The following is a 56799-nucleotide window of genomic DNA, read 5'->3' as shown; positions in this document are numbered from 1 at the left end:
GGCGGGGGCCAGCGTGAGCCGGCGGCCTGACTCGGTGCCGTCGAGCCACAGCGCGATGTCGCCGGGCCCGTCGGGCAGCTCGGGCGCATCGAGGCCACGGGCGGTGGCGAACGCGGCGAGCGTGCTCTCCGGCTCCTTGCCGACCGCGATGGTGCCGTTGACCAGGCTCAGCGCGGCCGGGCTGAGCGCGTCGGGATGCACGGTGATCATCAGCACCGAGCCGAGGTCACCGGGATGCTGCAGCGGCACCTGACGGACCTCGGCGGGCATCAGGTGGTGGGCCTCGTCGAGCACGAGCCAGTGCGGATGCCCGAGCTTGGCGCGCAGGCCGGTGAGCCGGGGCAGCAGCTCCGCGAAGTACGCCGGCCGGTCGCGCAGCTGCAGCCCGATGAGGTTGATGACGACGCTGTGCCCGGGCTGCTCCAGCACGTGGGCGACCTCGTCCACGGAGGGCACCCGGTCGGGGTCGCCGAGCACGGTCACGCCGGGATACTCGGCGTAGTCACCCTCGGGGTCCACGATGACGCACTGGTAGCCGTCGCCGACGAGCCGTTCGAGCAGCGCGGTGGTGACCGTGGACTTGCCGCTGCCGGACGGCCCGGCGACCAGCAGGCCCAGCCCGTACGTCGGCAGCCGCACCTCGGCCCCTTCGTCGTGGCCGAGCAGGACGTGATGCCGGACGAGCTCCAGCCCGTCGAGCTCGCCCGCCATCAGTTTCCCGGCCAGCTCGGTCACCCCGCGCCCGGCCGGGCCGTCGAGCGGCAGGTCGCAGGCGTCCCTGAGGGCGGGCAGCGCGTCGGCCACGGCGGCCCCGCACTCGGCGGCTTGCAGGAACGCGTGGTCGTTCTCACCGTCGCCGACTGCGACCACGCTGTGCCGCGACAGGCCGAGCCGGTCGAGCGCCGCGCAGAGGCCGCTGGCCTTGTTGACGCCGGGCGGCAGCACCATGACCGCGCCCTTGTTGTAGATGACCTGCAGCTCCAGGCCCAGCTCGCGGATGGTCTCCAGGACCTGCACGTCGTGCGGCTCGCGGGTGGCGACCAGCACCTGGCCGACGCCGAGCGGGCTGACGCCCACGTCCCTGAGCCGCTGCGCCAGCTCGGGCGGCGGGGGCGTGGCCAGGGCGTCGCAGGTGCGCTGGTGCGGGTCGTACAGCAGCCCGCCGTTCTCGGCCACGATCAGGTCGAACAGGGCGGGGTGCGGGAAGACCGACAGCAGGTCGTCCAGCTCGCGGCCGGTGACCAGCAGCAGTTTGATCCCGGCCTTGGACAGGCGTTCGAGGGCCGCGATGGTGGCCTCCGCCACCTGGCCGCCCGAGGCGAGGGTCTCGTCGTAGTCGGTGGCCAGCACGTTGTAGCGCATGGCCGGGCACCTACCCGCTCAGGAGTAAAGATCTCCGGGCCGAACGCTGAATCACTCGATCCACACGCAGGGGTACAAGGCTGGCGAACGATCACCTCTCACATCTCGGGGGACCGCCATGTACAGAAGCGTCATCGCCGCCGTCACCATGACCGCCGCCGCGCTGCTCCTCGCACCCACGCCCGCCATCGCGGACGACTTCTGGGGGCCGAGCCACGTGTGCGGGAAGGAGGTGACCGACGTGCTCAGGCTGAAGCCGCTCACGATCTGGACCACCGACGGCGGCTGCGCGAAGGTGGACTTCCGCCGTCACCATCACCACCACAAGCACAAGCACTTCGGCCTGTTCTGAGCCGCGGACCTCGCTAGTGCTGCGACAGGAGGTGGGCGAGCTCCTGCTCCACCTCCTGGCTGGCGACGAACAGCAGCTCGTCGCCAGCCTCCAGCGGGTCGTCGGCGGTCGGCACCAGGACGCGGCCCTCGCGCAGGATCGCCACCAGCGCGGAGTCGACCGGCCACGGCACCGAGCCCGCCCGCTGCCCCACCACCGGCGCGTCCTCGGCGAGGGTGAGCTCGACCAGGTTGGCCTGCCCCTGGCGGAACGTCATCAGCCTGACCAGGTCGCCGACGCTCACCGCCTCCTCCACCAGCGCGCTGAGCAGGCGCGGCGTCGAGACGGCCACGTCGACGCCCCACGACTCGTTGAACAGCCACTCGTTGTTGGGATGGTTGATGCGGGCGACCACCCGCGGCACCCCGTACTCGGTCTTGGCCAGCAGCGACACCACGAGGTTGACCTTGTCGTCACCGGTCGAGGCCACCACGACGTGGCAGTTGTTGAGCCCGGCCTCGTCGAGCGAGGCGATCTCGCAGGCGTCGGCGAGCAGCCATTCGGCCCGCGGGACGCTGTCGATCTTGATGGCGTGGGGGTCGCTGTCGATGAGCAGCACCTCGTGGCCGTTCTCCAGCAGCTCGGCCGCGATGGAGCGGCCCACGGCACCGGCGCCGGCGATGGCGACGCGCATCACTCGTCCTCTTCCGGTGCCGCGGCGAGCACCTTGTTGATCCGGTCCATGTCGGTCTCGGCGGCGATCACGTGGAGCACGTCGCCCTCCTGGACCACGGTGTCGTGGGTGATGGTGACGGCCTCGCCCATGCGGTTGACGAAGGCGGCGCGGGTGTGGGCGCGTTCTTCGAGGTCGGTGACGCGGGTGCCGATCCAGGCGGGGTTGACGGTGACCTCGGCGAGGACGACGGTGCCGGTCGGGTCGCGCCACAGCGGCTCGGCGCCCTCGGGCAGGATGCGGCGCATGATCTGGTCGGCGGTCCAGCGCACGGTGGCCACCGTGGGGATGCCCAGCCGCTGGTAGACCTCGGCCCTGCGGGGGTCGTAGATGCGGGCCACGACGTTGTCGACGCCGAACGTCTCGCGGGCGACGCGCGCGGAGATGATGTTGGAGTTGTCGCCGCTGGAGACCGCGACGTAGGCGGCGGCCGACTCGATGCCGGCGTCGATGAGCACGCCCCGGTCGAAGCCGACACCGGTCACCCGGCGCCCGCGGAACCCGGCGCGCAGCCGGCGGAAGGCCTGCGGATCCCGGTCGATGATGGCGACGGAATGCCCGCTGTCCTCGAGGATGTGCGCGAGGGTCGATCCGACCCGGCCACACCCCATGATCACTATATGCATTTCCCCCCGCATCTGACGCGGTCGGCCGGTTGCTCGACACCAGTATGGCCCTCGGGGGGAGCGCCTCGGGCCGGGCCTCGGCGTGCGACTAGCATCTCGTTACGTGGCGAAGGTAACGGATCTTGTCAAACGCTTGCTCGTGGGGCGCGCCCTTCGAAGCGGGCAGCTCCACGAGCAACTCCTCCCGAAACGGATCGCGCTACCCGTTTTCGCGAGCGACGCGCTCTCATCGGTCGCGTACGCACCCCAGGAGATTCTCGTCATCCTCTCCCTGGCGGGGGTCTCGTTCTATTCCTACAGCCCCTGGGTGGCCGCCGCCGTCGTGGTCGTGATGCTCACGGTCGTGGCGTCGTACCGGCAGAACGTGCACGCCTACCCCAGCGGCGGCGGCGACTACGAGGTCGCCACCACCAACCTCGGCAAGAACGCCGGGCTCACCGTGGCCAGCGCCCTCATGGTCGACTACGTGCTGACCGTCGCGGTGTCCGTCGCCAACGGCGTCGACTACGTCGGCGCGACCATCCCGTTCGTGGGCCAGCACAAGCCGGCCGTCGCCATCGCCATCGTCGTCCTGCTCACCGTGGTCAACCTGCGCGGCATCCGCGAGTCGGGCGCCGCCTTCGCCATCCCCACGTACGCCTTCATGATCGCCGTCCTGGGCCTGATCCTGTGGGGCGGGTTCCGTACGCTGCTGCTGCACGAGCACCTCCAGGCCCCGAGCGCGCACTTCACGATCCAGCCGGAGCAGACGAACCTCACCGCCTTCGCCGCCGCGTTCCTCGTGCTGCGCGCCTTCTCCACCGGGTGCGCGGCGCTGACCGGGGTCGAGGCGATCAGCAACGGCGTGCCCGCCTTCCGCAAGCCCAAGAGCAAGAACGCGGCCACCACGCTGCTGCTGATGGGAACGGTCGCGATCACCATGTTCGGCGGCATCATCGCGCTCGGCCTGGCCTCGGGGGTCAAGGTGGCCGAGCCGTCGGTCGTGGCCGAAGACCTGCTCAAGCCTGACGGCACCCCGGTCGGCCCCGGCTACTACCAGCAGCCGATCATCTCCCAGGTGGCCGACGCGGTGTTCGGCGGCGGGTCGCTGCCGTTCGTGGTGATCTCGGCGGTGACGGCGCTGATCCTGTTCCTCGCGGCCAACACGGCGTTCAACGGCTTTCCCGTGCTCGGCTCGATCCTCGCCCAGGACCGCTACCTGCCGCGCCAGCTGCACACCCGCGGCGACCGGCTGGCCTTCTCCAACGGCATCATCATCCTGGCGCTGGGCGCCTGCCTGCTGCTTTGGGGGTTCCAGGCCGACGTCAGCCGGCTGCTGAACCTCTACATCGTCGGCGTCTTCGTCTCGTTCACGCTGAGCCAGACCGGCATGGTCATCCACTGGACCCGCCACCTGAAGACCGAGACCGACCTGCGGGTCCGTCACCAGATGCACCGCAGCCGTGTGATCAACTTCGTCGGCGCGGTGATGACCGGGCTGGTGCTGATCGTGGTGCTGCTGACGAAGTTCCTGGTCGGGGCCTGGATCGTGGTGATCGCGATGCCGGTGCTCTTCCTCATGATGAAGGGCATCAGGCGCCACTACGACAAGGTCGCGGCCGAGCTGGAGCTCACCGAGGACTACGAGCCGTCCATGCTGCCCGCGCGCAACCACTCGATCGTGCTCGTCTCCAAGATCCACAAGCCGACGATGCGCGCCATCGCGTACGCCCGCGCCACCCGCCCCTCCACGCTGGAGGCCGTCACGGTCGGCGTCGAGGGCGAGGAGGCCCGCAAGCTGCAGGAGGAGTGGGAGCGGCGGGGCATCCCGGTGCCGCTGAAGATGCTCGACTCGCCGTACCGCGAGATCACTCAGCCCGTCCTCGACTACGTCAAGACGCTGCGCCGCCGCTCGCCCCGCGACGTGGTGACGGTCTTCATCCCCGAGTACGTCGTCGGCCACTGGTGGGAGCACCTGCTGCACAACCAGAGCGCGCTGCGGCTGAAGGCCCGCCTGCTGTTCAAGCCGGGCGTCATGGTGACCAGCGTGCCCTGGCAGCTGCACTCCTCCGACCGGCTCATCGGCAGGCCGGAGCCGTTCGCGCCGGGCGCGGTGCGCCGCCCCTGGCACGAGACTGCCGGTCGCCAGGACAGGAACCCCCGCTAGTTGAGCAGCGCCCGCAGCCGCAGGGTGTCGCCGGCGTCCCAGCCGGGCGGCGGCGCGACGGCGGCCCAGCCGTCCGCGATGTTCGCGCCGTAGCGGTGGCCGTGACCGGCCGGCACGTCGAGCGCGGCCGTCATGTCCACCAGCACCTGCCAGAACGTCACCAGCGGGAACCAGTTCATCTCCGGGTTGACGCCCGGCCCCCGCTCGCCCTCCAGCCAGGCGGGCCGGTCGTAGATCAGCTCAGGCGACCACCACACGACGGGATCGGTGGTGTTCTGCAGGTAGACCACGCGCGGGTGGGGCCACGGGGCCGGAGGCTCGGACAGGTCGCCGGGCTCCTGGGCGAACCTGGCCGTCTCGCCGTCGTCGTAGACCGGCCGCCACACGGGGCTGCCGCGCTCGCGGCCGGTGGTCAGGCGCCGCCAGATGGGGTTGGCGTTGGGCGGGCCCACGAACATCGCGCCGTCCGCCTTCGCGGCCAGCTCGTCGAGGTCGCGGACGCTCTCCTCCATCTGGTACGACCCCAGGCTCTCGCCCGACAGCACCAGCTTCGGCCGCTTCGCGGCGGGCAGCCGCGCCCACCGCTCGCGTACGGCGTCGAACAGGGCCCGCCCCGCGGCCGCCGCCTTGTCCCTGTCGACCATGAACGACACCCAGCTCGGCAGGTACGAGTACTGCATCGCGACCAGCGCGGACTGCCCGTTGTACATGTACTCCAGAGCGTCGGCGATGTGCGGATCGACCCACCCGGTGCCGGTGGTGCCCAGCACGGCCAGCACCCGGCGGCCGAACGCGCCGGTCCGCTCCAGCTCGCGCACCGCGAGGGCGGCCTGCTGCCGCGGTGACGAGGCGCCGTCGAGGCCGACGTACACCCTGATGGGCTGGGCGGCGGGCCGGCCGGAGAAGGCGGTCAGCCGGGCCGGCGTGGTGGCCGTGGCGGTGAAGCGGCGCCCCTCGCGGCCCAGCGACTCCCAGGAGACGAGCGAGCCTGGGCCGCCCGACACGTACGCCGAGGCGGCCCTGCGCACGCCGGGATGGGTGCCCTCGTTCGCGACGGAGGAGATGTCGCTGATCCGCGCCACGAACCCGTTGAACAGCACGTCGTTGGCGAACACCGTGACCACGAGCGCGATGACGGACGCGCCCACCACGTGGCCCACGTAGGCGGGGACGTAGCGGTCGAGCCAGGCGTTGAGCCTGCGCCCGGCCAGGCGGATCAGCCGGGCCAGCAGCAGGCACAGGCAGAACAGCGCGACCGCGACGGCCAGGATCACCGGCGGGAACCAGGTGATGCGGGTGTCCATGCCCATGAGCGCCCGCAGGTCGCGCTGCCAGTCGTAGCTGTACCAGAGGGCCACGGCCGCCAGCGCGGCGCAGCCGCCCAGCATGACCCGCCAGCTGATCCGCCGCGCCCGCTCAGGAAAACGGAAGCGGATGACCGAGCGGCCGAGCGCGCCCAGCGAGGCGCCCACGGCGTAGCCGAGTATGCCGGTGACCGCGCCCATCACGCCCTGGTAGAGCCAGGGGCGGGGCAGCAGCGACGGGGTCAGCGAGGCGCACGCGAACAGCGTGGCCAGCAGAGTGCCGCCGAAGCCGAGCCTCCGCCGTACCACTCTGTCCATGACCACCTACAGTAGGCGACCGAGCGGGACGGGAGCCCTCCGGGCCTGGGCATAGGCTGTTCCCTGTGGAACAGGCAACTCTCGAGCTGACGGTAGGTCCGGTCGCGCACGGCGGCTGGTGTGTGGCGCGCCACGAAGGGCGCGTCGTGTTCGTACGCCACGCGCTGCCGGGCGAGCGGGTGATCGCCGCCGTCACCGAGGAGACGGCCAGGTTCCTGCGGGCCGACGCCGTCGAGGTCCTCGACGCCTCGCCCGACCGGGTCGTGCCGCCCTGCCCCTATGCCGGTCCTGGCCGGTGCGGCGGCTGCGACTGGCAGCACGCCACCCTGGAGGCGCAGCGGCGGCTCAAGGCCCAGGTGGTGGCCGAGCAGCTGCGCCGGCTGGCGGGCATCGAGCGCGAGGTCGTCGTCGAGGAGGTGCCGGGCGCCAAAGACGGCCTGGGGTGGCGCACGCGCGTGCAGTTCGCCGCCACCGCGGCGGGCGAGCTGGGCTTCCGCAAGCACCGTTCCCACGACATCCAGGTCGTCGACGCCTGCCTGATCGCCCACCCCGAGGTGGAGGCCGTGGGCGCGCAGGACCACGAGTGGCCGGGCGCCGCCGGGGTCGAGGTCATCGCCTCCTCGGGCGGCGAGCGGGCCGTCGTGGTCGCGCCCAGGCCGCGGCGTAGCGTGCCCGTGCCCGCGCTCGACGCGCCCGCTTCGATCCTGCTCGACCAGGGCAAGGGCCGCACGGTGCCGCGCCGCGGCTCTGGGGTGCTGCACGAGCAGGTGGGCGACCGCGAGTTCCGGGTGGCGGGCAGCGGCTTCTGGCAGGTGCATCCGGGGGCGGCCGAGACGCTGCTCGACGCGGTGCTCGCCTACGCCGCCCCCGAGCCGGGGGAGTGGGCGCTCGACCTCTACTGCGGGGTCGGGCTGTTCGCGGCCGGGCTGGCCGAGGCGGTGGGCCCCGAGGGCGCGGTGTTCGGGCTGGAGTCAGAGGCGGCCGCCGTCCGCGACGCTCGCGCCAACCTGCGCGACCTGCCGCAGGCGCGGGTCGAGCGCGGCCGGGTGGAGGAGGCGCTCGACCGCTTCCAGATCGAGCGGGCCGACGTCGTGGTGGTGGACCCGCCGCGCGCCGGGCTCGGCCGCGAGGTGGTCGACCGGGTCAGCGCGCTCGAGCCCCTGCGCATCGTCTACGTCTCCTGCGACCCCGCCACTCTCGCCCGCGACCTCGCCTGGTTCCGCGACCACGGCTACCCCCTCGCCGACCTGCGCGCTTTCGACGCCTTCCCGATGACCCACCACGTGGAGTGCGTGGCGCTGCTGGTGCGCGAGGGCAAATCTCCGTCATGAGACACCTGAACCCGCGCTGAGGGGGCAGGTGCCCCCGGCATGAGGTTCGGGAACTGGGACGTGCGACCGCTGGGCGGCTGGATGGGCTGCCTGGCGATGATCGTCGTGTCCGTGCTGCTGTCGATCCTGCTGACGATCGTCATCAACCTGCTGCTGTGATGTGGCGGGAATCTCATCCGCCCGGATGACCGGCCTCCGCGCGCTCTGACGCGGAGGCCGGTTCTCGCGTGCTCGTAGGGGTTTCGGTACGACCGCGCTGGCCTGCACAGACGCCTCAGGGATCACTTTGGTTTACAGCTGAGGGTCCCAAATGTCTCCGATCGGATGACAAATCGGTATCGGTCCCGACAGAATGCGTTGCCATCCAGCGTCTACCGCAACTGGAGGAAACCCCCTATGCGTAGACCCCTTGGGGTACTCGCCGCCGCCGTCAGCCTGGCAGCGATCGCCACGCCACTCAGCGCGGCACAGGCTTCCGCGGCTACGGAGGCGGCTACGGAGGCGGCTACGGTGGCGGCCACTGAGGCGGCCACTGAGGCGGCTCGGTGCCGCGTGAGCGTGGCCAAGCCGCGCGTCAGTGACGCACTGAAGATCCAGTCCTCGGCCGTCCGCCGGGGCTGCTTCACGGGCGCGCTCATGCGCATCCGCATCAAGCGGGCCGTCCCCGGCGCCGACCCGGTCGTCAAGAGCGGGGCCACCAGGAAGGGCCGCCTCACGCTCGCCCTGGCCTGCAAGCCGGGCACGTACTACGCCGTCGCCACCGACTACCGCGGGCACACCGCGAAGTCCAGGCCGGTCAAGCTCACCTGCACCCCCGGTAGCGGTACGCCGACGCCCGTCCCCTCGCCGCCGGCGAACGGCACGCCGACTCCCAAGCCCGGCGACCCGACCGCCGCGCCCGTCACGCCGCCGCCCGCCAACGGCGGAGTCGGCAGCACCGAGGAGAACGAGGTCGTCAGGCTGGTCAACGCCGAGCGGGCCAAGGGCGGCTGCCGGCCGCTCCAGCACAACGCGCAGCTGCGCACCGCCGCGTACGGCCACTCCGCCGACATGGCCGCGAAGAACTACTTCGACCACGACTCGAAGGACGGCCGCTCGTTCATGGACCGCATCAAGGCGGCCGGCTTCACCGGCGGCAACGCCTGGGCCGAGAACATCGCCATGGGCCAGCGCACGCCCGCCGAGGTGATGAGGTCCTGGATGAACAGCGCCGGGCACCGCACCAACATCATGAACTGCAAGTACACGCTCATCGGAGTCGGCGCGGCCAAGAACTCCAAGGGCCAGATCTACTGGACCCAGGACTTCGCCGCCCGCTGATCCCGCCTGCCGCATCGGGCTCCCGCCAGGAGGGCGCTCGTGGCGGGGAAGGGGAGGCCGCGCCTCTGCCCGTCCCCGCCACGACGCACAGGGCCGTCAGCCCATCTCTTCGAGCTTGCGGCCCTTGGTCTCCTTGACCCACTTGCCGACGAACAGGAACGACAGCACGGCGAACAGCGCGTACGCGGCGTAGGTCAGCGGCAGGTTCCACTCGGCCAGCGCGGGGAACGACACGGTGATCGCCCAGTTGGCGATCCACTGGGCCGCGGCGGCGACGCCCAGGGCGGCTGCCCTGATGCGGTTGGGGAACATCTCGCCGAGCAGCACCCACACCACGACACCCCACGACAAGGCGAAGAACAGCACGAACACGTTCGCCGCGATGAGCGCGATCGTGCCCTGCGGATCGGGCAGGGAGACCGACTCGCCATGGCCCCGCGCGAAGCTGAACGCCCAGGCCGCGGTGGCCAGCGAGATCGCCATGCCGGCCGAGCCGATCAGCAGCAGGGGCTTGCGCCCGATGCGGTCCACGAGCGAGATCGCGATGAAGGTGCCGATGATGTTGATGATCGAGCTGGAGAAGCTGATCAGCAGGGAGTCGCTCTGGTTGACGCCGACCGACTGCCACAGCACCGACGAGTAGTAGAAGATCACGTTGATGCCGACCAGCTGCTGGAAGGCGGAGAGCGCGATGCCGATCCAGACGATCGGCAGCAGGCCCATCGCCTTGCCGCGCAGGTCCCTTAGCCCCGGCACCCGCTCGGTGCGCAGCACGTGCTGGATCTCCGCGATGCGCTCGTCGAGGTCGGTGTCGTCGCTCTCGATCTCGGCCAGCACCTGACGGGCCCGGCTCGTCCGTCCCGACATGACGAGATAGCGCGGCGACTCGGGGATGTTCGAGGCGAACAGCAGGAACAACAGGGCCGGCACCAGGCAGGCGCCCAGCATCCACTGCCACGCCTGCAGCAGCCAGATGTGGTTGTTCACGTCGCCGCCCGCCACGCGCGCGAACACGTAGTTGACGAGCTGCGAGACCGCGATGCCGAGCACGATGGCCAGCTGCTGGAACGAGCCCAGCCGCCCCCGGTAGGCGGGCGGGGCCACCTCGGCGATGTACGCGGGCCCGAGCACCGACGCCATGCCGATCGCGAACCCCGCCACCACCCGCCAGAACGCCAGATCCCAGACCGCGAACGGCAGCATCTGCCCGACCGAGCTGACCGCGAACAGCAGCGCCGCCACCTGCATCGACCGCGTACGCCCCCACCGGTCGGCGAGCCCGCCGCCCGCCCACGCGCCCAACGCCGAGCCCAGCAGCGCGATGGCCACCACGAAACCGATCTCGACCGCGCCCACCTGGAAATGACGCTGGATGCCGACCACGGCGCCGTTGATGACGGAGCTGTCGTACCCGAAGAGGAACCCACCGATGGCCGCGGCCGCGGTGATGAAGACCACGTGACCCAGATGCTCATGATGGGTGTATTGAGTAGCCATGCAGGTCCTTCCCCCAGAATGGTGGGGAGCTACCCGCTGATCACTCACGTATTCGGAACACCCGGCCCAGACGGGCGCGCGTGCGTAGAGGGCGCGGAAAAGGGCAGCGTTCTGGGAGCGGCGCCGGGCGCGGGACAAGCAGATCGCTCACATCCAGCCCGCGCCCGGCGCCCGCACAACAGCCCGGCCACGCCACCCAGCTCGGAAGACGAACGGCCGGTGACCGGCTACGGCAGGTGCGGCAGCACCTCGGCGGCGATGAGCTCCAGGTGCTCCAGGTCCTGCAGGTCGAGGATCTGCAGGTAGAGCCGCTCGGCCCCCAACTCGGCGAACGTGCCGATCTTCTCCAGCACCTCGGCCGGCGTGCCCGCGAGGCCGCTCTCGCGCAGCGCGCCGGGGTCCTCGCCGATGGCCGCGCAGCGCCGCTCGACCTCGGCCCGGTCGGCGCCGACGACGGTGGTCTGCGCCGCCGACAGGATCACGCCGCGCCCGGCCGCCTCGCACGCCTGACGCACGCGGTCGAACGCCGCCCCGGTGTCGGCCGGGCGGTGGAACGGCACGTTGTACTCGTCGGCGTACGCGGCCACCAGCCGCGGCGTGCGCTTGGGCCCGGTGCCGCCGATGATCACCGGCGGGCGCGGCCGCTGGGCCGGCTTGGGCAGCGCCGGCGAGTCGGCCAGCCGGTAGTAGCTGCCCTCAAAGGAATAGGTCTTCTCCGCCGTCCAGAGACCGGTGACGATCTCCAGCTGCTCCTCGAAGCGGGCGAAGCGCTCCTTGACGGGCGGGAAGGGAATGCCGTACGCCGAGTGCTCGGTGTCGTACCAGCCGGTGCCGAAGCCGAGCTCGACCCGGCCGCCGCTCATCTGGTCGACCTGCGCCACGCTGATGGCCAGCGGCCCAGGCAACCGGAACGTGGCCGGCGACACCAGCGTGCCCAGCCGGATCGTGGACGTCTCTCTGGCAAGGCCGGCAAGGGTGATCCAGGCGTCGGTGGAGCCGGGACCTGGGTCGCCGGCGCCGATGCGCTGGTAATGGTCGGACCGGAAGAACGCATCGAAGCCCAGCCGCTCGGAGGCCTGGGCAACGGAGAGCAGGTCGTCATAGGTGGCGCCCTGCTGGGGCTCGGTGAAGATCCGCAGCTGCATGACCACATTATCCGCACACAACGGACGTGAACCGGAAAAGGGCCGCGCCACGCCGTGGGTGCTTGCTAGCGTTCAGCCGCAGCGACGATTCGTAGCCGATCGACCACACGGGGTTGCCCATGTCTCGGCACAGGAGGGAGCCGGGCACGCTCCCGCGCCCGCTCGCCGTTCTCGGGGCGCTCGCCCTGGCCGCCGGCACCGCCGCGGCGATCCGCATGCTCCCCGCGGGCGCCGCCCCGCGGCCCGAGCGCCCGCCGGCCGCGCGGCCGGTCGCCACGCAGGTCGAGCAGCCGCCCCAGGAGCCGCCCAGCGGGTTCGTGGCGTTCACCGACGCCACCCGCGAGCCGCCGCTCGACCTCGCGGCCCACGCCCGCCGCACCGGCCTGCGCCACTACGCACTCGGCCACCTGGTGGCAACCGGCGACGGCTGCACCCCTGCCTGGGCCGGCAAGGCCGGCCGGACCGGCGCGCCGCCGACGGGTGGTGGCGCCGCCCGAGCGGGCGATCAGTTCGGCACGGGTGACGGCGGGGTGGCCGGTCGGGATGGCGGGTCGCGGGGGAGCGGCGGCTGGGTGGTGGAGCGGGTCGGGAGGTTGCGGGTGCTCGGGGGGAGCGCGGTGGCGGTCTTCGGCGGGCCGCGCGGGCGGGAGCTGGCCGCCGCCTGCACGAGGCCGGGCGCGCTGACCGCCGCGTACCGCCGCGTCGTGGGGACGCTCGACGCCGCGTCAGCCGACTTCGAGATCCGCGACAGCGCCGACCGCGCCGCCGTGCTGCGCAGGGCCCGCGCCATCGAAGCCGTGCAGCGCGAGCGCCCGCTGCGGGTCAGCTTCACGCTGCCGCTCGGCCCCGGCGGCCTGTCGGCCGACGACGTGGCCATGCTGCGGACCACCCGCAGGGCGGGCGCGGAGGTGAGCACCGTCAACCTGCTGGCCCCCGTCGAGCCCCGCACCCCAGCGGGCACCCCAGCGGGCACCCCAGCGGGCACCCCAGCGGGAACCTCAGCGGGAACCTCGGAGGGCGCCCGGCTCGGCCTGATGGCGGCGGGCGTGCGCAAGGCGGCCGAGCAGCTCGCCGAGGCCCACGACCTGAGGATCGAGGACGAGGTGTGGCCGCACCTCGCGCTCACCCCGGTCCAGGCGAGCACGGGAGACCTCAGCGCCGGCGACGCCCGCAGGCTGACCGCCTACGCCACCCGCCACCGCCTGGCCTGGCTGTCGCTGCGCGGCGCCGCCCCAGAGCCGGACGTGTCACGCATTCTTTGGCATACCCCGGCCAATAGATAAGATTTCGCTGACCTGGGAGGTTCCCGGGAGGATTTCGGTCAGCAGGGGAGGGGCGTCATGGGTGCGCGTCCCGAGACCGCCAAGAAGATCCTGCTGCACTGGATGGACGCCACCATCGGCCTGGTGGGCCTGATCTTCGCGATCTACACCATGGCCGCGGGGATCGAGGGCTCGATCCCGCTCGCCCAAGCGGTGGCGGCCGTGGTGCTGATGGTGCCGTACATCGTGCTCCTCCCCATCGTGCTGCGCGAGGCGTACGAGTATCAGCGCAAACCCACGGGCAAGCTGCTGGCGTCGGCGTTCCTGGCCGTCGTGCTGTTCCTGCTGATGCCCCATGAGGGCGCGATCGGCAACGTGTGGCTCGACGCGGTGACGCTCTGGCTGGCGCTGGCCGCGCTCTACTTCCGCCTGTGGACGACGCTCTGGCTGGCGGTGACCGTGGTCGTCGTGGCCGCCGCGTACGTCGTGCAGGTCACCGACAGGTACTGGCCCGCCGTCCTGCTCGCCATGGCGAGCTCGGCGGCTGCGGAGATCGCGGCCATGCTGGTGTGGCGCTGGCTGTGGTGGGTGATCAGGGACGCCAACCGGGGCAGGGAGGCCAGGGCCAGGCTCGCGGTGGCCGAGGAGCGCCTGCGTTTCGCCCGCGACCTGCACGACCTGCTCGGCCACAGCCTGTCCGTCATCACGCTGAAGAGCGAGCTGGCCGCCAAGCTCGCCACCAAGGACGCCGCCAGGGCCGCGAACGAGATGGCCGAGGTACGCACGCTGGCCGGCGAGTCGCTGTTCGAGGTGCAGCAGGCGGTGCACGGCTACCAGGCGCTCGACCTGGACGAGGAGCTGGCCGGGGTGCGCGCCGCGCTGGAGGCGGCCGGCACCCGCTGTCTGATCGAGGCGAGGACCGACGACCTGTCGCCGGCCGCTCGGACGCTGCTGGCCTGGGCCGTCCGCGAGGGCGGCACGAACATCCTCAAGCACAGCACCGCCACGCGCTGCGCGATCAGGATTGACGCGGGCGTGCTGGAGATGGTCAACGACGGTGTGGCGCAGGCGCCCGCCGAGGCCGGCAGCGGCCTGCGCGGCCTGTCGGAGCGGCTGGTCGCGGCGGGCGGGTCGTTCTCCGCGCAGCCCACGCCCGGCGGCGAGTTCCTGCTGCGGGCGGCGGTGCCGGCGTGAACGTCGTCGAGCGCGTGCGGAACGCGAGCCGGCTGACCAAGGTCCGCTGGCTGATCGTCTACTGCACCGACATCATCCTGCTCTTCCCCTTTTTCGGCTACTACGCCTTCTACTTGATGGCGCAGGCAGGGGTGTGGTGGCCGCCGCTCGTGCTCGGCGCCGTGGCGCTGACGGTCTTCGTCGTGCTCAGCACGCGGCCGTTCAGGGCCGCCGTCACGGGCGGGCCACGGCCCACCGCCATTCTGGTGATCACCGGGCTGATCGCGCTGGGGCTGCTGCTCGGCTTCGCGCAGGTCTGGGGGCTGCCCACGTGGGTGGCGCTGATGACGCCGTTCATCCGCAAGCGCATGGTGTTCGTCCTGGCCGGGGCGTCGCTGCTGGTGACCGGCGCGTGGGTGTGGATGGTCGGCGACATGATCGTGCCGCTGCTGATGCTGGTCCAGCTGGTGTTCACGGTGATATCGGTCGGCGCGGTGTGGGCGAACCTGTGGCTCTGGCGGCTGACCGCGGATGCGTACGGAGGGCAGGAGGCGATGGCCAGGCTGGCGGTCTCCGAGGAGCGGCTGCGTTTCGCCCGCGACCTCAACGACCTGCTCGGCCAGAGCCTCACCGACGTGGCCACCATGACCGAGCACGCCGAGCGGACGCTGCGCGAGGACGAGGAGGCCGCGGCGGCCGAGATGTTCGCGGTGCGCGACCTGGCCAGGCGGTCGCTGCGCGAGGTGCGTACGGTCGTGCAGAACTACCGGGCCGTCGACCTGGACGAGGTGCTGGCCAGCGTGCGCGCGGTGCTGGAGGCGGCCGGTGTGCGCTGCACCGTGCGAGCGGAGACCGAGGCGCTGACGCCCGAGGCGAGGACGTTGCTGGCCACCGTCGTGCGGGAGGGCGCGACGAACGTGCTCAAGCACAGCAAGGCCGAACGTTGCACGATCACGATCGAGGATGGGGTGCTGGAGATGTCCAACGACGGCGTGACGGGGCCGGTGGGCGAGCACGCGCCCAACGGCCTGGCCGGGCTCGCGCAGCGGCTGGGCGCGGCGGGCGGCACCCTGGAGGCGGAGCCGGGCCAGGACGGCCGCTACCTGCTGCGGGCGGCGGTGCCGGCATGACCACGCGCGTGCTGCTCGCCGACGACGAGCACCTGATCCGCGGCGCCATCGCGGCCCTGCTCGACCTGGAGGAGGGCATCGAGGTGGTGGCGCAGGTCGGCAGGGGTGACGAGGTGGTGGCGGCGGTCGCCGAGCACCGTCCTGACGTGGCGGTGCTCGACATCGAGATGCCCGGTATGGACGGACTGAGCGCCGCCGAGCGGATCAGCTCCCAGTGCAAGATCGTCATTCTGACCAGCCTGGGCCGCCCCGGCTACCTGCGCAGGGCGATGGCCGCCGGGGTGAGCGGCTTCCTCGGCAAGGACGCCTCGGCCGAGGAGCTCGCGATGGCCATCCGCAAGGTGCAGTCGGGCGGCCGCTACCTCGACGCCGAGCTGGCCGCCGCCGCGATGGCCGCGGGCGACAGCCCGCTGACCGAGCGGGAGCGCGACGCGCTGCGGCTGGCGGGCGACGGCGCCACGATCGCGCGCATCGCCGCCGAGCTGCACTTGACCGAGGGCACCGTGCGCAACTACCTGTCCAGCGCGATGACGAAGCTCAACGCCCAGAACCGGCTGGAGGCCATCCGTACGGCCCAGCGCATGGGCTGGCTCTGAAGCTTCAACAGGTGACGGAGGCGGAGTCGCTGCCCGCCTTGTACGAGCAGGAGTCGGGCTGCCGGCCCTTCGGGTCGCGCAGGTACGCGGCGTCCTGGTCGTCGTTCCACACGTACCGCCTGCGGTTCCAGCAGACGGCCGCACCCCGGCAGGCGCCCCGGCCGGTGCGCAGCGTGACGCGCTTCTCGGCGCGCGGCAACCGTGGGGACAACTCTCACCGATGACTCCTCTGCGTCCGTATGGGGGGAAAGCGCCGGAAAGAGGGCGGCGGAGCGGCGCCGGCGGTCGGCACGGTTGAACCGGTCAACCTGAGGGGCCGCATCGAGCCTGGCGAGACGGCATCGCCGACGGTGAAAGCGTTCCCACGCGCACATCTCGAAACCGTCACGACTATTGACGGCACGGACGCGCGGAATTTACGTTCGCGGTACTTATCCGGTTCAGCAGCCCCTTCGCGGGCCGCTTCTACTGAAGAGTGCATCGCTCCCCGGGCTCCTTGACGGGGGTGATATTCGCACCCGTTTGGGAGCGCTCCCAGACAGCGTTTCCTGACGGGCGACTCGGGGTCTCTGACAGGACGTGCGTACCTCCGCGCCGCCGCGCGGAGTAAGGAGAGAGACGATGCGTAACCGGGCTCGGATGATGATCCCGCTTCTAGCCGCGGGTCTGCTCGCCGCGGCCTGCACCGGAGGCGGAGGCACGCCCGCCCCCTCGGCCTCCGCGCCGCAGAGCCAGGGCGCGGCGGCCAGCGCCAACCCCGACCAGCTCCCGCGCAACGAGACCCTGTACACCACGGGCACGCAGTGGGGGCCTCCGGGCAACTACAACCCGATCAGGGAGTGGGACTCCGCGGTCGGCACCAAGGGCCTGGTCTACGAGACCCTCTTCCACTACGACACCAACGCCGCCAAGCTCACCCCTTGGCTGGCCGAGAGCGGCTCCTGGACCGACGACACCACCTACGAGCTCAAGCTCAGGCAAGGGATCAAGTGGTCCGACGGGCAGCCGTTCACCGCCAAGGACGTCGTCTTCTCCTTCGAGCTCGGCAAGATGAAGACCATCCCCTATCACCAGCTGTGGGACTGGCTGAAGTCGGCCGAGGCGGTGGACGACCAGACCGTCAAGTTCACCTTCTCCAAGGCCAACTACCAGCAGTGGGACTACATGCTGTACAGCCGGTCCATGGTCCCCGAGCACCTGTGGAAGGACCGCTCTGAGGAGGAGGTGCTCGACGGGGTCAACGAGAACCCGGTCGGCACGGGCGCGTACACGTTCATGAGCAGGGACCAGGACCGCGTGGTGCTGCAGCGGCGCGACGACTGGTGGGGCAAGTCGGTGCTCAGCATGGAGCCCAAGCCGCGCTACATCGTGGACATCGCCACCCCCAGCAACGAGGTCGCGATGGGCATGCTGCTGCAGCAGGGACTCGACCTCAGCAACAACTTCCTGCCCGGCGTGGCGAACCTGGTCAAGGGCAACTTCGGGCTGACCACGTACTACAACGAGCCGCCGTACATGCTGTCGGCCAACACCGCGTGGCTGGTGCCCAACACGACCAAGAAGCCGATGGACGACCCCGCCTTCCGCAAGGCGCTGGCCACCTCCGTCGACGTCAAGAAGATCGTCGAGGGCGTCTACGGCAACCTCGTCAAGGCCGCCAGCCCCACCGGCCTGCTGCCGCAGTGGGACGCGTTCGTCGACCAGGACGTGGTGGCGAAGTCGGGCTTCACCTTCGACGCGGGCAAGGCCAAGCAGATGCTCGCCGACGCCGGCTACAAGGACGGCGACGGCGACGGGTACGTCGAGAACAAGGACGGCTCCAAGATCAGCCTGACCATCATCGTGCCGTCCGGATGGACCGACTGGATGGAGGCGGCCAGGTCGATCGCCGCCAGCGCCAAGAACGCGGGCATCCAGATCACGCCGGAGTTCCCCGACTTCAACGCGCTGGTCGAGCAGCGCGCCAAGGGCGACTTCGACCTGCTGATCAACAACGAGCGGCAGCTGTCCAACAGCCCCTACACCTACTACGAGTACCTGTTCCAGCTGCCGGTGCAGAAGCAGCAGAACACCGTCAACTTCGCCCGCTACGAGAACAAGAAGGCCTGGGACCTCGTCCAGCAGCTCGACCAGGTCAAGACCGACGACGTCGCCGGCATGCAGAAGATCACCTCCCAGCTCCAGGAGATCCATCTCACCGACATGCCGGTCATCCCGCTCTGGTACAACGGCCTGTGGGCGCAGTCCAGCACCAGCGTGTGGAAGAACTGGCCGTCGTCGCAGGGCAGCGCGCCCAAGACCGGCGCCGTGATGTGGCGCAACTGGCTCGAGCTCGGCGGCTTCGAGACGCTCACCCAGCTCCAGCCCGCGGGCTCGTGACCACCTGACCGGACGAACGCCCCCGCTCCTCCGCCTCCGCACCTCCCAGGGAGGCGGAGGGGCCGCTCTGGAGACACAAACCTGTGCGTCGTTACTTCAGCAGGAAACTGCTCATCTACGGACTGACCTTCTTCGTCGCCGTCACGGTCAACTGGATGATCCCGCGCTTCATGCCGGGCGACCCGGTCGCCAGCATGGTCGCGCGGGCCAACGTCACCAAGCCCGAGGCCGTCGAGGCCATGCGCGCGTACTACACCGGCCTGTTCGGGCTCGACCAGCCGCTCTGGCAGCAGTACCTCAACTTCTGGGGCGCGTTGCTGCGGGGGGACTTCGGGGTCAGCATCTGGCTCTTCCCGACCCCGGTCGCCGACGTGATCACCCAGGCGGTGCCGTACACGCTGGCGCTGATCGTCCCCTCCGTGCTGCTCAGCTGGGTGGTGGGCAACCAGTTCGGCGCGTACGCCGCCCGCCGCAAGCTCCTCGACAACACCGTGCTCCCCGTCGGGTACGTGCTGACCGCGATGCCGTACATGTGGCTGGCCGTGCTGCTGGCCTGGGCGTTCGGCGTGCTGCTCGGCTGGTTCCCGGTGGCCGGCGGCTACAGCTTCTCGCTGCGGCCCACCTGGTCCTGGACGTTCGTGCTCGACCTGCTGCACCACTGGGCGCTGCCGTTCCTGTCGTTGTTCCTGGTGGCGCTCGGCGGCTGGGCCATCGGCATGCGGAACATGATCATCTATGAGCTGGAGTCGGACTACTCCAACTACCTGTCGGCGCTCGGCGCCCCCAGCAGGCTCATCCGCCGCTACGCCTTCCGCAACGCGGTGCTGCCCCAGATCACCGGCCTGGCCCTGCAGCTGGGCGTGCTGGTGGCGGGCGCGCTGGTCACCGAGATCGTCTTCGCCTATCCGGGTCTCGGCAGCCTCATTCTCAAGGCGATCCAGAACAAGGACTTCTTCCTGCTGCAGGGCACGTTCCTGTTCATCGTGCTCGGCGTGCTGATCGCCAACTTCATCATCGACATCGTCTACGTCGTGGTCGACCCGCGGACCAGGGCGGGAATGGCGGGTGCCCAGGCATGAGCGTGATCCAGGACGTCGCGCCGCACGAGCCGGCCGGCGTACGGCGCGAGGCGCTGCACTTCGCGGTGCGCAACGCCAAGCTCATGGTCGGCTTCGGCATCGTGGTCGTGCTGCTCCTGCTCGGCCTGTTCGGGCCGCTGCTGGTGAGCGGCAACCCCAACGACTACGGCCCGCAGCCGATGAGCCCGCCGGGCGGCGCGCACTGGCTCGGCACCACCACCTTCGGCCAGGACGTGTTCCTGCAGTTCGTGCACGGGCTGCGGGCCACCTTCGTGGTGGGGGTGATCGGCGGCGGCATCGCCGCGGTCATCGGCATGGCCATCGGGTTCGTGGCGGGCTACCGCGGCGGCATCGTGGACGAGGTGCTCAACATGCTGACCAACGTCGTGCTGGTCATCCCCACCCTCGCCGTGCTGCTCATCATCAACGCCTACCTCGGCATCCGCAGCGTGGCCGTGCAGGGCCTGTTCATCGGGCTGACGCAGTGGCCGTGGGCGGCGCGGGCGATCAGGGCGCAGACGTTCTCGCTGCGTACCAGGGAGTTCGTGGACCTGGCCAGGATGAGCGGCGCGGGCACCTGGCGGATCATCGCCAGGGAGATCGCGCCGAACATGAGCTCCTACCTGTTCATGACGTTCATCCTGCTGTTCGGCGGCTCGGTGCTGATCGGCTCCTCGCTCGACTTCATCGGGCTCGGCCCCACCGAGGGCGTCTCACTCGGCCTGATGCTGCAGAACGCCCACCAGTGGAGCGCGCTGCAACTCGGCATGTGGTGGTGGTTCGTGCCGCCGGGAGCGGCCATCACCGCCATCGTCGGCGCCCTGTACGTGGCCAACGTCGGCCTCGACGAGGTCTTCAACCCGAAACTGAGGGAGACATGAGCCTGCAGGTCAGCGAGCTGAAGGTGTACTACAGGACGCTCAGGGGCGACGTGCGGGCCCTCGACGGCATGTCCTTCGAGCTGCGCGACGGCGAGATACTCGGTCTGGTCGGCGAGTCGGGCTGCGGCAAGAGCACGCTGGGCAAGTCGCTCATCCGCATGGACGGCCGCATGCGCCGCGTCGGCGGCACGGTCGTGCTCGACGGCCAGGAGCTGCCCCTCGACGACGACCGCGCCATGAACGCGTTCCGCTTCCACGAGGTCTCCCTCATCCCGCAGTACGCCATGAGCGCCCTCAACCCCACCCGCAAGATCCGCAAGATGGTCACCGAGCTGCTCGCCTCGCGCGGCGCCACCCTCGACCTGCCCGAGCTGGAACGCCGCATGGACCAGGTCGGGCTGCCCCGCGACGTGCTCGACCGCTACCCGATCGAGCTGTCGGGCGGCATGAAGCAGCGCATGGTGATGGTCGTCTCGACGCTGCTCGACCCGTCCCTGCTGATCGCCGACGAGGTCACCTCCGCGCTCGACGTCTCCACGCAGAAGGCCGTGGCCCGCGCCCTGCTCGGCTTCAGGGAGAGCGGCTACGTCAAGAGCATGATCTTCGTCACGCACGACCTCGCGCTCACCCACCACCTCGCCGACACGATCATGGTCATGTACGCCGGCCGCCTCGCCGAGAAGGCCCCCGCCGACGTGATCGTCAAGGCGCCGCGGCACCCGTACACGCGGCTGCTGCTCGAGTCCCTGCCCGAGGTCGGCGTGCGCTACGCCGACCGCAGGCTGGAGGGCATCGCCGGAGCTCCGCCGTCGCTGCTGAACCCGCCCACCGGCTGCCGCTTCCGCGACCGCTGCCCGATCGCGGGCGAGGAGTGCGCCGAGGACCCGCCGGTGGCGGAGCCGGCCCCCGACCACCACGTAGCCTGCTGGAAGGCCTGATGCTGACACTGCGCGAGGTCACCAAGGAATTCAGGATCGGCGCCTTCGGCGGCAAGAGCGTCGCGGCCGTCAAGGGCGTGAGCTTCGACGTCGTGCCGGGCGAGGTCGTCTCCCTGATCGGGGAGAGCGGCAGCGGCAAGAGCACGATCGGCCGGATGATCCTCGGCCTCAACTCCGCCACCAGCGGCTCCATCACCTTCGACGGGCTGCCGGTGCGGGCGGGCAAGGAGTACTACCGGCACGTCCAGGGCATCTTCCAGGACCCGTTCAGCTCGTTCAACCCGGTGTTCAAGGCGGACCGGGTGTTCGCGATGATCAAGGAGGCGTACTATCCGGGCGTGCCGGTCGCCGAGTGGCGCGAGCGGGTCGAGACGTCGCTGCGCGACGTGCGGCTCAACCCCGGCCAGGTGCTCGGGAAATACCCCCACCAGCTGAGCGGCGGGCAGCTGCAGCGGCTGCTCATCGCCCGCGCGCTGCTGCTCGACATCAAGCTGCTGGTCGCCGACGAGATCACCAGCATGCTCGACGCCTCCACCCGCATCGACGTGCTCAACCTGCTGGCCGAGCTCAAGACCAGGGGGCTCGGCGTGCTCTACATCACGCACGACCTGTCGCTCGGCACCTACCTGGCCGAGCGGACCGTGGTGCTGCGCCAGGGCAGGGTGGCCGAGATGGGGCCGACCGACGACGTGTTCGGCGGGCCGCTGCACCCGTACACGCGGGAGCTGCTGTCGGCCGTGCCGCGGCTGCACGAGGCGTGGGACGACGCGGTGCCGGTCGAGACGTGCGCCTACCACGAGGGCGGCGGCACGGGCGGCCTGCTGGAGGTCACGCCCGGCCACTCCGTGTCCTGCGCGGGACTCGCATCCTGCCCGGCGGACGGTTAGACGCGGAACTCCTCCGTCCGGTGGGCGTAGGCGGGCAGCGCGGCCCGCATCTCGTCGGTGACGGCGGGCGGGGGCAGCGGCACGATCTCCCGCTCGTGGAAGTCGCGCACGTCCTCGCCCGCCGCGAACAGCTCCCGCACGGCCCGCAGGCAGGGCCCGACGACGCCGGGGTCGGTGATCCGCCGGCCGCCCCTGCCCCCGCCGTACTCGTCGTACAGCACCTCGTACATCAGGGACGGAGAGAAGATCACCAGCTCCGGCAGCGGGTCGAGGGCCGCCACGCGGCCGGCCCGCACCACCCGGCAGGGCGAGCCCGCCGCGGCGCGCACCGCCAGCACATGCAGCTCCCACTGCAGGTACGGCGTCACGGGCAGCTCGACCACCCGCACCCGCCTGACCGGCTGGCGGCGGCTGAAGTAGTCGGCCAGCGGCTCGGCGATGCGGGCGAGCAGGGCCAGGGAACGTTCCCAATCGCCGTCCATCATGGCCCGCCAGCTCGCCACGTCGGGCTCGTAGAAGGTCTGCGCCCGCTCCAGCTTCCACATGGGCTCCGTGCACCCCTCGTGGTCGCGGTCGAACCCGGCCTGGTACGCCGGCACGTCCATGACGAGGCCGTCCGCGCCGGGAACGGCGGTGAACGGGTTCGTGCGGCGGTCGGGAGTGCCCTGCTCGGTCATGCGGCTTTCCCCTTCGCTGTGCGGCCCGCCCAGATCATCAGGTGCGTCCCAGGGCCGGTCAAGGCCCAAAACGCGCCGGGCGGGCCCGCTCAGCGGCGGTGGTGGAAGCGCCGGTGCACCAGGCTGAAGACCAGCGCGCCGGCCCAGATCACGAACAGCACCTTGAAGATGCCGAAGCCGCCGAAGATCAGGCTGAGCACCAGGAACACGGTGAGGATCGGCACCAGCGGGTGGGGCCCGCGGTGGTGGCGCCACATGTGACCGTGCCGGCCCGGGCCGCGCATGTGGTGGCGCATCTCCCGCTGGGCGTGCCGCATGGCCTGCATCTGCTGCCTGTGGGCGTGCATGGCCGCGCGCCAGTCGCCCAGGTCGTACGGGCTCGCGGGCGGCTCCTGGTAGGCGGGGCGCGGGCCGGGCAGGTCGGCCGTCACCTGGGCCAGGTCGCGGGCGGTCTTGGCGGCCAGCGTGCGGTCGAGGCGCTCGTCGAGCTCCTCGTGGGTGAGGCGGCCCTGCGCGAAGTGCTCACGCAGGGCGGCCATGGTCTGCTCGCGTTCGGCGTCGCCGATGCGGAGATCGGGGTGGTCCATGGCGGTGTCCTCGCTCTCTCCGTACCGGCTGCCCGGTGCGGCAACGGCCATCGTCTCACTCCTCGCCCGGGTCGCCGTCGGCCAGGATCTGGTAGAGCTTGCGCCGGGTCTCCACCAGAGTCTTACGCGCTTCGCGGATTTGTGCGTCGTTTCCGGTCTGAAGAACCTGCATCATGGCGAATGCCGACTGTCGGGCGATATGCCAGAGATCGGCGGTGTTGTCATCGATGTCGGGACGCATGTCGTCCCATGGCGCGCGGACCTCGTCGGCGTGCGCCTCGATGTAGTCGCGGCCCTCCTGGGTGAGCTTGAAGGTCTTGCGGCCCTCGTTCTCCTCCGAGATCACCAGGCCCTCGTCGGTGAGCTGCTGCAGCGCCGGGTAGACGGCGCCGGGGCTGGGCTTCCAGCCGCCCTCGCTGCGCTCGGCGATCTCCTGGATGATCTGGTAGCCGTTGCGCGGCTCCTCGGCGAGCAGGGCGAGGATCGCGGCGCGCACGTCGCCGCGCTTGGCCTTGCGGCTGCGGCCGCCCCAGCCGCCGCGCCCGCCCCACGGGCCGGGGCCCCAGGGGCCGCGCCCGAAGTCGAACGGGAACGGTCCGCCAGGTCCGCGGCCCCTGCCTCGGTGCTCGTGAGGGCCCCCGTGATGGCCTCCGTGATGACCTCCGTGATGGCCCCCGTGGTGCGGGCCGCCCCTGCGGCCGCCGAACTGCTCGAAGGCGTCGGCCATGGCCTGGAACGCCTCGCGGGCCGCGCGCTTGTAGTCGTGCGCGCCGGGCCAGGGCCCGCCTGCGGTGATGTGGTGCGTCATGTTGTCCCCCTATATCGTGATGCACTCTCGATGCGTCAACGATATATCGGAAACATGTCGAGCGACAAGTCACAGACAGGAGTGAGCCAGATCACGAAAAAGTTGCGGAATGCCGGGAACAGGATCCGGGGAGGCGTCGTTGAACACAGCAGACGAGGTCGTTCCGCGTCGGCAGGGCTGGGGGGTGCTGTCGCCGCGGAGACGACCTCGTCTGCGTTTGCGGGCCTTTCCGAGTGGGTCCTCAGCCTCCTGGAGAAGGTGCCGATGCCTCCGGGAAGGGATACGGACACGGCTCAGTGCTGGTTCGGGGCGCTGGTTCGGGGCGCTTTGCCGATGCTTTGCCCGCCGCGATCTGGGCACGCTTCTTCCCGCACGGCATGGACAAGCGCGTAAAGGGGCTCTTTGCCGTACAGTCCCGATCATGATGGGGCACACGCATGCGATGACGGGGGCCATCGCCTGGCTGGGGCTGGCGCCGCCGCTCGCCGCACTCCCGCTGCTGAACGAGTCCTCCCGGTTCGTCGAGACCGGCATCATGGCCACCGCGCTCAGCCCGGCCGAACTCATCGCCGGCGCGATCATCTGCGCGGGCGCGGCCATGCTGCCCGACCTCGACCATCCCAGCGCGACCATCGCGCAGACGTTCGGGCCGATCACGTGGGCGCTCGCCAAGTTCGTCTCCTGGATCAGCGGCGGGCATCGGGGGGCCACCCACTCGCTGCTGTTCGCGGTGGCGCTCGGGTTCGGGGCGCACTGGCTGGCCAGCACGTATCCGATCGGGCGCGACGTCATGGTCGTGCTGCTCATCGGGCTCTCGCTACGGGCCATCGGCGTCGGCATCCCGGGCAACAAGCTCGGCTCCGCGATGATCAACATCGGCATGACCGCCGGCCTGTACGCGGTCTTCCTCTCCCTCGACGTGGGCTACGCCTGGCTCGGTCTCGCGGTCGGCGTCGGCTGCTTCATCCACGTGGTGGGCGACTGCATGACCGAGCGGGGCTGCCCGGTGCTCTGGCCGCTGGGGGCGAAGTTCGTGCTGCCGTGGAAGATCGGCATCAAGACGGGCAGGAAGTTCGAGCAGAAGATCCTGGCGCCGATCCTGTCGGTGGCCATCGTCGGCCTGCTGTTCTGGCGGCTGGCGCCGGTTTAACTTGATGTCGAGATACTCTGTGGATATCTTGATATCGAGACATCCGCCGCGGCCTGCGAGTTAGGCACACCTAAGGTGCCGTCCGGTTCCGCAGTGCGGCAGGATTCTGTTTGAACACCTGTCTATGGAGGAGGCGAATCATCGTGTCCGCGAACAGCTTCGGCAGCCGTGACACGCTCCGCGTCGGTGACGCGTCGTATGAGATCTTCCGGCTGGATGCCGTCGAGGGCGCCGCACGTCTCCCGTACAGCCTGAAGATCCTGCTGGAGAACCTCCTCCGCACCGAGGACGGCGCCAACATCACCGCCGACCACATCCGTGCGCTGGGCGAGTGGGACCCGAGCGCGGCACCGAGCGTGGAGATCCAGTTCACGCCCGCGCGCGTCATCATGCAGGACTTCACCGGCGTGCCCTGCGTGGTCGACCTGGCCACCATGCGCGAGGCCGTACGCGACCTCGGCGGCGACCCCGCGCGCATCAACCCGCTCGCGCCCGCCGAGATGGTCATCGACCACTCGGTGATCGTCGACTACTTCGGTCACCCCGACGCCTTCCAGCGCAACGTCGAGCGCGAGTACGAGCGCAACCGCGAGCGCTACCAGTTCCTGCGCTGGGGCCAGACCGCCTTCGACGAGTTCAAGGTCGTGCCGCCCGGCACCGGCATCGTCCACCAGGTCAACATCGAGCACCTCGCGCGCGTCGTCATGACCCGCGACGGCAAGGCCTACCCCGACACCTGCGTCGGCACCGACTCCCACACCACGATGGAGAACGGCATCGGCGTGCTCGGCTGGGGCGTCGGCGGCATCGAGGCCGAGGCCGCCATGCTCGGCCAGCCGATCTCCATGCTCATCCCGCGCGTCGTGGGCTTCAAGCTCAGCGGCAAGCTGCCGGCCGGCGCCACCGCCACCGACCTCGTGCTGACGATCACCGAGATCCTGCGCAGGCACGGCGTCGTCGGCAAGTTCGTCGAGTTCTACGGCGAGGGCGTCTCCTCGGTGCCGCTGGCCGACCGCGCCACCATCGGCAACATGAGCCCCGAGTTCGGCTCCACCTGCGCCATCTTCCCGATCGACGGCCAGACCGTCGACTACCTGCGCCTGACCGGCCGCTCCGAGGAGCAGATCGCGCTCGTCGAGGCGTACGCCAAGACCCAGGGCCTCTGGCTCGACCCGTCGGCGCCCGAGCCGGTCTTCTCCGAGTACATCGAGCTCGACCTGGCCACCGTCGTGCCGTCCATCGCCGGCCCCAAGCGCCCGCAGGACCGCATCGTGCTGTCGGCGGCCAAGGAGACCTGGCGCCACGACGTCCAGAACTACGTCAGCGACGGCGTGGACGAGGCCGTCGAGGAGAGCTTCCCGGCCTCCGACTCGCCCGCCTCCAACAGCGCCGCCAACGGCGGCCCCCGGCCGCATCACCCGGTGCCCGTCACCCTGGCCGACGGCACCACGTTCGAGATCGACCACGGCATCGTCTCCATCGCCGCGATCACCTCGTGCACCAACACCTCCAACCCGTACGTCATGCTCGGCGCGGCCCTGCTCGCCCGCAACGCCGTCGACAAGGGCCTCAACCGCAAGCCCTGGGTCAAGACGTCGCTCGCGCCCGGCTCCCAGGTCGTCACCGGCTACTTCGAGCGCTCGGGCCTGCAGCCCTACCTCGACAAGATCGGCTTCAACCTCGTCGGCTACGGCTGCACCACCTGCATCGGCAACTCCGGGCCGCTGCTTCCCGAGATCAGCGAGGCCATCCAGGCCAACGACCTGGCCGTCACCGCCGTGCTGTCGGGCAACCGCAACTTCGAGGGCCGCATCAACCCCGACGTCAAGATGAACTACCTGGCCTCGCCGCCGCTCGTCGTGGCGTACGCGCTGGCCGGCACGATGGACATCGACCTCGACACCGAGCCGCTCGGCATCGGCAGCGACGGCGAGCCCGTCTACCTGCGCGACATCTGGCCGGCGCCGGAGGAGATCACCGCCGTGGTCAACTCCTCCATCGGCCGCGACATGTTCGAGCGCGACTACGCCGACGTCTTCAAGGGCGACGACCACTGGCGCTCGCTGCCCATCCCGACCGGTGACACGTTCGAGTGGGACGCCGACTCCACCTACGTCCGCAAGGCCCCCTACTTCGACGGCATGCCGGAGAAGCCGGAGCCCGTCACCGACATCCACGGCGCCCGGGTGCTGGTCAAGGTCGGCGACTCCGTCACCACCGACCACATCTCGCCGGCCGGCTCCATCAAGGTCGGCACGCCCGCCGCACAGTATCTCCAGGCCAACGGCGTCGAGGTCAAGGACTTCAACTCCTACGGCTCGCGGCGCGGCAACCACGAGGTGATGATCCGCGGCACGTTCGCCAACATCCGCCTGCGCAACCAGATCGCGCCGGGCACCGAGGGCGGCTACACCCGCGACTTCACCCAGCCCGACGGGCCCGTGTCGTTCATCTACGACGCCTCCGTCAACTACGCCGCCGCCGGCACCCCGCTGGTCGTCCTGGCCGGCAAGGAATACGGCTCCGGCTCCTCGCGCGACTGGGCGGCCAAGGGCACCGCGCTGCTCGGCGTGCGCGCCGTCATCGCCGAGTCCTACGAGCGCATCCACCGCTCCAACCTCATCGGCATGGGCGTGCTGCCGCTGCAGTTCCCCGAGGGCGCCTCGGCCGCCTCGCTGGGGCTGACCGGCGAGGAGACGTTCGACATCACCGGCGTCGAGGAGCTCAACAAGGGCGGCATCCCGCAGACGGTGCACGTCAAGGCCGGCGACGTCGAGTTCGACGCGGTCGTCCGCATCGACACGCCGGGCGAGGCCGACTACTACCGGCACGGCGGCATCATGCAGTACGTCCTGCGCTCCCTGCTCGCCAAGTAACGCCCGGAGAGGCCCCGCCTCCGCCTGGTGTGACAGCTTCCCGTGTTCCCGTCCCGGTCATGAGCCGGGACGGGGGGCGGGGGCCCTTGGCCGTCGTGCCGGGGGTTGGGCGCGATCCTCACGCGCCCGTATCGGGGGAACCACCCGAACACCGCAAGAGCCGCCCCGCGGGACAACCCCCGCCGGGCGGCTCTTGCCTTTCCTGGGAGACGGCCCTCGCCGGGCGGTTGCCGCCTTTCCTACGGGACAGCCCTCAAGGGCTTTCCTGGGGACAGCCCCGAGGACTGTCGCCTTTCCCGCGTGCGTTCAGGACACCTTGCTCGCCTCGGCCGACCAGGTGTCGCAGGCGGACGGGGTGAGGGTGCGCCGGCCGCGCTCCAGCCAGCTCACGCGGGTGGCGCCCTTTCCGTGGCTGGAGTGCCCGTCCTCGTCGCCGCTCGCCCGTACGGCGTCCTTGAGGGCCGCCCAGTCCTTGCCGGTACGCGCGAGGGAGCCGTACACGCTGCCCATGAACACCCCGGCCAGGCAGTCGGCCTGCAGCTCGAACCTCCGCCGCAACTCGGCCCTGCGGCGAGGCTCGGCACGGTGACGGGCCTCGTAGGCGCGGCGCACGCCGGTGAGGGTCTGCAGGTGGTGGGCGTACTCGTGGGCGGCGACCTTGAAGGGATAGAGGTCGGTACGCCCCTCGATCCAGCGCCCCGTCAGCGTGAAGACGAGCGTGCGGGTGGTGTGACAGTAGAGCGCGTCGACACCGTCTAGGGGGACGCCGCACTGGGTGCCGTGGGGATCGTCGACGTAGCGAACGTCAGGCGGGCCGAACCGCAGCTTGGCCCGCCTGAAATAGCCCTGCCACGACTTATCCAGACATTTCACAACCGTAGCGAGGTACTCACGCCCCCGCGGAATCCCACCGTCGGAGAGCGCCGTCTCAGGACACGACACCGCCGCCGGCTTCCCACTCTCGGCAGGAATGGCCGCAGCAGGCGGGGATCCGGTGACGGCGATGAGGACGGCGACAGCAGGCGCAAGAAGCGAGATCGGCACGGCGGCAGCCTAAAGCAGCGGCAGGTGTGGCAGAGTGGGTGACGCCACCCGGCGAACCACTATTTCGCCGGGCGGCATCACCCATCTCCTGAGCCGCTAGAGCGCGTCACCGATCCAGTCGGCGACCTCGTGAACGACCTCGTCAGGGGCGATCCCGATCCTCCGCGTGAACCTCAGGGGCGACATGCTGCGCACATGCTCGATCATGGCGAAGCTGGGCTTGTCGAGGCCGGTGCCCTCGGTCGGGATGGGAACGTGGTTGTCCCAGCCCCGATCGGTCGTGGTCAGCGGAACAACGATCTTGACCGGTGTGCTGGCGTTGAACGTGTCATTGCTGACCACCAGCACCGGGCGCCCGTGAGCCGGTTCGCGGCCCACGGTGTCGCCCAGATCAGCGAGCCAGATCTCGCCCTGAATCACCCTCATCTCTCTCCTCGGGAAACGTGATGAGCCCTTCCCACTCGGGGGCGATGCGGGAAGTGCGCGGTCGCGGACCTTGCACCAGTTCGGATTCGGCGACATAGTCCGCCCAGGCCTGTGGATCTTCTCTCTTGGTCTGCTCCATCTGCTCCGCGACGCGCTGCCAGCGTTCTTTCTTCTCCATCTCGCGGATGGCGTGGTCGATGATCGCGGTCATGGGTTCACCTCTCTTCTTCGCCAAAGCAGCGATGCGATCTCTGGTCTTCACGCTGACACGTATGCTCGTGGCTTTCGGCTTCGCGGCCATACTTCTGAGCCTATGTAGGCGTGCGCGAAAAACACTACCCTCATGTGGTCACTCTCGGGGCCGTCATGGCAACGGAGGGTAAAGATGGTTGACTCGCGTGCATGGCGAATGTGGCGTTGGTGCTGATTGTTGGTGGTCTGGCGGTATTCGTTGGGGCGATCGTCCAGGGGGCCGTGGGGTTCGGGCTGGGGCTGGTGGCGGCACCGCTGCTCACGTTGCTCGCGCCCGACCTCATGCCGGGTGCCGTTCAGGTGGTCAACATGACGTTGCCGCTGTTCACGCTGGCCATGGAGTGGCGGCGGGTGGACTGGGGCGGGCTCGGGTTCGCGGTGCTCGGGAGGCTGCCCGGTAGCGCGCTCGGCGCAGTCATCGTCGTCTACGTTTCCGTATACATGCGCGGCGTCTTCGTGGCGGTCATGGTGCTCGTCGCGGTGGCGCTGACGGCGCGGGCGCTGAGCGTGCCGCGCAACGCGGTCACCATCACCTCGGCCGGGTTCGTGTCAGGCGTCACCGGCACCGCGACCGGCATCGGCGGCCCGCCCATCGCGCTGGTCTACCAGCACGCCAAGGGCCCGCAGATCCGGGCCACGCTGGCGATGTTCTTCTTCCTCAGCGCCGTCCAGTCGCTGGCCATCCTCGCCCTCGTGGACGAGCTGCCGTCCGCGGCGCTGATGGTGGGCGGGGCGCTGATCGTGCCGATGCTGCTCGGGTTCCTGGTGTCGGGGCCGCTGCGGCGCTACCTCGACGGCGGCAAGGTGCGGACGGCCGTCCTGGTCGTGGCGGCGGCCTCGGCGGTGGGGCTGATCGTGCAGAACGTCCTGAGCCAGGTCCTGGCCTGAGGACGCGCCCGCGGAGTCAGGTCCTGGCCTGAGGACGCGCCCGCGGGCCGGGTGTCACGCGCCGCGGCCGGCCACGATGCCGCTGTACGTGCCGAGCACCTGGACCTGGGCGGGCGAGGCGGTCTTCGGCGGGATGTGCGCGGCCACCTGCACCAGGTCGCCCACCTTCAGGAACTTGTAGTACTTGTCCGGCAGCAGGCCGTTGTTCTCCTGGAAGACGTAGTAGCGCTTCGGGCTCTGGATCACGTCGTACACCTTGGTCCGCGCGAACGTGGTGAAGACGAGCGCGCCGCCGTCGGCCGTGCGCAGCGCGTACGACGGATACTCCTTCGCCGGCGCCGCATGCTCGGTGATCTTGGCGAACTGCCGCATCTTGATGCGGTTCTTGGCCGCGCCGGTGGTGAACTGGTCGGAGGCGAACCGGCTCTTGGCGGCGTTCGAGCCCTTGCCGGTCATGTGGGCGGCGTAGTTCTTGGCGAAGTCGGCCGGTGACATCAGCAGGCCGTCGCCGTCGGCGCTGTCCACCTCGGTGGCCGCGCCGGAGGCGTCCGTCTGGATCTTCGGCAGCTCGTCGGCGTCGATCGTGTCGAAGACGTCGGGGGCGTAGACCTGCTTCCAGGCGCCCTGGTCGTGGGCGAACAGCAGGAAGGTGGGCGTCTTGGCGGACTTCTTCTTGTTCTTCCAGTACGTCGTCGCGAGGAACCACCGCTTGGAGGCCGGCGCCGCGAACGTCGGCTTGACGTACTCGAACGGCGTGTAGGAGTCGCGCCCTCCCAGTTTGCGCTGGGAGGCGTAGCCGGCCTTGTCGATGGCCAGGCTCGACCCGCCCTCGTAGGTGGCGAGCAGCTTCTCGTCGAGCGCCTTGTTGGCCTTGTTGTTGCGCTCGATGTATTCCTTGATCACCGACTCCGCCGTCAGCGCCGGGGCGGACGCCGAGGGCTCCGGCGTCTTCCGCGTCCCAGATGTCGTGGAGGAGGGAGTGGCCGAGGGCGACTCCACGCCCTGCCACGCCGCCGGGTCCATTCCGGGCAGCCCCGAGCAGCCCGCCACCAGGCACCCGGCCAGCACGCCACCGGCCACGCGTCCGTACCGCCGCACCGTCACTCACCTTTCCGAGAGTCTCCTCAAAGCGGCCCAAACCTACCAATAACCACACAGTGAGCGACCCGAAACGGCGTGATCGGGGCCTGTCGGCTACCTCACGTGACGGGCCCCGCGGGCATCACACTCCGGTACGGGCGAGCGTCGGGAAGGTTGATGTGACGTTTCTGGATTGTTACCCGAAACAACAAATCCACCTCTCCAACCCCCTTCACAACCGGTTCGTCCCGGAATACGTTGCCGCAAACAACATTCATCCGGGCCCCTCCGGAAGAAAGGACCCTGCACCATGCGCAAGGGGATCCTCAGCCTGACCGCCACGGCAGCAGCGCTCGCCCTCGGTCTCACCGCCTGCGGGGGCGACAGCGGTCAGACCACGACGTCGACCTCTGAATCGGCCACCGCGTCAGAAGCGGCCAAGGCCGGCAAGATCGGCGTCATCCTGCCGGACAGCAAGTCCTCCGCCCGGTGGGAGACGGCGGACCGCAAGTATCTGGAAGAGGCGTTCAAGGCCGCGGGTGTCGAGTACGACATCCAGAACGCCCAGAACGACAAGACCCAGTTCCAGACCATCGCCGACCAGATGATCACCAACGGCGCCACCGTCCTGATGATCGTCAACCTGGACAGCGGCACCGGCAAGACCGTCATCGAGAAGGCCAAGTCCCAGGGCGTGGCCACCATCGACTACGACCGGCTGACGCTGGGCGGCGGCGCCGCCTACTACGTCAGCTTCGACAACACCAAGGTCGGCCAGCTCCAGGGCGAGGGCCTGGTGAAGTGCCTGACCGACAAGAAGGCCGAGAAGCCGATCGTCGCCTACCTGAACGGCTCGCCGACCGACAACAACGCGACCCTGTTCAAGGACGGCTACGACGGCGTGCTCAAGCCCAAGTTCGACGCGGGCGAGTACGTCAAGGGCCCCGACCAGGCCGTGCCCGACTGGGACAACACCCAGGCCGGGACGATCTTCGAGCAGATGCTGACCCAGGAGCCGAAGATCGCCGGCGTGCTGGCCGCCAACGACGGTCTCGGCAACGCCGCCATCACCGTGCTGAAGAAGAACAACCTCAACGGCAAGGTGCCGGTGACCGGCCAGGACGCCACCGTCCAGGGCCTGCAGAACATCCTCTCGGGCGACCAGTGCATGACCGTGTACAAGGCCGTCAAGAAGGAGGCCGACGCCGCGGCCAAGCTCGCGGTCGCGCTGGCCAAGGGCGAGAAGCCCGCGGCGACCAGCAGCGTCAAGGACCCGGAGACGGGTCAGGACGTGCCTTCCGAGCTGATGGAGCCGCAGGCCATCTACTTCGACAACGTCAAGGACGTCGTGGCCGACGGTTACGTCACCAAGGAGGAACTGTGCAAGGGTGACTTCGCCGAGAAGTGCACCGAGGCAGGCATTCAGTAACGCGGCGGGGTACGGCCCGCGCCACGAGCGCGGCCGTACCCCCGTTTAGGGAGATCCATGACCCCCCTCCTTGAAGTGCGCGGGATCGACAAGAGCTTCGGCCCGGTGAAGGTCCTGCACGAGGTCGAGTTCGCCGCGTACGCCGGCGAGGTCACAGCGCTCGTCGGCGACAACGGCGCCGGTAAGTCCACCCTGGTCAAGTGCATCGGCGGCATCTACCCCATCGACGCGGGCACCCTGCTCTTCGACGGCAAAGAGGTGCACGTGCACAGCCCGCGGGACGCGGGCGAGCTGGGCATCGAGATCGTCTACCAGGACCTCGCCCTGTGCGACAACCTCGACATCGTCCAGAACATGTTCCTCGGCCGTGAGCGCAAGAACGGCGTCCTGCTGGACGAGGACAGCATGGAGGAGCTGGCCGAGCGCACGCTCAGCGGGCTGTCCGTCCGTACCGTCAAGTCCATCAGGCAGCAGGTCTCCAGCCTGTCCGGCGGACAGCGGCAGACCGTCGCCATCGCCAAGGCCGTGCTGTGGAACAGCAAGGTCGTCATCCTCGACGAGCCGACCGCGGCGCTGGGCGTGGCCCAGACCGCGCAGGTGCTGGAGCTGGTGCGCAGGCTCGCCGACACCGGCCTGGCCGTCGTGCTCATCTCCCACAACATGAACGACGTGTTCGCCGTCTCCGACCGGATCGCGGCGCTCTACCTCGGCAGGATGGCCGCCCAGGTCAAGACCTCCGATGTGACGCACGCGCAGGTCGTCGAACTGATCACTTCAGGCCGCAGCGGCGATCTGGGCCTCAAGAACGGGGTCACATCATGAACAAGGTCAAAGAACTACCCGGAGAGGCCATCGTCGCGGCCGCGCAGACTCCGTCGATCAAGAACAGCTTCCTCGCCTACATCCAGCGGGTGCGCGGCGGCGACATGGGCGCGCTGCCCGCCGTGCTGGGACTGGTCGTGCTCTGCACGGTCTTCGCCGTGGCCCGGCCGTCCTTCGTCACCGCGATCAACTTCGCGAACCTGTTCACGCAGGGCGCGGCCGTCACGCTCATCGCGATGGGCCTGGTGTTCGTGCTGCTGCTCGGCGAAATCGACCTGTCGGCCGGGTTCGCCAGCGGCGTCTGCGCGGCCGTGCTCGCCGTCACGCTGACCAACGCGGGCCTGCCCTGGTACGTCTGCATGCTGGCCGCCATCCTCACCGGCGTCATCATCGGCACCGTGCTCGGCAGCCTGGTCGCCAAGGTCGGCATCCCGTCGTTCGTGGTGACGCTGGCCGCCTTCCTCGCCTTCCAGGGCCTGGTCCTCGTGCTGGTCGACGAGGGCACCAACATCTCCATCCGCGACAGCGTGGTCGTCGCCATCGCGAACAAGAACCTGCCGCCGTGGCTCGGCTGGGCGCTCTACCTGGTGTGCGTGGCGGTCTTCGCGGCCGTGCAGCTGCGCCGGGCCAGGAACCGCACCAAGCGCGGCCTCGCCGCCGACCCGATCTCGCTGATCGCCTTCCGCGTCGGCATGCTGGCGCTGTTCGCCGGGCTCGCGGTCGCCGCGCTCAACCTCGAGCGCAGCCGCAACCCCGCGCTGGTCTCGCTCACCGGCGTGCCGATCGTGGTGCCGGTCATCCTCGTGCTGCTGATCGTCTGGACGGTGGTGCTGCGCCGCACCTCGTTCGGCCGGCACCTGTACGCGGTCGGCGGCAACACCGAGGCCGCCCGCCGGGCCGGCATCCCGGTCGACCGGATCAAGATCAGCGCGTTCGTCATCTGCTCCTCGATGGCCGCCATCGGCGGCATCGTGGCCGCCTCCAGAGCCAGCTCCGTCGACCCCAACACGGGCGGCAGCTCCGTCCTGCTGTACGCGGTCGGCGCCGCCGTCATCGGCGGCACCAGCCTCTTCGGCGGCAAGGGCCGGGTGCTCGACGCCGTGCTCGGCGGCGCGGTGGTCGCGGTGATCGAGAACGGCATGGGCCTCATGGGGTACGGTTCCAGCGTCAAATACCTGGTCACGGGGTCGGTCCTGCTGCTCGCGGCGGGTGTCGACGCTCTGGCGCGCAAGCGGGCGGCTGCCGCTGGTTTAAGGTGATCAGCGATCCGCAGCCCCTGAAGGAACCCCAGACCATGCGTGCCGGCCCTTCCCAAGAGGACATCAGGCGCCACAACCTCGGCGCGCTGCTCCGCCATGTCCATCTGGGCGGGCCGATCTCGCGGGCCGAGCTGACCTCGAAGATGGGGCTCAATCGCAGCACGATCATGGCGTTGACCTCCGACCTCACCGCCGCCGGGCTGGTGCGCGAGGAGCTGCCGCGCGAGACCGGCAGGGCCGGGCGGCCCTCGCTCGTGGTGCGGCCCGAGTCGGCGCGGGTCTACGTCTTCGCCTTCGACGTCGGCCCCGACCGGCTCGCCGTCGCGCGCGTCGGGCTGGGCGGGGTCATCCTCGACCGGCGTGAGGCCGTACGCGACCGCGACCGGTTCGAGCTGGACGAACTGACCGGGGTGCTGTCCGGGTTCGCCCGCCAGATGCGGCGCAAGACCAGGGACGACACCGTCTGCGTCGGAGCCGCGGCCGCCGTGTCGGGCGGCGTGCGCAAGGCCGACGGCGTCGTCAGTTTCGGGCCCAACCTCAAGGCCGAGGAGGTGCCGTTCGGCGAGGAGCTGGCGCGCCGGCTCGGCCTCGGGCTGCCCGTCAGCGTGGGCAACGACGCCAACCTGGCCGCGCTCGCCGAGCACAGCCGCGGTGTCGGCGTCGCCGTACGCGACCTCATCTACCTGCACGGCGACGTCGGCATCGGAGGCGGCATCATCTCCGGCGGCCACCTGATCGGCGGGCACGACGGCTACGGCGGCGAGGTCGGCCACATGGTCGTCAACCCCGGCGGGCGGGCGTGCGGCTGCGGGTCGCACGGGTGCCTGGAGGCCGAGGTGGGGGAGCGCACCCTGCTCGAGTCGGCCGGGCGGGTCTCGGACGGGCGGCAGGGGCGCGACGCCGTACGCGGGGTCGTCGAGGCGGCCGACCGCGGCGACATCGTGGCCCAGGAGGCGCTCAGCCGGGTCGGCGACTGGCTCGGGCTCGGCGTCGCCAACCTCGTCAACATCTTCAACCCCGAGATGGTCATCTTCGGCGGCGTCCTGCGCGAGATCTACCTCGGCTCCGCCGCCCAGGTCCGCTCCCAGCTCGCCCTGCACGCCATGGCCCACCAACGCGAACGCCTGCGCCTGCGCACCTCGGCCTTGGGCGACGCGGCCCCTCTGGTCGGCGCCGCCGAGCTGGCCTTCGCCCACGTCCTGTCCGACCCCTTGGAAGTACTGGCCCGCGCCAACGCCTGACTGCGAGGGAAACAACGCCCCCCAAGAACCAGCAGCGCAACGGCGCGAAAGCGGCGAGCCGCGCACACTCCGTCTCCTCTCCGAGGGACGAAAGCACGACGGCGGGGGAGCCGCGGACCTCGCGCAATCCCTCTTCTCTCCAGAAGGACGGAAGCCCGGCGGTGGGGGGTCAGGTTACTCGGTTGGTGGTGGCGGTCCAGGTGTTGCAGAAGCCTGTGGTGCCGCCTCGGTAGCCGCGGTCTTGCCACCAGGCTAAGTTGCGTGGCTTGCCGTGAATGTCGCTTTCGTCGGCGCGGCGGACGGCGGCCACCCAGTCTTTCCAGGAAATTCCTGGGCGGATGCTTTTCAGGGTGGCGCCGTAGAAAACGCCGGCGAAGCATTCGGCCTGCATCTCCAGGCGGTGGCTGAGCAGTTTCCTGGCCTTGGCGGAGGCGGGGGCGTACAGGGCGGCCTGGGCGTCGAGGACGCCGATGAGGTGCTGGACGTGGTGCCCCCACTCGTGGGCGACGGAGTGGGCGATGTTCATCCTGAACGGGTCACGCAGGTCGCTCTTCGTGATGCGGATGACGATGGTGCTCTGCTCGGGGCAGTACTGCGCCCCGCTGCCGGCGATCGTCCCGCACACGGAGTCCCGCCCGGTGGTGACGCTGACCGAAGGCGGCGTGTACGCCAGCCCGGCGGCGGCGAAGCGGGCTGCCCAGAAGCCGTCGGCGCAGGCCGCCATCGCCCGGTGGAAGGCCCTGAGCGAGGCCGCGCTGCCCGGCTCGATCCGGGGGATCGGGCAGCGGTGCGGGGTGACGTCCCCGCTCATCGCGCCGAGCAGCCCGGACGAGGGCACCTGGGCGGCGGCGCTCGCGGGTGGCGGCGTGAGGGGTCCCGCGACCGCGCACGCCGCCAGCGCTAAAAGGAAAAGGCGCATGATCGCGGATCATAAGCCTTCGAAGAGTGATTTACCGCACCCTGGCGTTGGAGCTCGTCCAGGTGTTGCAGACCCCGGTGGACTGGGACGTGAAGCCGCGCTGCAGCCAGAAGGTGTTGCTCTTGTCGCTGCCGTGCGTGTCGTCGGCCCCGCTGCGCACGCCGATGGCGTCGAGGGCGATGGGGTTGTGGGTGCCCTTGGCCAGGATGTTCCAGTCGGAGTCGGGCCGGCCGAGCGAGTCCCAGACGCGGCCGACGAAGACGCCGGACAGGCACTGGGCCTGCAGCTCGAGACGGCGCAGCGCGGCGTACGCGCGGTCCTCGTCACGCCCGCCGATGATCCGGTCGCCGGCCTTCATGATGCCGGTGAGCTGCTGGACGTGGTGGCCGTACTCGTGGGCGAGCACCTGCATCAGCGCCAGGTCGGTGGGCTCCTCGACGATGTTCGGGCTGAGCAGGAAGGTGATGGAGCGGTCCTTCTGGCAGTAGAGGGCCTGCGCGCCCCCGGGGAAGCGCCCGCACCGGGTCTTCGCGCCGACCTTGGTGACGATCGAGAACTTCGGCTTGGTGAAGCGGTGTCCTGCCTTCTTGACGACGGGGGCCCAGGCGCGGTCGAGGCAGTCCTTCACGGCCTCGAAGTACAGCTCGGCCTCCTCCACGCTGCCGGTGCGGACCTCGGGCTCCTCACAGGACCGTACGCCGGGCTTGCCCGCCTTGTAGAGCTTGTTCTTCGTCAGGACGGACGAGAAGGGAGCGGCCGATGAGGACGCCGCGTGCGCGGTTCCGGCGAACAGCACACCGGCCAGGGCGCCCGCCATGAGCGCTAAGAAGGGGATACGCATGAGACGGCACCCTAGTGAAGAAAGGAGCTCCAGGCGAAGAAATAACGCACTATCAGGTGACATTCCGCGGATTGGCGGCCCAGGTATTGCAGGCACCCGGCGTTCCGCGATTGAACCCCCGCGTCATCCACGCGGCCTGCGTCGGCCCCTTGCCGTGGTCGTTCTGCGGCCACCCCTTGGCGCCGTTCTTCCTGAACCAGCCCACCGTGTACGCCCAGTCGGCGTCGGTGACCAGCGACGTGCCCTTCATCGTGCTCATGAACACGGCGGAGAAACACTCGGCCTGCAACTCGGAATTACGCGACAGCTGCAGCCTCTTGGCCTTGCCCGCGACCGTGCGCGCCGCCCAGTAGTAATTCCAGATGCCGGAGACCTGCTGCACGTGGTGGCCGTACTCGTGGGCGATCAGCCGGGTGATGCCGAGCGGGAAAGGGTTGCGCAGCTGGTCCTTGCTGATCATCAGGTACATCGTGCGGTCGGTGGAGCAGTAGACGCCGTCGGCGCCGGTGTTCCACGAGCCGCAGGGCGTCTTGACCTTGCGGGTGATGATGCGCAGCCGCGGCTTGGCGAACGGCATCCCGGCCTTGCGGAACTGCGCCGCCCACGCCTTGTTCAGGCAAGCCGTCACGCGGGTCAGGAAGCGGCGGTAGGCGGGCATGCTCCCCCCGGGCAGGCTGCCCGGCTGGCAGTTCACGTCCGTGAGCCGGCCGGTCTTGTAGAGGGGGTTCGCGGTGGCCGTCGCCCGTCCGGCGACCGCGGCGCCCCCGTGCCTGCTCTGGCCCGCGCTGCCGGACGGCGCTGCGGGCTGCCGTCCTCCGTACGCGCGGTCGGTCGAGGTCGTGGCCACGTCCGCGAGCACCAGCGTCAAGGCGGCGGCGGCCAGCGCGAGGGCCACGCCTGCCGCGACGAGCGCCACGAGCCGGCCGGCGGGGACGGAGTTCATATGGTCCGCAAGACTAGGTCAAGATCGGACATTTGTGGGTGCATTTGACTTGATGGAGTCAGTGAGGCCTTTGCGAACTAGACTCTGGGGATCGGCGCAAAAGAGCAGAGGGGAGTCGCATCCGTGAGCGGGTTGCTGGGCTCGATCGAGGGACCGCACGACGTCAAACGGCTTGCCGTCGAGGAGCTGCCGCAGCTCGCCGGAGAGATCCGCGATCTGCTCGTCGACTCCTGCGCCAGGTTCGGCGGTCACCTCGGGCCCAACCTGGGCGTGGTCGAGCTGACCATCGCCGTCCACCGCGTCTTCGACTCCCCGAACGACCCGGTCATCTGGGACACCGGCCACCAGGCGTACGTGCACAAGCTCCTCACCGGCCGGGCGGCCGGCTTCGAGGCGCTCAAGCAGGAGGGCGGCCTGTCCGGCTATCCGAGCCAGACCGAGTCCGAGCACGACTTCGTCGAGAACTCCCACGCCTCCACCGCGCTGTCCTACGCCGACGGCCTGGCCAAGGCGTTCAAGCTGCGCGGCGCGCGCGACCGCACGGTGGTCGCGATCATCGGCGACGGCGCGCTGACCGGCGGCATGGCCTGGGAGGCGCTCAACAACATCGCGGCGTTCAAGGACCTGCCGGTCGTGATCGTGGTCAACGACAACGGGCGCTCCTACTCCCCGACGATCGGCGGCCTGGCCTCCCACCTGTCCTCGCTGCGGGTCAACCGCCGCTATGAGGACATGCTCGAATACGTGAAGGACAAGCTGGGCAACGTCCCGGTCCTCTACGACGCTCTGCACGGCTTCAAGAAGGGCGTGAAAGACGTCCTGGCGCCGCAGGTGATGTTCGAGGACCTCGGGCTCAAATATCTCGGCCCCATCGACGGCCACGACGAGCAGGCCATGGAGGCGGCCCTGCGCAAGGCCCGCGACTTCCGCGGCCCCGTCATCGTGCACGCCGTCACCCAGAAGGGCCGCGGCTACAGCCCGGCGGAGAACCACGACGAGGACCAGTTCCACTCGCCGGGCGCCTTCGACCGGGCCACCGGCGCGGAAAAGCCCAAGGGCCGCATCTGGACCAACGTCTTCAGCGAAGAGCTGGTCAGACTCGGCAAAGAGCGCGACGACCTGGTCGCGATCACCGCCGCGATGCTCCACCCGACCGGCCTCAACGCCTTCGCCGAAGCCTTCCCCGAGCGCATCTACGACGTCGGCATAGCCGAGCAGCACGCCCTCACCAGCGCGGCCGGGCTCGCGCTCGGCGGCATGCACCCGGTGGTGGCCGTCTACGCCACGTTCCTCAACCGCGCCTTCGACCAGCTCCTCATGGACGTCGCCCTGCACCGCCTGCCGGTCACGGTGGTGCTCGACCGGGCGGGCGTCACGGGCGACGACGGGGCCAGCCACAACGGCATGTGGGATCTGTCGATCCTCCAGGTCGTCCCCGGGCTCAAGGTCGCGGTGCCGCGCGACGGTGACCGCCTGACCGAGCTGCTGCGCGAGGCCGTCGAGGTCTCCGACGGCCCCACCGTGCTGCGCTTCCCCAAGGGCCCGGTCGCCGAGTCGCTGGAGGCGGTCGGCAAGCTGGGCGGGATGGACCTGCTGCGCGCGCCCGAGAGCGAGCCCGACGTGCTGCTGGTGGGTGTGGGCCCGATGGCGCAGGTCTGCATGGACGCCGCCAAGCTGCTCGACGCGCAGGGCATCGCCGCGACCGTGGTCGACCCGCGCTGGGTCAAGCCGATCGACGAGGCGCTCGTGACGGCCGCCGCCGCGCACAAGCTGGTGGCCGTCGTCGAGGACAACGGCCGGGTCGGCGCCGTGGGCGACGCGGTGGCGCGGCTGCTGCGCGACGCCGACGTCGACGTGCCCGTGCGCACCTACGGCATCCCGCAGCGCTTCCTCGACCACGCCAAGCGGGCCGCCATCCTCGGCAGGATCGGCCTGACCGGGCAGGACCTCGCCCGCCAGATCACCGAGGCGGTCGCGCGCCGCACCTCGGCCGCCGAGCCGGCCCGCCGCTGAAAGGCCGCCGAGCCGGCCCGCCGCCGAAGGGCCGCTGAGCCGGCCCGCCGGGCTCCAGCGCTGATCTGCCGCTGAGTTCGCCTCTGAGCCTGTCGCGGCGGTGATCGTGAGCGATCACCGCCGTGCATCAGGAGCTCCAGCGGAGCAGGCGCTCGCGAGAATGATCACTCTGGGTGGGGGAAGGATCACCCGGTGGACATCTTTCGCACGAAGAGCGTCGAACAGTCGATCCGCGACACCGAAGCCCCCGAGCACCAGCTGCGCAAGCGCCTGACCGCCACCGACCTCACCGTCTTCGGCATCGGCGTGATCGTCGGCACCGGGATCTTCGTGCTGACCGGACAGGTCGCCAGAGACGTGGCGGGCCCCGCCGTGGCGGTCTCGTTCGTCGTCGCGGGCATCGTGTGCGGGCTCGCCGCGCTGTGCTACGCGGAGTTCGCCTCCACCATCCCGGTCGCCGGGTCGGCCTACACCTTCTCCTTCGCGACCCTGGGCGAGTTCCCCGCCTGGGTGATCGGGTGGGACCTGATCCTGGAGCTGGCGCTGGCCGCCGCCGTGGTGTCGGTCGGCTGGTCGGGCTATTTCGCCTCGCTGCTGGCCTCGCTCGGCCTGGACCTGCCGGCCTCGATCGCGGGCTCCGATCCGGTGGTCAACGTGCCGGCCGTGCTGATCGTGCTGATCCTCACGGCGGTGCTGGTGGCCGGGATCAAGCTGTCCTCACGGGTCAACCTGATCCTGGTGATCACCAAGATCGCGGTGGTGCTGCTGGTGATCGTGGCGGGCCTGTTCTTCGTCAACGGCGCGAACTACACGCCGTTCATCCCCGATCCGATCTCCACGCCGCGCGTGGAGGGGCTGCAGGCGCCGCTCGTGCAGGTGCTGTTCGGCATCGAGCCGGTGGCGTTCGGCGTGATCGGCATCTTCTCGGCCGCGGCGATCGTGTTCTTCGCCTTCATCGGCTTCGACATCGTCGCCACCGCCGCGGAGGAGACCATCGAGCCGCAGCACGACGTGCCGCGCGGCATCATCGGCTCGCTGGCCATCTGCACGGTCCTGTACGTCGCGGTCTCGCTCGTCGTCGTCGGCATGCAGAAGTACAGCCAGTTGAGCGAGGCGGCGCCCCTGTCGGACGCGTTCATCTCGGTGGGCCAGCCGTGGCTGGCCACGATCATCAGCGTGGGCGCGATCGCCGGCCTGACGACCGTGGTGCTGGTGCTGCTGCTGGGCCAGACCCGGGTGCTGTTCGCGATGTGCCGCGACGGGCTGCTGCCGCGCTCCCTGGCGGTGGTGCACCCCACGTTCGGCACCCCGGCGCGCCTGACGATCATCATCGGGCTCGTCACGATGGCGCTGGCCGGGTTCGTCTCGTTCGGGGAGCTGGCCGAGCTGGTCAACATCGGGACGCTGTTCGCGTTCGTGGTCGTCTCGCTGGGGGTGATCATCCTGCGGCGGACGCGGCCCGACCTGCCGCGGGCCTTCCGGGCGCCGCTGGTGCCCGCGCTGCCGATCCTGTCGGTGCTGGCCTGCCTCTATCTGATGCTCAACCTGCCGGTGCAGACCTGGCTGCGGTTCCTGGTCTGGATGGCCATCGGGATCGTGCTCTACTTCGCCTACGGCTACCGGCACAGCAGGACCGCGGCCCCCTGGCGCTCCTCGGGTGAGTGAGGAGCGGCCAGAGGGCCAGGCGGTGGTCAGAGCGCGAGGACCGCTCCGGTGGCCGCGCGCATGTGGCAGCCGTTGACGTAGACCTTGCCCCAGCGCACGTTCTTGCCGTACCAGGTGCCGACGATCACGGCGGCGTGCGGCTGGAACTCGCGGGTGCAGGCGGCGTCGGGCTTGACGTTGAGCTTGGCGGGGTCGCCGCCGGCCTGCTTGAGCAGGCGGCAGGCGGCCCGCGCGTTGGGGTGGGTGCCGCCGGTGGGGGCGCAGTTGAGGTAGGCCGACTTGGCGCCGCCGCCCTTGACCCCGTAGACGACCTTGAGACGAGCCTTGGGGGCTGCCGCGGCCAGCACGGGGGAGGACGACGTGGCCAGGAGGGCGGCGCAGAGCATGAGGGTGCCTGCTGCTCTCATCATGGTTACTCTCCGTTCGTAGGACGGCACCAAACGCTACGACGGATCCGGTGAAGAGGAGAGGAGGTCCGCGTACGGACCTCCTCAAGCGAGCTTAAAATCGGGCCGGTACGGACGCCACGCCCGGCGCGAGGAAACGGGGCTTGGCGACGCCGGTGCGGTCGAGATACGGCGTGATGCCGCCGAGGTGGAACGGCCAGCCCGCGCCGAGGATCATGCACAGGTCGATGTCCTGCGGCGCCGCCACCACGCCTTCGTCCAGCATGATGCGGATCTCGCGGGACAGCGCGGCCAGCACCCGATCGCGCACCTGCTCGGCGGTGGACGGCGAGGCGCCGCCGGCGAACAGCGCGACCGCCTCGGGGTCGAGCGTGAAGTCGGGCAGGTAGACGCCCGGCTTGCCCGACTCGACGAGCTTGGCCATGTTCTCCGAGACGCCGAACCGGTCGGGGAACGCCTCGTGCAGCGTCTCGGCCACGTGCAGGCCGACGGCCGGGCCGACGAGCTGCAGCAGCGCGAACGGCGTCATCGGCAGCCCGAGGCCGTCGAGCGCGTGCTCGGCGGTCTCCAGCGGCGTGCCCTCGTCCACGGCCGCGACGACCTCGCCCATGAAGCAGGTGAGCAGCCGGTTGACCACGAACGCCGGGGCGTCCTTGACCAGCACCGACGACTTCTTCAGCGTCTTGCCGACGGCGAAGGCGGTGGCCAGCGTGGCGTCGTCGGTGGCCGCACCCCTGATGATCTCCAGCAGCGGCATGACGGCGACCGGGTTGAAGAAGTGGAAGCCGACCAGCCGCTCGGGATGCTTGAGGTCGGCGCCCATGGCGGTCAGCGACAGCGACGAGGTGTTGGTGGCCAGCACGCACTCGGCCGGGACGACGGCCTCGACCTCGGCGAACACCTGCTTCTTGACCGCCAGGTCCTCGAAGACGGCCTCGATGACGAAGTCGGCGTCGGCGAAGGCGTCCTTGGTGAGCGAGCCGCTGACCAGCGACTTGAGGCGGTTGGCCTGGTCGGCCGAGACGCGGCCCTTGGCGAGCAGCTTGTCCACCTCGCCGTGCACGTAGCCCACGCCCTTGTCCAGGCGGGCCTGGTCGAGGTCGGTCAGCACGACCGGCACCTCCAGGCGGCGGGCGAACAGCAGCGCCATCTGCGAGGCCATCAGCCCCGCGCCGACCACGCCGACCTTGGTGACCTTGCGGGCCGGCGACGGGTCGGGCGCGCCCGCGGGCCGCTTGGCACGGCGCTGCACGAGGTCGAAGGAGTAGAGCCCGGCCCGCAGCTCGTCGCTCATGAGCAGGTCGGCCAGCGCCTCGTCCTCGGCGGCGAAGCCCTCGTCCCTGGAGGCGGTCTCGGCCAGCGCGATCAGATCGAGCGCCCGGTACGGCGCGGGCGTGGCGCCCCGCAGCTTCATGTCCACCAGGAAGCGCGCGTCGGCCACGGCCTTCTCCCAGCCGTCGTGGGCCGGCCGCTCCACCGTCACCTCGCCCTTGACGACGCGGGCGGCCCAGCGCAGCGACTCCTCCAGGAAGTCGGCGGGCTCGAACATCGCGTCGGCGACGCCCAGCTCGTACGCCTCCCTGCCCTTGATCATGCGGTTGTTGGACAGCGGGTTCTCGATGATGAGCCTGACCGCCTTCTGCGGCCCGATGAGGCGGGGCAGCAGCTGCGTGCCGCCCCAGCCCGGCACCAGCCCGAGGAAGCACTCCGGCAGCGCCACCGCGGGCACCCCCGCGGAGATCGTCCGGTAGGAGCAGTGCAGCGCGATCTCGAGGCCGCCTCCCATGGCAGCGCCGTTGACGAACGCGAACGACGGGATGCCCAGCTCGCCGAGCCGCCGGAACACGTGGTGCCCGAGCGCGCCGATGGCCTTGGCCTCCTCGCGGGAGGTCACCGAGGCGGCGCCCTTGAGGTCGGCGCCGACGGCGAAGATGAACGGCTTGCCCGTCACGCCCACGGCCACCAGGTCGGTGCGCGCGGCGATCTCCGACAGGGCGCCGTTGAGCGCGAACAGGCCGTGCGGGCCGAAGGTGTTGGGCTTGGTGTGGTCGAAGCCGTTGTCCAGGGTGATCAGCGCCATCGTGCCCGCGCCGTACGGCAGCTGCACGTCGCGGACCAGCGCCTTGGTGACGACTTCGTCGGTGTTGCGCTCGCTCAGCAGCGACCGCCAGGTCTCGAACTCGCTCATGCCAGGTTCTCCCAGATCACGGTGCCGCCCATGCCCATGCCGACGCACATGGTGGTGATGCCGTAACGCACGTCGGGACGCTCGCCGAACTGCCGGGCGAGCTGCGTCATCAGCCGCACGCCCGAGGAGGCGAGCGGGTGGCCGTAGGCGATCGCGCCGCCGTACGGGTTGACGCGCGGGTCGTCGTCGGCGATGCCGAAGTGCTCAAGGAAGGCCAGCACCTGGACGGCGAACGCCTCGTTGATCTCGAACAGCCCGATGTCGGAGATGTCGAGCCCCGCCAGGCGCAGCGCCCGCTCGGTGGACGGGATCGGTCCGACGCCCATGACCTCGGGGTCGACGCCCGCGAACGCGTACGACACCAGCCGCATCTTCGGCGCCAGGCCCAGCTCCTCGGCGACCTCACTCGCGGCGACCACGCAGCCGGTGGCGCCGTCGTTGATGCCGGAGGAGTTGCCCGCCGTGACGTGCCCGTGCGGCCTGAACGGCGTCTTGAGCCCGCTCAGCCCCTCCATGGTGGTGCCGGGGCGGGGCGCCTCGTCCTCGACGGCCAGGCCCCAGCCCTTGTCGGCGGTCCTGATCGCGGTCGGCACGAGGTCGGGCTGGATCTTGCCGTCGGCGTACGCCTTGGCCGCCTTCTCCTGGGAGAGCACCGCGTACGCGTCGGCGCGCTCCTTGGAGATGGAGGGGTAACGGTCGTGCAGGTTCTCCGCGGTCATGCCCATGACCAGGGCGCTCGGGTCGACCAGCCGCTCCGACAGGAACCGCGGGTTGGGGTCGACGCCCTCGCCCATCGGGTGGCGGCCCATGTGCTCGACGCCGCCGGCGATCGCGACGTCGTACGCGCCGAACGCGATGCCGCCGGCGACCGTGGTCACCGCGGTCATCGCGCCCGCGCACATGCGGTCGATCGCGTAGCCCGGCACGCTCTTGGGCAGGCCGGCCAGCACGGCGGCCGAGCGGCCGATGGTCAGGCCCTGGTCGCCGGTCTGGGTGGTCGCGGCGATGGCGACCTCGTCCACGCGCTCGGGCGGCAGGCCGGGGTTACGCCGGATCAGCTCGCGGATGACGCGGACGACCAGGTCGTCGGCGCGGGTCTCCGCGTACAGACCTTTCGGCCCTGACCTGCCGAAAGGCGTGCGCACGCCGTCGACGAACACGACGTCACGAGAGGAAGGCACGGATTCGCTCCTCGTAGTTAGCAGGGGTTCCGTGCCTTATGCTACTCGTCAGTAACCACGCCGCAGACGAGGGCGGTGGTGAGCAGGCCGTAGACGATGCCCGTGGCCGGCTCCCAGAGGTGGGCGCGGGCTCCCAGCAGGGCGGCGATCGCCACGGCCGCGCCCGTCCAGAGCATCGCGCCATCGCGCGGGCGGGCGCTCCGCCCCGGGTCCCAGGGGTCGCCGGGCGATCCGCCCGCCCGCAGGACGCGCGTCACCGTCAGGGCGGCGTCGCGGGCCCACCACAGCAGGAACAGCGCGCCGGCGCCGATCGAGGCCCAGGCCATCGCGTCGGTGACGGCGCTCAGCGCGTCGGCCAGGCCGTACTGGGCGGCCTGGCCGAACAGCCGGGGAACGGTCCAGCCGAGTAACAGCGTCACCGCCCAGCAGCCGGCCACCGCCAGCCGGGCCAGCGGGCGGGCGCGGCCGGAGAAGACGGCGGCGTACAGCTCGTGCTCGCGCTCGCGGACCCGGCGGGCGCGGGCGCCCCAGACGTACTGGGTGATCGCCATCGCGGGCAGGGCCGCGGCGAAGACGGCGAGCGACAGCACCGCGAGCGGGAGCGTCTGCTCCCGCGTGGCGGCCCGGTCGGCGAGCAGCTGGGCGGTGGTGAGCAGCGCGATCGAGGCGGTGAGCGCCACGAGGGCGCCGCGCCGCGCGGACCTGGCGCGGGCACGCAGCCCGGCCAGCTCCTGGGCGCCGGGAGGAGGAGCCATCTCGGTCAGAAGCATGACGTCATGATGACGTCACCGTGCGTGGTGCCGCCCGGTGTTCGGGAGCTTTGGATGGAGCCCTCGCTGAGGTAACGCAGGACTGGCCTTAGGGTCACGCTCTTCCCCATGGCGGCGTACGAACCTTGACATGATGCGAGGAGTCATACTCGTCGCTCAGCATTTGTGACTATGCTTCGCGATCATGGCGCGAGGGGTGAACCGCATGAGGGACCGGCACGACGAAGCGGTTCTGGGTCGGCGGGTCGCTCCGCCGCCCCCGCAACCGCCACCCCCGCCGCCGCCCGGGCCGCCTCCGCCATCGGGCGGAAGGCGCAGGTCGCAGCCCCGCAAGAACCCGCTCACGCCGCTCGGCTGGGTCAGCGTGGCGCTGACCCTCGTGCTGGTGATCGCCACGATCGGCGGCTACGCCTATTACCGCTACCTCGACAGCGGCATCGACCGCCGGCCCTTCAACGTGGGCAAGAGCCGCCCGCCCGAGACCGGCGCGCTCAACGTGCTGCTGGTGGGCTCCGACTCGCGCGAGGGCGACAACAAGAAGTACGGCCCTCAGTCGCAGCACCTCGGTGAGCGCACCGACACGATCATGCTGCTGCACATCTCCCCGAACCGGGACAACGCCACCATGATCAGCTTCCCGCGCGACTCCATGGTGCTGGTCCCGGAATGCCAGGGACGCAACGGCGGCGTGCTGCCGGCCGGGATCAAGCAGATCAACGCGGCCTTCAACGAGGGCGGCATCGAGTGCACGGCGCGGACCCTCGAGTCCCTCACCAACATCAAGATCAATCACTTCGTGAAGGTCGACTTCACCGGCTTCAAGGGCATCGTGGACGCCATCGGCGGCATCGAGATCTGCCTGCCCAAGCCGGTCAACGACCCCAAGGCCAAGCTGGTGCTCGACGCCGGCAAGCACGTGGTGAAGGGCGAGCAGGCGCTGGGGTACGTACGGACCCGCTACGCGCTCGGCGACGGCAGCGACCTGAGCCGCATCCAGCGCCAGCAGGTGTTCCTGCAGCAGGTCATGAAGAAGATCACCGACGGCGGCCTGCTCACCGACCCGGCCGGGCTCAACGACTTCCTGCGCGCCGCCACCAAGTCCGTGACCGTGGACGAGGGGCTCACCCTTGAGCGCATGCTGGAGATCGCCAACAGCGTGCGCGGCATGACGGCCAAGGAACTCAAGGGCATCACCGTGCCGACGGAGCCGTGGCCGCAGGACAAGAACCGCGTGCAGTTCGCCCAGCCGGCCGCCCGCGACTTCTTCGAGAACGTGCGCAACGACGTCGAGGTCACCAAGGCGCCCACGCCGGGCAAGTCCAGCGCGCCCGCGGTCAAGCGCGAGCAGGTGCGCCTGCAGGTGCTCAACGCCACCGGCGAGGAGGGCAAGGCGCTGCAGGTGGCCGACGCGCTCGCCGCCCAGGGGTTCGTGGTGGCCCAGGTCGGCAACGCCGCCCCCACCCCGACCACCACCATCAGGTACGCCAAGAAGGACGCCGCGGACGGTCCGGCCTACGGTGACGCGGTGGCGGCCCGGCTGTCGAAGGACAAGCGCACGCCCGTGGAGGGCAAGGTCAAGGCGACGGTCTCGCAGCCGTACACCGCCAAGACACCGCCGGCCAAGATGCCGAAGGGGCCGGTCATCCAGCTCGTCATCGGCAAGGACTGGCCGGGGGTCCGCGTGCTGTCGGCGATTCCCGACTCGCTCAAGGACAAGGTCGTCGACACCAGTACGAATCCCTGCCTTTGAGCTCGTTCCAAAATGTCCGGCGCGGAACGGGAATTGGTCGGACGATCAGGTGGCCATACCCGCGCAGTGGGACGGGGAAACACCTTTGGGGCTAATGTTACGGAGAGTAGTTTTAGCGAAACAAGTGAAATTTCCGGACAAGTAGTGGTAGGAAGGGGCGCGGTCCGAATACGCACTAGAGAGGTTCCCCGTGGCGCGCGACGAGAACGACAGGCCGTACGACGATGGGCAGGGTAGGTCGTTGAACCCGGAGTTGATGACGGGTGACGTGCTGTCTCCGCGGTGGAGCACCGATGACACCGACGAGCAGCCCGCCATCCAGGTCAGCGGCAACGAGACCTACATCCTGCCGGACACGAGCAGGCGTGACGTGCTCGACGACCCGCCGCGCGATGTGCTGGACGACCCGCACGACATGCTCGGCTCCGGCGGTGACCGGCACGACGTGCTCGGCGGGGGCAACGATGTGCTGAGCGGCTACGACCAGGACGGCCGCGACACGGGCTCGCGCGACTACGCCGGCTACGACCAGGACGGCCGCGACACGGGCTCGCGCGACTACGCCGGCTACGGCGCGGCGGACGACGTGCTCGGCGGGCGTGACTTCGGCGGGCCGAGCGGACCGTACGACCTGGCCGCCGACGACTACAGCGGACCGCAGCCCATCGACGGTTACAGCGGGCCGCACCGCGTGGACGACTACAACCGCGTGGACGGCTACAGCGGACCGCACGCGATCGAGGACGACAGCGCGTACCTGCCGCTCGACCGCGGCTACGACCCCACGCGCGACGACGCCGCCGACGACGACCGGCCCAAGCGCGGCTTCCTCGGCTCCGGCTGGACCGACGACTCCGACGACGCCCGCGAGCCCCGCGAGCCCAGGAGCTCACGCGGCTCCTACGACGGGCACTCCGGTGACGGCGAGGGCGAGGTGCGCCGCCGTACCAGGCTGCTGCTGGTCGCGGCGGCCGCGGTAGTGCTGCTCGGCGTCGGCGCCGGCTGGATGCTCACCGGCACCTCCTCTGACGACCCGTGCGCGGGCGCCTCCTGCGCCAGCGCCGGCGAGGTGTCCTCGCCGACCGGTGACGCCGCCCCCGAGGAAGAGGAGGAGGCGCCGGCCGAGGAGGAGACCGAGCCCACGGACGAGGCCACCGACGACACCGGCGACACCGGCGACACCGCCGACACCGGTGACACCGGCGACACGGCCGGCCAGCCGAACCGGCCCACCGCGAGCACCCCGCCCGCCCAGCAGCAGCCGCGCGAGCGGCCGACCCGCGAGCCGTCGGCCACCCCGACCAGGGCGCAGCGCGGGGAGCAGGACGCTCAGGAGAAGACCGAGCGGCCCACCCGCGAGCCCGAGCGCCAGTCGGACGACGGCCCGTCGCGCATCGACGACAACACGACCGCGAACAGGAACGACTCCGGCTCCCAGCAGCAGGACAACACGCAGGAGTCGACCTCCGACAACCCGGTGGAGTCGGCGACCGAGGCGCCGGTGCAGGAGGACAAGGGCGGCGGCCTGCTCGACATCCTCTTCCCCTGGTTCTGACCTGCTCGCCCGCCTCCTCCCGGAGGCGGGCCCGGAGTGGAGAGCCGCCTTCCCGGTGGGGCATCCTGTTGCCGCCGGCCCAGGACATGGCAGTATGCGGGTCCAGGTGCCGGTCAGGCAGCTGGGGAAACCGCTTACCGGGAGGTCTCGTGGTCACGCTTGAGGACGTCGCCAAGCAGGCGGGCGTCTCGCTCGCGACCGCCTCGCGGGTGCTCAACGGCAGCACCCGCCAGGTGGGCGCGACACTCCGGGCACGCGTCGAGCGGGCCGCGGACGAGCTCGGCTACCGGGCCAACATCGCCGCCCAGACGCTGGCCAGAGGGGCGAGCAACGTCATCGGCATCGTCGTGCACGACCTGACCGACCCCTACTTCGCGGCCCTGGCCGACGGCGCGATGCGCGCGGCGGCCACCCACGGCCTGCTGGTCATGGTGGGCACCACGCACCGCGATCCCGAGCAGGAGATCGCCTACCTCTCCACGCTGCACGCCCAGCGGGTGCGCGCCGTGCTGCTCGTCGGCTCCCGGGTCGCCGACCCCGCCGTCACCGGCCGGCTGCGCGACGAGCTGGCCCGCTACCAGGCGGGCGGCGGCCGGGCGGCCTGCGTCGGACAGGACCTCCTCGGCGTCGACACCGTCGCGCCCGCCAACCGGCAGGGCGCCGCCGAGCTCGCCAGGGCGCTGGCGGGGCTGGGCCACACCAGGTTCGCGGTGCTGGCCGGGCCGCCGCACCTGGTGACCGCCGCCGACCGCAGCGCCGGGTTCGCCGCGGCGCTCGCCGAGCTGGGGCTGCCCGCGCCGCAGATCATCCACGGGCCCTTCGACCGCGACGGCGGCTACACCGCGGCCCAGCAGGTCGGCGACGCCACCTGCGTGTTCGCGGTCAACGACGTGATGGCGGTGGGCGCGCTCGCGGCCTACAGGGAGCGCGGGGTGCGGGTGCCTGAGGACGTGTCGGTGGCCGGGTTCGACGACATCGTGACACTGCGTGATCATGTGCCCGCGCTGTCCACCGTACGGCTGCCGTTGCAGGACATGGGGGCGCGCGCACTCGAACTGGCGCTCAACGAGACCGACCCGGTGGTGGTCGAGGAGGTCGCCGGCGAGGTCGTGCTCCGCGAGAGCGTCAGGAGGATGGCGTGAGGCTGGCGGTCAGCACGCTCGGCATGCCGGGCGAGGACCTCGACAGGGCGATCGAGCTCGCCGCGGGACATGGGTGCCAGGGGGTGGAGCTGCGGCTGCATCCCGACACCGGGGTGCACGCGGGGCTGGACGCGCGGGAGCGGGCGTCCGTACGGGAGCGGATTACGGCGGCGGGCCTGGAGATCTCCGCGCTCGCCGGATATGTCGGCATCTGCGAGCCGGGGCCGGACGAGCCGGTGGTCGAGGCGCTCGTCGCCGACCTGCGCCTCGCCGCCGACCTCGGCGCGCCCGGCGTGCGCGTGTTCCCGCGCGGCGGCGACCCGTCCGTGGGCGCCCGCCGGCTCAAGGCGGTCTCCGGTACGGCCGGCGAGCTGGGCCGGCGCGTGCTGGTCGAGACGCACGACGCGATGGCGACCGGCGCCGCCGTGGCCGCGCTGCTCGCCGAGGCGGACCGCCCCGGCACGACCGGCGCCATCTGGGACCTGCTGCACCCGTGGCGGCACGGCGAGCCTCCGGCCGGCACGCTGGCCGAGCTGGGCCCTTACCTCGCATACGTGCAGGTCAAGGACGCGGTCTCCCAGCGGGACACGACCCCGGTGCCCATGGGCACGGGCACGGTGCCGCTGGAGGAGGCGGGCGAGCTGCTGCGCGCGGCCGGCTACGACGGATGGGTGTCGCTGGAGTGGGAGCGCACCTGGTATCCACAGGTGGCGCCGGTCGAGGAGATCCTGCCGGGCGCGGCGGGCTGGGTGCGCCGCTTCTCCTCCTGACCGCCTTCCGGTGGCATGCCGGACATGTCGGTGGTGTTGAGTTAGGGGCATGTCCGCTCTGAACAACAAGGTGCTCGTCGTCGGCATGGACGGGCTCCGCTACGACCGGCTGGTCGCGCTCGGCGCCCCCGTCCTGACCGGCCTGATGTCCTCCGGTGCGTACGGCACCAGCAAGCTCCCGTACGGGGAGGCCGGCACGCCGCGTACGGAGTCGCCCGGCGAGGTCGTCCCCAAGAGTCCCGAGCCGGGGGAGGCCGGGCGGGTGATCGCGTCGCGTACGGACTCGGGGCCGGGCTGGTCGTCGATCGCCACCGGCGTCTGGCCGGACAAGCACGGCGTGGTGGACAACGCGTTCACCGACCCCCGCTTCCTGAAATATCCGGACTTCTTGACGCGCGCCGCCACCGCCCGCCCCGGCCTGGCCACCGCCGCCTTCTTCTCCTGGGACGCGCTCGCCGAGCACGGCGCGTTCGGCCCCGCCATCGGCCAGCGCTTCGTGCTCGACGGCTACACCGTCGGCTGGTCGGAGGCCGACGCCCAGGTCACCGCGGCGGCCGTACGCCACCTGGCGGACGGCGACCCGGGCGCCGTCTTCGTCTACCTCGGCGACACCGACGAGGTCGCCCACGCGCTCGGCCCCCACTGCCCCGAGTACGCCGCCGCCCTGCACACCCAGGACGCCCAGCTCGGCCGGCTGCTCGACACGATCCGCGCCCGCCCCTCCTACGCCCGCGAGAGCTGGACGGTGCTGGTCACCACCGACCACGGTCACGTGGACGCGGGCGGCCACGGCGGCACCTCCGATGAGGAGCGCACGGTCTTCGTGGTGCTCCACCGGCTGGGCCACGACCTGGGCGGACGCGCCCTCGACGCGCCCCGGCTGGTGGACGTGGCCCCGACGGCGCTGGCCGCGCTGGGCGTGCCGGTGGACCCCTCCTGGAACCTCGACGGGGCCCCCTTGGAGATCTAGATTCATCGCGTGTTGAATTCTTGCCGGGAAAGCGTGACACTGGGGGCAGGACGCCGACGGCAGGGGGACACGCGATGAAGACGATCCTGAGCTTCGCCGAGATCGACGCGGGGATGCTCGCCGAGGTGGGCGGCAAGGCGGCCAACCTCGGCGAGCTGACCAGGGCGGGCCTGCCGGTGCCGCCCGGATGGGTGCTCACGACGGAGGCGTACCGGCGGGTCGCGGAAGGGCTCGACACCGGCGGGCCCGCGCCGGCCGAGCGGGCCAGGCGGCACCTGCTGGAGGCGCCGATGCCGGAGGACGTGCGGGCGGCGATCGCGGGGGCGTACCGGGAGCTCGGTGGCGACGTGCCGGTGGCGGTGCGCTCCTCCGCCACCGCCGAGGACCTGCCGTTCGCCAGCTTCGCCGGCCAGCAGGACACCTTCCTCAACGTGGTGGGCCAGGAGGCGCTCTTAACGGCCGTACGCCGCTGCTGGGCCTCGCTGTGGACCGACCGCGCGGTCTCCTACCGCGAGTCCAACGGCATCGACCACGCCGCCGTCCGGCTCGCGGTGGTCGTCCAGGAGATGGTGGACGCCCGCGTGGCGGGCGTGATGTTCACCGCCAACCCCGTCACCGGGCGGCGGCGCGAGACCGTCATCGACGCGAGCCCCGGCCTCGGCGAGGCGGTGGTCTCCGGCGCGGTCAACCCCGACCGCTTCCGCTTCCGCGACGGCCGCGTCCTCGAACGCAGCGCCGGCGACAAGGCGCTGGCCATCAGGGCGGTCCCCGGCGGCGGCACCGAGCGCGTCGAGACCGCGCAGGGCGAGCTGTGCCTGACCGACGACGAGGTACGCCGCCTGGCCGAGCTCGGCGCCCGCGTCGAGGACCACTACGGCGCGCCTCAGGACACCGAGTGGGCCATCGACGCCGCGGGCACGCTCTGGCTCACCCAGGCCAGGCCCATCACCACGCTCTACCCCCTGCCCGAGACCACGCGGCCTGGGCTGCGGGTCTACCTGTCGGTCAACGTCGTGCAGGGCGTGATGGGGCCGCTGACGCCGATGGGCGTGGCGGCGTTCCGGCTGATCAGCGCGGGCGGGGCCGCGCTGGCCGGGAACGCGCCCGCCGACCCGCTCGACGGCGCGGGGTTCTTCGCGGTGTCGGGCGAGCGGGCCTGGCTCGACATCACCGCCGCCGTACGCAGCGGGCCGGGCCGCGCCATCCTGCCGCGCGCGCTGACGCTCGGCGAGGCCAGGGCCGTGAGCATCATGCAGGGCCTGTTCGAGGACCCCCGCCTGGCGCCCGCACGCGGATCCGCGCGGACGTTCCTGCGAGGCTTCCTGCGCTTCGCCGCCAACCTGCGGCTGCCCGTGCGCTTCTGGGTGGCGCTGACCAGCCCGCGCCGGGCCCTGGCCCACAGCGTGGCCATCGGCGCCGAGCTGGACCGGCGCCTGCACGTGCCCCCCTCCGCCACCCCCGCCCAGCGCCTCGACCACGCCCAGCACGTGCTCGCCCGGCTGTTCCCGCTGATCATCAGGATCATGCCGACCGCGATCACCGGCTACGCCCTCTACGCGCTGTCGGCCCGGCTGTCGGGCGTCCCGCTCGACGAGATGAGCGACGTCCTGCGCAGCGTGCCCCACAACCCGACCACCGAGATGGACCTCGAACTGTGGCACCTCGCCACCCGCGTCGAGCCTGAGCCGTTCCGCGAGCTGCCGGTCTCCGAGCTGGTCCGCCGCTTCCAGGAGGGCGAGCTGCCGCCGGTCGCCCAGCGCGAGGTCACCGCGTTCCTCGCCGAATACGGCCACCGCGGCGTCGCCGAGATCGACGTCGGCGTGCCGCGCTGGTCCGAGGAGCCCGGCCACCTCCTCGGCGTGCTGGCCAACTACCTGCGCATGGACGGCGGGCTCACCCCGGCCGAGCTGTTCGAGAAGGGCACGCGGGAGGCCAAGCGGAGAATCGGCGAGCTGGCCGCGCGGGCCGGGCGCCGCGCGCGGTGGCGCGCCCCCTTCGTGCGGTGGGCGCTCGGCCGCACCCGCCACTACGCCGGCCTGCGCGAACTGCCCAAGTTCTACCTGGTCAAGACGCTCGCGGCGGTCCGGCGCAGCCTGTTCGCCGTGGGGGAGCACCTCGTGGGCCTGGGCGTGCTCGACCGGGCCGACGACGTGTTCTTCCTCGACCTGCGCGAGACCAGGGCCGCGCTGAAGGGCGGCGACCTACGGGAGCTGGTGGCCGAGCGGCGGGCGACGCACGAGCGGGAACGGCGCCGCAGGCACGTGCCCAGGGTGCTGCTCTCCGACGGCACCGAGCCAGAGGCGCTCGCCGCCGCCACCGCCGACCCCGGCGCGCTCACCGGCACGCCCGCCTCGCCCGGCACGGTCACCGGCACCGCCCGCGTCGTGCTCGACCCGCACGGCGCCCACCTGGAGCCGGGCGAGATCCTCGTCTGCCCCTCCACCGACCCCGGCTGGACGCCGCTGTTCCTGACGGCGGGCGGGCTGGTGATGGAGATGGGCGGCGCGATGTCGCACGGCGCGGTGGTGGCCAGGGAGTACGGCATCCCCGCCGTCGTCGGCGTCCCCGACGCCACCCACCGCGTCGGCAGCGGCCAGGAGATCACCGTGAACGGCGCCGCCGGCACCGTCACGCTCCCCTGACTTCTAGGGGAGCACCAGCTCCTCGTAACGGGCCTTCATCGTGGCCACCACCTCGTCGGGGTCGGC

At 70.7% G+C, this 56799-nt stretch carries 50 protein-coding genes (2 of these 50 running past the window's edge); 28 read left to right on the top strand and 22 right to left on the bottom strand.

Annotated elements, in window-relative coordinates; all coding sequences use genetic code 11:
• Positions 1–1362: the 5' portion of an HAD-IIB family hydrolase gene (locus AB0K12_RS08420; protein WP_364556856.1), read on the bottom strand. The gene continues 366 nt to the left of window position 1, outside the view; only the first 1362 of its 1728 coding nucleotides appear in the window; the start codon lies at positions 1360–1362; the stop codon falls past the left edge of the window.
• Between the two features lie 118 nt (positions 1363–1480).
• Between AB0K12_RS08420 and AB0K12_RS08415 the strand changes: the two genes are divergently transcribed.
• Entirely contained in the window at positions 1481–1714 is a 234-nt protein-coding gene (locus AB0K12_RS08415) for a hypothetical protein (protein WP_364556853.1), read from the top strand.
• A gap of 13 nt (positions 1715–1727) precedes the next feature.
• On the opposite strand, the gene AB0K12_RS08410 is transcribed toward AB0K12_RS08415, so the two are convergent.
• Both AB0K12_RS08410 and AB0K12_RS08405 read right to left on the bottom strand, forming a co-directional pair.
• Positions 1728–2387, bottom strand: coding sequence for a TrkA family potassium uptake protein (locus AB0K12_RS08410; RefSeq protein WP_355413510.1), 660 nt, complete (start codon positions 2385–2387; stop codon positions 1728–1730).
• Positions 2387–3052: a TrkA family potassium uptake protein gene (locus AB0K12_RS08405; RefSeq protein ID WP_364556849.1), complete on the bottom strand. Its 666-nt coding sequence runs from the start codon at positions 3050–3052 to the stop codon at positions 2387–2389. Before AB0K12_RS08405 ends, AB0K12_RS08410 begins: the two co-directional genes overlap by 1 nt.
• Before the next feature lie 103 nt (positions 3053–3155).
• Between AB0K12_RS08405 and AB0K12_RS08400 the strand changes: the two genes are divergently transcribed.
• Positions 3156–5198, top strand: a complete 2043-nt coding sequence (locus AB0K12_RS08400) for an APC family permease (protein ID WP_364556846.1) — start codon at positions 3156–3158, stop codon at positions 5196–5198.
• On the opposite strand, the gene AB0K12_RS08395 is transcribed toward AB0K12_RS08400, so the two are convergent.
• A complete protein-coding gene (locus tag AB0K12_RS08395; RefSeq protein ID WP_364556843.1) occupies positions 5195–6820 on the bottom strand; it encodes an alpha/beta-hydrolase family protein in 1626 nt (541 codons plus the stop codon). The two genes, AB0K12_RS08400 and AB0K12_RS08395, sit on opposite strands and share 4 nt — an antisense overlap.
• Before the next feature lie 65 nt (positions 6821–6885).
• Here AB0K12_RS08395 and AB0K12_RS08390 point away from each other — a divergent pair, with 65 nt between their 5' ends.
• Both AB0K12_RS08390 and AB0K12_RS08385 read left to right on the top strand, forming a co-directional pair.
• Positions 6886–8151 (top strand): class I SAM-dependent RNA methyltransferase, encoded by a 1266-nt coding sequence (locus AB0K12_RS08390; RefSeq protein ID WP_364556840.1) that lies wholly within the window; start codon positions 6886–6888, stop codon positions 8149–8151.
• Positions 8152–8703: 552 nt separating this feature from the next.
• Entirely contained in the window at positions 8704–9471 is a 768-nt protein-coding gene (locus tag AB0K12_RS08385) for a CAP domain-containing protein (protein ID WP_364556837.1), read from the top strand.
• A gap of 96 nt (positions 9472–9567) precedes the next feature.
• Here AB0K12_RS08385 and AB0K12_RS08380 read toward each other — a convergent pair whose 3' ends face one another.
• Complete coding sequence (locus tag AB0K12_RS08380; RefSeq protein WP_364556834.1) at positions 9568–10968, bottom strand: sugar porter family MFS transporter; 1401 nt, start codon at positions 10966–10968, stop codon at positions 9568–9570.
• A 227-nt stretch (positions 10969–11195) separates the two neighbouring features.
• A complete protein-coding gene (locus AB0K12_RS08375; protein ID WP_364556831.1) occupies positions 11196–12113 on the bottom strand; it encodes an LLM class F420-dependent oxidoreductase in 918 nt (305 codons plus the stop codon).
• Positions 12114–12232: 119 nt separating this feature from the next.
• Here AB0K12_RS08375 and AB0K12_RS08370 point away from each other — a divergent pair, with 119 nt between their 5' ends.
• From AB0K12_RS08370 to AB0K12_RS08355, 4 genes are read left to right on the top strand one after another with little or no spacing between them, the layout of a single operon-like run.
• Positions 12233–13396, top strand: coding sequence for a hypothetical protein (locus tag AB0K12_RS08370; protein WP_364556829.1), 1164 nt, complete (start codon positions 12233–12235; stop codon positions 13394–13396).
• 57 nt (positions 13397–13453) lie between these two features.
• Positions 13454–14569, top strand: a complete 1116-nt coding sequence (locus AB0K12_RS08365) for a histidine kinase (RefSeq protein ID WP_364556826.1) — start codon at positions 13454–13456, stop codon at positions 14567–14569.
• The gene (locus AB0K12_RS08360; RefSeq protein WP_364556823.1) at positions 14566–15678 is read left to right on the top strand and encodes a histidine kinase; all 1113 of its coding nucleotides are present in this window, start codon (positions 14566–14568) and stop codon (positions 15676–15678) included. Before AB0K12_RS08365 ends, AB0K12_RS08360 begins: the two co-directional genes overlap by 4 nt.
• Complete coding sequence (locus tag AB0K12_RS08355) at positions 15675–16274, top strand: response regulator transcription factor (protein ID WP_364556821.1); 600 nt, start codon at positions 15675–15677, stop codon at positions 16272–16274. Before AB0K12_RS08360 ends, AB0K12_RS08355 begins: the two co-directional genes overlap by 4 nt.
• A 4-nt stretch (positions 16275–16278) precedes the next feature.
• On the opposite strand, the gene AB0K12_RS08350 is transcribed toward AB0K12_RS08355, so the two are convergent.
• Positions 16279–16485, bottom strand: a complete 207-nt coding sequence (locus AB0K12_RS08350; RefSeq protein WP_364556818.1) for a hypothetical protein — start codon at positions 16483–16485, stop codon at positions 16279–16281.
• Positions 16486–16895: 410 nt separating this feature from the next.
• Here AB0K12_RS08350 and AB0K12_RS08345 point away from each other — a divergent pair, with 410 nt between their 5' ends.
• The 5 genes from AB0K12_RS08345 to AB0K12_RS08325 all read left to right on the top strand — a co-directional run bounded on the left by AB0K12_RS08345 (position 16896) and on the right by AB0K12_RS08325 (position 22438).
• Positions 16896–18653 carry an ABC transporter substrate-binding protein gene (locus tag AB0K12_RS08345; protein WP_364556815.1) on the top strand — a complete coding sequence of 586 codons (1758 nt, stop codon included), beginning with the start codon at positions 16896–16898 and terminating at the stop codon, positions 18651–18653.
• A gap of 83 nt (positions 18654–18736) precedes the next feature.
• Positions 18737–19732, top strand: a complete 996-nt coding sequence (locus AB0K12_RS08340) for an ABC transporter permease (protein WP_355422059.1) — start codon at positions 18737–18739, stop codon at positions 19730–19732.
• Positions 19729–20613: an ABC transporter permease gene (locus AB0K12_RS08335; protein WP_364363751.1), complete on the top strand. Its 885-nt coding sequence runs from the start codon at positions 19729–19731 to the stop codon at positions 20611–20613. The genes AB0K12_RS08340 and AB0K12_RS08335 overlap by 4 nt, the downstream gene beginning before the upstream one ends.
• On the top strand, positions 20610–21551 hold the full coding sequence (locus tag AB0K12_RS08330) for an ABC transporter ATP-binding protein (RefSeq protein WP_364556811.1): 942 nt from the start codon (positions 20610–20612) through the stop codon (positions 21549–21551). The genes AB0K12_RS08335 and AB0K12_RS08330 overlap by 4 nt, the downstream gene beginning before the upstream one ends.
• Positions 21551–22438 (top strand): ATP-binding cassette domain-containing protein, encoded by an 888-nt coding sequence (locus tag AB0K12_RS08325; RefSeq protein WP_364556809.1) that lies wholly within the window; start codon positions 21551–21553, stop codon positions 22436–22438. Before AB0K12_RS08330 ends, AB0K12_RS08325 begins: the two co-directional genes overlap by 1 nt.
• Here AB0K12_RS08325 and AB0K12_RS08320 read toward each other — a convergent pair.
• From AB0K12_RS08320 to AB0K12_RS08310, 3 genes are all read right to left on the bottom strand, one after another.
• Positions 22435–23115, bottom strand: a complete 681-nt coding sequence (locus tag AB0K12_RS08320) for a DUF6879 family protein (protein ID WP_364556806.1) — start codon at positions 23113–23115, stop codon at positions 22435–22437. The two genes, AB0K12_RS08325 and AB0K12_RS08320, sit on opposite strands and share 4 nt — an antisense overlap.
• A gap of 89 nt (positions 23116–23204) precedes the next feature.
• Positions 23205–23753 carry a DUF1707 domain-containing protein gene (locus AB0K12_RS08315; RefSeq protein ID WP_364556803.1) on the bottom strand — a complete coding sequence of 183 codons (549 nt, stop codon included), beginning with the start codon at positions 23751–23753 and terminating at the stop codon, positions 23205–23207.
• 4 nt (positions 23754–23757) lie between these two features.
• On the bottom strand, positions 23758–24510 hold the full coding sequence (locus AB0K12_RS08310; protein WP_364556800.1) for a PadR family transcriptional regulator: 753 nt from the start codon (positions 24508–24510) through the stop codon (positions 23758–23760).
• Between the two features lie 421 nt (positions 24511–24931).
• Between AB0K12_RS08310 and AB0K12_RS08305 the strand changes: the two genes are divergently transcribed.
• Complete coding sequence (locus tag AB0K12_RS08305; protein WP_364556797.1) at positions 24932–25660, top strand: metal-dependent hydrolase; 729 nt, start codon at positions 24932–24934, stop codon at positions 25658–25660.
• Between the two features lie 143 nt (positions 25661–25803).
• Complete coding sequence (gene acnA, locus AB0K12_RS08300) at positions 25804–28536, top strand: aconitate hydratase AcnA (RefSeq protein ID WP_364556794.1); 2733 nt, start codon at positions 25804–25806, stop codon at positions 28534–28536.
• 306 nt (positions 28537–28842) lie between these two features.
• Here the strand turns inward: acnA and AB0K12_RS08295 are convergent, their stop codons facing one another.
• The 3 genes from AB0K12_RS08295 to AB0K12_RS08285 form a co-directional block, all read right to left on the bottom strand.
• Positions 28843–29478, bottom strand: coding sequence for a neutral zinc metallopeptidase (locus tag AB0K12_RS08295; RefSeq protein ID WP_364557755.1), 636 nt, complete (start codon positions 29476–29478; stop codon positions 28843–28845).
• Between the two features lie 198 nt (positions 29479–29676).
• The gene (locus AB0K12_RS08290) at positions 29677–30000 is read right to left on the bottom strand and encodes a type II toxin-antitoxin system PemK/MazF family toxin (protein WP_364556791.1); all 324 of its coding nucleotides are present in this window, start codon (positions 29998–30000) and stop codon (positions 29677–29679) included.
• Positions 29972–30217: a hypothetical protein gene (locus AB0K12_RS08285; RefSeq protein WP_355422033.1), complete on the bottom strand. Its 246-nt coding sequence runs from the start codon at positions 30215–30217 to the stop codon at positions 29972–29974. The genes AB0K12_RS08290 and AB0K12_RS08285 overlap by 29 nt, the downstream gene beginning before the upstream one ends.
• Before the next feature lie 191 nt (positions 30218–30408).
• Here AB0K12_RS08285 and AB0K12_RS08280 point away from each other — a divergent pair, with 191 nt between their 5' ends.
• The gene (locus AB0K12_RS08280; RefSeq protein ID WP_364556787.1) at positions 30409–31146 is read left to right on the top strand and encodes a sulfite exporter TauE/SafE family protein; all 738 of its coding nucleotides are present in this window, start codon (positions 30409–30411) and stop codon (positions 31144–31146) included.
• A gap of 54 nt (positions 31147–31200) precedes the next feature.
• On the opposite strand, the gene AB0K12_RS08275 is transcribed toward AB0K12_RS08280, so the two are convergent.
• Complete coding sequence (locus AB0K12_RS08275) at positions 31201–32244, bottom strand: hypothetical protein (protein ID WP_364556784.1); 1044 nt, start codon at positions 32242–32244, stop codon at positions 31201–31203.
• A gap of 292 nt (positions 32245–32536) precedes the next feature.
• Between AB0K12_RS08275 and AB0K12_RS08270 the strand changes: the two genes are divergently transcribed.
• The 4 genes from AB0K12_RS08270 to AB0K12_RS08255 are packed head-to-tail and all read left to right on the top strand — an operon-like array spanning position 32537 to position 36977.
• Positions 32537–33655 carry a substrate-binding domain-containing protein gene (locus tag AB0K12_RS08270; RefSeq protein ID WP_355422026.1) on the top strand — a complete coding sequence of 373 codons (1119 nt, stop codon included), beginning with the start codon at positions 32537–32539 and terminating at the stop codon, positions 33653–33655.
• Between the two features lie 57 nt (positions 33656–33712).
• Complete coding sequence (locus tag AB0K12_RS08265; RefSeq protein WP_355422023.1) at positions 33713–34477, top strand: ATP-binding cassette domain-containing protein; 765 nt, start codon at positions 33713–33715, stop codon at positions 34475–34477.
• Complete coding sequence (locus tag AB0K12_RS08260) at positions 34474–35736, top strand: ABC transporter permease (RefSeq protein ID WP_364556779.1); 1263 nt, start codon at positions 34474–34476, stop codon at positions 35734–35736. Before AB0K12_RS08265 ends, AB0K12_RS08260 begins: the two co-directional genes overlap by 4 nt.
• Positions 35737–35771: 35 nt before the next feature.
• A complete protein-coding gene (locus AB0K12_RS08255; protein WP_355422017.1) occupies positions 35772–36977 on the top strand; it encodes an ROK family transcriptional regulator in 1206 nt (401 codons plus the stop codon).
• A gap of 169 nt (positions 36978–37146) precedes the next feature.
• Here AB0K12_RS08255 and AB0K12_RS08250 read toward each other — a convergent pair whose 3' ends face one another.
• From AB0K12_RS08250 to AB0K12_RS08240, 3 genes are read right to left on the bottom strand one after another with little or no spacing between them, the layout of a single operon-like run.
• Positions 37147–37896 (bottom strand): neutral zinc metallopeptidase, encoded by a 750-nt coding sequence (locus tag AB0K12_RS08250; RefSeq protein WP_364556775.1) that lies wholly within the window; start codon positions 37894–37896, stop codon positions 37147–37149.
• Positions 37897–37927: 31 nt separating this feature from the next.
• Positions 37928–38737: a neutral zinc metallopeptidase gene (locus AB0K12_RS08245; RefSeq protein WP_364556772.1), complete on the bottom strand. Its 810-nt coding sequence runs from the start codon at positions 38735–38737 to the stop codon at positions 37928–37930.
• Positions 38738–38789: 52 nt separating this feature from the next.
• Positions 38790–39680 carry a neutral zinc metallopeptidase gene (locus AB0K12_RS08240; RefSeq protein ID WP_364556769.1) on the bottom strand — a complete coding sequence of 297 codons (891 nt, stop codon included), beginning with the start codon at positions 39678–39680 and terminating at the stop codon, positions 38790–38792.
• Between the two features lie 132 nt (positions 39681–39812).
• Here AB0K12_RS08240 and dxs point away from each other — a divergent pair, with 132 nt between their 5' ends.
• On the top strand, positions 39813–41693 hold the full coding sequence (gene dxs / locus AB0K12_RS08235) for a 1-deoxy-D-xylulose-5-phosphate synthase (RefSeq protein WP_364557752.1): 1881 nt from the start codon (positions 39813–39815) through the stop codon (positions 41691–41693).
• Positions 41694–41885: 192 nt separating this feature from the next.
• Positions 41886–43358, top strand: a complete 1473-nt coding sequence (locus AB0K12_RS08230) for an amino acid permease (protein ID WP_364556766.1) — start codon at positions 41886–41888, stop codon at positions 43356–43358.
• Positions 43359–43384: 26 nt separating this feature from the next.
• Here AB0K12_RS08230 and AB0K12_RS08225 read toward each other — a convergent pair whose 3' ends face one another.
• From AB0K12_RS08225 to AB0K12_RS08210, 4 genes are all read right to left on the bottom strand, one after another.
• Positions 43385–43768, bottom strand: a complete 384-nt coding sequence (locus AB0K12_RS08225) for an SSI family serine proteinase inhibitor (RefSeq protein WP_364363796.1) — start codon at positions 43766–43768, stop codon at positions 43385–43387.
• A gap of 91 nt (positions 43769–43859) precedes the next feature.
• Positions 43860–45953 (bottom strand): 3-hydroxyacyl-CoA dehydrogenase NAD-binding domain-containing protein, encoded by a 2094-nt coding sequence (locus AB0K12_RS08220; protein ID WP_364556763.1) that lies wholly within the window; start codon positions 45951–45953, stop codon positions 43860–43862.
• On the bottom strand, positions 45950–47113 hold the full coding sequence (locus AB0K12_RS08215) for a thiolase family protein (RefSeq protein WP_364557749.1): 1164 nt from the start codon (positions 47111–47113) through the stop codon (positions 45950–45952). Before AB0K12_RS08215 ends, AB0K12_RS08220 begins: the two co-directional genes overlap by 4 nt.
• A 62-nt stretch (positions 47114–47175) precedes the next feature.
• A complete protein-coding gene (locus AB0K12_RS08210; RefSeq protein ID WP_364556760.1) occupies positions 47176–47904 on the bottom strand; it encodes a hypothetical protein in 729 nt (242 codons plus the stop codon).
• 364 nt (positions 47905–48268) lie between these two features.
• Between AB0K12_RS08210 and AB0K12_RS08205 the strand changes: the two genes are divergently transcribed.
• The 6 genes from AB0K12_RS08205 (at position 48269) to AB0K12_RS08180 (ending at position 56733) form a co-directional block, all read left to right on the top strand.
• On the top strand, positions 48269–49654 hold the full coding sequence (locus AB0K12_RS08205) for an LCP family protein (RefSeq protein WP_364556757.1): 1386 nt from the start codon (positions 48269–48271) through the stop codon (positions 49652–49654).
• 241 nt (positions 49655–49895) lie between these two features.
• A complete protein-coding gene (locus AB0K12_RS08200) occupies positions 49896–51209 on the top strand; it encodes a hypothetical protein (protein WP_364556754.1) in 1314 nt (437 codons plus the stop codon).
• Positions 51210–51358: 149 nt separating this feature from the next.
• Complete coding sequence (locus tag AB0K12_RS08195) at positions 51359–52351, top strand: LacI family DNA-binding transcriptional regulator (protein WP_364556751.1); 993 nt, start codon at positions 51359–51361, stop codon at positions 52349–52351.
• A complete protein-coding gene (locus AB0K12_RS08190; RefSeq protein ID WP_364556748.1) occupies positions 52348–53121 on the top strand; it encodes a sugar phosphate isomerase/epimerase family protein in 774 nt (257 codons plus the stop codon). Before AB0K12_RS08195 ends, AB0K12_RS08190 begins: the two co-directional genes overlap by 4 nt.
• A 49-nt stretch (positions 53122–53170) precedes the next feature.
• Entirely contained in the window at positions 53171–54091 is a 921-nt protein-coding gene (locus AB0K12_RS08185; RefSeq protein WP_364556745.1) for an alkaline phosphatase family protein, read from the top strand.
• Positions 54092–54165: 74 nt separating this feature from the next.
• Positions 54166–56733: a PEP/pyruvate-binding domain-containing protein gene (locus AB0K12_RS08180; RefSeq protein WP_364556742.1), complete on the top strand. Its 2568-nt coding sequence runs from the start codon at positions 54166–54168 to the stop codon at positions 56731–56733.
• 3 nt (positions 56734–56736) lie between these two features.
• On the opposite strand, the gene AB0K12_RS08175 is transcribed toward AB0K12_RS08180, so the two are convergent.
• On the bottom strand, positions 56737–56799 hold the final stretch of the coding sequence (locus AB0K12_RS08175) for a sugar phosphate isomerase/epimerase (protein WP_364556739.1). The gene runs 801 nt beyond the window's last position; the window shows 63 of its 864 coding nt (coding positions 802–864); the start codon falls outside the window, past its right edge; it ends in the stop codon at positions 56737–56739.

The sequence above is a fragment of the Nonomuraea sp. NPDC049419 genome (assembly GCF_040676995.1).
GTDB lineage: Bacteria > Actinomycetota > Actinomycetes > Streptosporangiales > Streptosporangiaceae > Nonomuraea > Nonomuraea salmonea.
This window is presented reverse-complemented; position numbering and strand designations above follow the sequence as displayed.

Bases quoted from the DNA above. Each gene is read 5' to 3' on its own strand.
- AB0K12_RS08415 (WP_364556853.1), top strand. From the start codon at position 1,481: ATGTACAGAAGCGTCATCGCCGCCGTCACCATGACCGCCGCCGCGCTG.
- AB0K12_RS08410 (WP_355413510.1), bottom strand. From the start codon at position 2,387: ATGCGCGTCGCCATCGCCGGCGCCGGTGCCGTGGGCCGCTCCATCGCG.
- AB0K12_RS08405 (WP_364556849.1), bottom strand. From the start codon at position 3,052: ATGCATATAGTGATCATGGGGTGTGGCCGGGTCGGATCGACCCTCGCG.
- AB0K12_RS08395 (WP_364556843.1), bottom strand. From the start codon at position 6,820: ATGGACAGAGTGGTACGGCGGAGGCTCGGCTTCGGCGGCACTCTGCTG.
- AB0K12_RS08380 (WP_364556834.1), bottom strand. From the start codon at position 10,968: ATGGCTACTCAATACACCCATCATGAGCATCTGGGTCACGTGGTCTTC.
- AB0K12_RS08375 (WP_364556831.1), bottom strand. From the start codon at position 12,113: ATGCAGCTGCGGATCTTCACCGAGCCCCAGCAGGGCGCCACCTATGAC.
- AB0K12_RS08370 (WP_364556829.1), top strand. From the start codon at position 12,233: ATGTCTCGGCACAGGAGGGAGCCGGGCACGCTCCCGCGCCCGCTCGCC.
- AB0K12_RS08365 (WP_364556826.1), top strand. From the start codon at position 13,454: ATGGGTGCGCGTCCCGAGACCGCCAAGAAGATCCTGCTGCACTGGATG.
- AB0K12_RS08355 (WP_364556821.1), top strand. From the start codon at position 15,675: ATGACCACGCGCGTGCTGCTCGCCGACGACGAGCACCTGATCCGCGGC.
- AB0K12_RS08345 (WP_364556815.1), top strand. From the start codon at position 16,896: ATGCGTAACCGGGCTCGGATGATGATCCCGCTTCTAGCCGCGGGTCTG.
- AB0K12_RS08335 (WP_364363751.1), top strand. From the start codon at position 19,729: ATGAGCGTGATCCAGGACGTCGCGCCGCACGAGCCGGCCGGCGTACGG.
- AB0K12_RS08330 (WP_364556811.1), top strand. From the start codon at position 20,610: ATGAGCCTGCAGGTCAGCGAGCTGAAGGTGTACTACAGGACGCTCAGG.
- AB0K12_RS08325 (WP_364556809.1), top strand. From the start codon at position 21,551: ATGCTGACACTGCGCGAGGTCACCAAGGAATTCAGGATCGGCGCCTTC.
- AB0K12_RS08320 (WP_364556806.1), bottom strand. From the start codon at position 23,115: ATGACCGAGCAGGGCACTCCCGACCGCCGCACGAACCCGTTCACCGCC.
- AB0K12_RS08315 (WP_364556803.1), bottom strand. From the start codon at position 23,753: ATGGCCGTTGCCGCACCGGGCAGCCGGTACGGAGAGAGCGAGGACACC.
- AB0K12_RS08310 (WP_364556800.1), bottom strand. From the start codon at position 24,510: ATGACGCACCACATCACCGCAGGCGGGCCCTGGCCCGGCGCGCACGAC.
- AB0K12_RS08305 (WP_364556797.1), top strand. From the start codon at position 24,932: ATGATGGGGCACACGCATGCGATGACGGGGGCCATCGCCTGGCTGGGG.
- AB0K12_RS08285 (WP_355422033.1), bottom strand. From the start codon at position 30,217: ATGACCGCGATCATCGACCACGCCATCCGCGAGATGGAGAAGAAAGAA.
- AB0K12_RS08280 (WP_364556787.1), top strand. From the start codon at position 30,409: ATGGCGAATGTGGCGTTGGTGCTGATTGTTGGTGGTCTGGCGGTATTC.
- AB0K12_RS08270 (WP_355422026.1), top strand. From the start codon at position 32,537: ATGCGCAAGGGGATCCTCAGCCTGACCGCCACGGCAGCAGCGCTCGCC.
- AB0K12_RS08265 (WP_355422023.1), top strand. From the start codon at position 33,713: ATGACCCCCCTCCTTGAAGTGCGCGGGATCGACAAGAGCTTCGGCCCG.
- AB0K12_RS08260 (WP_364556779.1), top strand. From the start codon at position 34,474: ATGAACAAGGTCAAAGAACTACCCGGAGAGGCCATCGTCGCGGCCGCG.
- AB0K12_RS08255 (WP_355422017.1), top strand. From the start codon at position 35,772: ATGCGTGCCGGCCCTTCCCAAGAGGACATCAGGCGCCACAACCTCGGC.
- AB0K12_RS08250 (WP_364556775.1), bottom strand. From the start codon at position 37,896: ATGCGCCTTTTCCTTTTAGCGCTGGCGGCGTGCGCGGTCGCGGGACCC.
- AB0K12_RS08245 (WP_364556772.1), bottom strand. From the start codon at position 38,737: ATGCGTATCCCCTTCTTAGCGCTCATGGCGGGCGCCCTGGCCGGTGTG.
- AB0K12_RS08240 (WP_364556769.1), bottom strand. From the start codon at position 39,680: ATGAACTCCGTCCCCGCCGGCCGGCTCGTGGCGCTCGTCGCGGCAGGC.
- AB0K12_RS08225 (WP_364363796.1), bottom strand. From the start codon at position 43,768: ATGATGAGAGCAGCAGGCACCCTCATGCTCTGCGCCGCCCTCCTGGCC.
- AB0K12_RS08220 (WP_364556763.1), bottom strand. From the start codon at position 45,953: ATGAGCGAGTTCGAGACCTGGCGGTCGCTGCTGAGCGAGCGCAACACC.
- AB0K12_RS08210 (WP_364556760.1), bottom strand. From the start codon at position 47,904: ATGCTTCTGACCGAGATGGCTCCTCCTCCCGGCGCCCAGGAGCTGGCC.
- AB0K12_RS08185 (WP_364556745.1), top strand. From the start codon at position 53,171: ATGTCCGCTCTGAACAACAAGGTGCTCGTCGTCGGCATGGACGGGCTC.
- AB0K12_RS08180 (WP_364556742.1), top strand. From the start codon at position 54,166: ATGAAGACGATCCTGAGCTTCGCCGAGATCGACGCGGGGATGCTCGCC.